This is a genomic window from Methylobacterium sp. EM32, from assembly GCF_040593685.1.
Classification (GTDB): Bacteria; Pseudomonadota; Alphaproteobacteria; order Rhizobiales; family Beijerinckiaceae; genus Methylobacterium.
The window spans coordinates 1-55,939 of the sequence record NZ_JBEXZS010000149.1 but is presented as its reverse complement, the minus strand read 5'-3'; the positions used below and the strand labels follow the sequence as shown (position 1 = coordinate 55,939).

Here is a 55,939-nt window from a genome sequence, read left to right as displayed (position 1 = left end):
GCGACGCCAACCAGCTCGAGAGCGCGATCCTCAACCTCGCGATCAACGCCCGCGACGCGATGCCGGAGGGCGGGCGCCTCGTCATCGACACCCGCAACGTCGAGCTCGACGCGGTCTTCGCCGCCGCCCACGGCGACGTGGCGCCAGGGGCCTATATCCGTCTCGCCGTGACCGATACCGGCACCGGCATGCCGCCGGAGGTGGTGCGCCGCGCCTTCGACCCGTTCTTCACCACGAAGCCGCTCGGCCAGGGCACGGGCCTCGGCCTGTCGATGATCTACGGCTTCGCCCGCCAGTCCGAGGGCCACGCGGTCATCACCTCGGAGATCGGCCGCGGCACCACCGTGGCGCTCTACCTGCCGCGCCACGTCCTGTCCCTCCATGAAGGACCGCCCGCTGCGGAGGCTCCCGCGCCGGCCCCCGCCGCGACGCCGCCCGCCGGCAGCGGCGAGACGGTGCTGGTGGTCGAGGACGAGCCGGCGGTGCGCAGCCTCATCGTCGATGTGCTGCGCGACCTCGGCTACCGGGCGCTGGAGGCGAAGGACGGCCCGGCCGGCCTCGCGGCCCTGCGCGGGGCCGCCCGCATCGACCTCCTCGTCACCGATGTCGGCCTGCCGGGCCTCAACGGCCGCCAGCTCGCCGACGCCGCCCGCGAGCACCGCCCCGACCTCAAGGTACTGTTCATCACCGGCTACGCCGAGAACGCCGCCATGGCGGGGTTTTTGGCGCCCGGCATGCAGATGATCACGAAGCCTTTCCCGATCGAGCTGCTGGCGCGGCGGATTCGGGCGATGATCGAGGGGTGAGGCGAAGCTCTCTGCTTCAATCAGCAGCTTTCACCCGAAACAGGAAATCCTTCGAAGTATAGCTCGTCCCCCTCTCCCGTGTGGGAGAGGGGTTAGGGGTGAGGGTGACACGATTCAGTGTAGAACTGAGCGCGTCGTGCTGGTAGCGGGACGGTTCGAGGCTTCTGCGGAACCGTAGCACCCTCGCGCGATCTTCGATCGCCCCTACCCCTCTCCCACACCTTGTAGCGGTCCCAGGCAGGCCTGGGATTGCCTGGAGAGGAGATCCCGCGCGCTTTCTTCAACGGTGGTTATTGGCGGAACCGATGTGTTCCAGGCACGAACCCCGAATGCATCCGCCCATGCACCGCACGCCCCCTCAGCCATGCGCCCGCCCGCGGAGCCCGCCCCCGGGGTGGACCTCGCGCCCGAACCCCTGTAACAGCACCCTCCTCACGAAAAGACCGTAGGGATTCCCCGCGCGCCGCAGAGCGCCCGCCGCCGATGCGGCCGGCCCTCTCCACGAGGCCATGTGCTACCAAGCCTTGGGCCTCCGGAGCCGATCCGATCCCCGCGCGTCGCATCACCCGGGATCGAATCACGTGCGTTTTCCTGCTCTGCCCGCCCCGCTTGCCAAGGCCCTCGCCGACCGCGGCTACGAAGATCCGACGCCGGTCCAGGCCGCCGTCCTCGAGCCCGAGACCGAGGGGCGCGACCTCGTCGTCTCGGCCCAGACCGGCTCGGGCAAGACCGTCGCTTACGGCCTCGCGCTCGCCCGCACGCTGCTCGGCGACGCCGAGATGCTGCCCGCGCCGGGCGCCCCGCTGGCGCTGGTGATCGCGCCGACCCGTGAGTTGGCGCTCCAGGTCCACCGCGAATTGTCCTGGCTCTACGGCCCCGCCGGCGCCCGCGTCGTCTCCTGCGTCGGCGGCATGGATCCGCGGCGCGAGAGCCGCTGGCTGGCCGACGGCGCCCACATCGTGGTCGGCACCCCGGGCCGCCTGCGCGACCACCTGGAGCGGCGCAACCTCGACCCGACGGCGTTGCGCGCCGCGGTGCTCGACGAGGCCGACGAGATGCTCGACCTCGGCTTCCGCGAGGACCTGGAATTCATCCTCGGCACCACGCCGGCCGAGCGGCGCACGCTGCTGTTCTCCGCCACCCTGCCGAAGCCCATCGTGGCCCTCGCCGAGGCCTACCAGCGCGACGCGATGCGCATCGCGGTGGTCGGCGAGACCAAGGCCCACGCCGACATCGAGTACCGCGCCTTCCGCATCCTGCCGCGGGAGACCGAGCTCGTGGTGGTCAACACCCTGCGCCAGATCGAGGCGCGCACCGCCATCGTGTTCTGCAACACCCGCAACTCCGTGCGCCACCTCCAGGCGGTGCTGACCGAGCGCGGCTTCCAGGCGGTGGCGCTGTCGGGCGAGCTCGGCCAGGGCGAGCGCAACGCCGCGCTCCAGGCCCTGCGCGACGGCCGTGCCCGGGTCTGCGTCGCCACCGACGTCGCCGCCCGCGGCATCGACCTGCCGGGCCTCGGCCTCGTCATCCACGCCGAATTGCCCAACGATGCCGAGGTGATGCAGCACCGTTCCGGCCGCACCGGCCGCGCCGGGCGCAAGGGCATCAGCGTGCTGCTGGTGCCGCCGTCGCGCCGCCGCCGGGCCGAGGAGCTGATGGTGCGGGCGAACGTGGTGCCGGTCTGGTCCGGCCCGCCGCCGGCCGACGAGATCCGCGCCCTCGACCAGGAGCGCCTGCTCCAGGATCCCCTCGTCACCGACGAGGTGAGCGACGAGGATCGCGCCATGGCCCAGTCGCTGCTCGCCCAGCGCTCGGCCGAGGACCTCGCCGCCGCCCTGGTGCGGGCCTACCGCTCGCGCCTGCCCTCGCCGGAGGAGGTCACCGATCCGGGCTTCGCCACCGGCCGCGGCGTGACGCCCCGGCGCGAGACCACAGCCCGGGACACCCCGCGCGCGCCGTTCGGATCGAGCGTGTGGTTCCGCCTCAATGTCGGCCGGCGCGACAACGCCGACCCGCGCCGCCTGCTGCCGATGCTGTGCCGCCGGGGCGACGTGACCCGCGAGGAGATCGGGGCGATCCGCATCTTCGACCGCGAGACCAAGTTCGAGGTCCGCGGCGGCGCCGCCGAGCGCTTCGCCCACACCTTCCCGCGCACCGGCCCGGCCGACCTCCAGGTCGAGGCCCTGGCCGGCGGCGAGGCCGAGGTGCCGCCGCGCCAGCAGCGCCAGCCCCGTCGCAACTACGCCCGGCGGGGGTGAGGGCCATTTCCGGATCGGCCCTCAGCCGGTAACAGGGGCCTCGTACCAGACGAGGCCCCGATGAGCGACACCGTCGAGATCCGCCACCGCGACACCACCGCCCGCCTCGCCCTCACCGGGGCCGAGCCGGTCTCCTGGCGGGTCGGCGGCACCGAGTACCTGTGGTCGGGCGACCCGGTGCACTGGAACCGGCACGCGCCCTGGCTCTTCCCGGTCGTCGGCGCCTCCGCCGGGGGCGCCGTGACGGTCGACGGCCGCGCCTATCCGATGGCGCAGCACGGCTTCGCCCGCGACAGCCGCTTCGCCGTGGTGGCGCAGGCCGAGGACAGCGTGACGCTCCGCCTGACCGACAGCGCGGACACCCGAACCCACTATCCCTTCGCCTTCCGCCTCGACATCACCGCCACGGTACGGGACGGGGCGCTGACTTTCGCCTGCGAGGTCCACAACCCCGGCTCCGAGCCGCTGCCCTACGGACTCGGCTTCCACCCGGCCTTCCCCTGGCCCTTCGCCGGGGCTGAGCGGGCGGCCGGGGGCGGCTACGCGGTGCGCTTCGAGCAGCCGGAGCGGCCGGCGGTGCCGGAGGTCGGTGCCGGCGGCCTGCTGGTGCGCTCCGAACGGCCTTTGCCCCTCGACGGCGACACCCTGCCCCTCGATCCCGCGCTGTTCACCGAGGCGCTGGTGTTCCTGAACGCCCGCAGCCGGGCGATGCACTTCACCGCGCCGTCGGGCGCGGCCATCGCGCTCGAGACGGAGGATTTTCCCCATCTCGCGGTCTGGACCCGGCCGACGGCGCCGTTCCTATCCCTCGAATGCTGGACCGGCCACGCCGACTGGGCGGGCTTCTCGGGCGAACTGGCCGAGCGGGATTCGCAAATCCTGCTGGCGCCGGGGGCGAGCGCCCGCCACGGCGTGACCCTGCGCTTCACCCCCGCCTGAGCGTCAAGCAGAGTTGCTCCGGGCAACTCTGCTTAACTTTTTGTTTTTTCATCATTTTTGTCGCCGAACCGGTGACCGCTTCGGCGAATGATGCTGGGGCGTCAACCGGCCGTCAACCGAGTCGGGGGCCTACTCGTCGCCCCTCGATCCGGAGCCCGGCCCCCGATGAGCGACTCGACCTCCGATGCCGAATCCGCCGACCTTCTGCTGCCCGGCGCGCCCGATGTCCGGGCGGCGGCGATCACCTGGCTCGAAGGGCTGGCCTCGGAGCGGCGGTTGTCGCCCAACACCGTCGAGGCCTATCGGCGCGACCTGCGCCAGTTCCTCGCCCACCTGGTGCGCCAGGGCACGAATCCCGACATCCCGGCCCTGATCCGGCTGAAGCCCCGCGACCTGCGCGGCTTCATGGCGGCGCGGCGGCAGGAGGGCGTCGGCGGGCGCAGCCTGATGCGGGGGTTGGCCGGCCTGCGCTCCTTCGCCCGCCACCTCGACCGGGAGGGGCACGGCAGCGTCGCGGCGCTCAGTGCGATCCGCTCGCCCAAGGTCGAGCGGCGCCTGCCCCGTCCGCTCCCCGTCGCCGCCGCCATCGCGATGGCGAGCCCCGACATCCGCGCCGGCGAGGAGCGCCCGGCCTGGGTACTGGCCCGCGACGCCGCGGTGCTGGCCCTCCTCTACGGCTCGGGCCTGCGCATCTCTGAGGCGCTCGGCCTCACGCGGCGCGACGCGCCTGTCGACGGGATCGATGCGGTGACGGTGGTCGGCAAGGGCCAGAAGACCCGCAGCGTGCCGGTGATCCCCCAGGTCCAGGCCGCGGTGGCGGAGTACCTGAAGCTCTGCCCCTATCGCCTGCCGGCGGAGGGCCCGCTCTTCGTCGGCGCCAAGGGCGGACCGCTCTCGCCGCGCATCGTGCAGCTCGCCGTCGCGTCGATGCGCGGGGCGCTCGGTCTGCCCGACACCGCGACGCCGCACGCGCTCCGCCACTCCTTCGCCAGCCACCTGCTCGGCCGTCAGGGCGACCTGCGGGCGATCCAGGAGTTGCTCGGCCACGCCTCCCTGGCGACGACGCAGGTCTACACCAAGGTCGACGCCGCCCGCCTGCTCGACGCGTTCGATTCGGCGCATCCGCGGGCCCGCGCCTCCTGAGAGCCTGTATGATTGCTCGGTAGAATTCCACCCCACCCACGACCTCATCCTGAGGTGTCAGTCGATTGACAATCGACTGACCTCGAAGGAGGCTTCCAGAAGTCTCCGAGGAAACTGGAAGTCTCCTTCGAGGCCGCTACGCGGCACCTCAGGATGAGGTCGTGGGTGAGATAGAAGATTGCCTCGCGGCAGCGTCTTCACCACTCAAACAGGCCCTGAGGGACGATCACTCCGCCGGCACCTCGCGGGCGCGCCCGAGGGTGATGTGCGGCACGAGGAGCGCGGTGGCGAAGGCCGCCGCGGAGAACAGCAGCACCGCCCAGAAGGTCTGGTGCAGGGCGTGCTGCAGGACCTGGCGCACGGTCTCGGCCTCGCCCGGCAGGCCGCCCGCCGCGAGCGCCTGCTGCAGGCTGTCCGCCGTGACGGTGCTGCCCGAGGCCGCGAGCCCGTGGTTGAGCACCGCGCCGAACACCGTGGCGCCGAGCGTGCTGCCGAGGTTGCGCGAGAAGATGTTCGAGGCCGTGGCGCTGCCGCGCTGGGTCCAGGGCACGATCTCCTGGATCAGCATCAGGGACGCGTTGCTGACCAGCCCCATGCCGAAGCCCATGACCAGCGAGCCGATCCCGGCCTGGACCGGGTGGCTGCCGGGCTGCAGCGTCACGATGGCGATGGCCCCGAGCGGCAGCATCAGGCTGCCGGTGATCAGGATGCGGCGCAGGCTGAAGCGGTTCAAGGAGCGCGCCGCGAGCGTCGCCCCCATCGGCCAGCCGAGCACCATGACGGTGAGCGCCATGCCGGCGACGATCGGCGTCTGCCCGAGCACGCCTTGCACATACATCGGCAGGAAGGTGGTGAGCCCGATGAGCGCCATGCCGGCCAGCAGCGACGTGCCGTTGGCGGCGGCGATCGGCCGGCGCCGCCACAGCGAGGCGTCGATCACCGGCTCCCGCGCCCGGCGCTCCTGGACGGCCAGCAGCACGGCCGCGACGAGGCCGAGCCCGGCGGCGAGGCCGGCGACCGGCCAGCGCGCCTCGCCGGCCTCGGTCAGCGCCACCATCAGCGCCGCCACCGTGAGGGTGAACAGGGCGGCGCCCGCCGCGTCGACCGGCCGGCGCTCGCGCCGCTCGCCCTCGTGCAGGAAGGCGATGAACAGGCCCGAGGCGACGACGCCGACCGGCAGGTTGATCCAGAAGATCCACGACCACGAGGCATGCGCGATGATGAAGCCGCCCGCCACCGGCCCGACCACCGCCGAGATCGCCCAGACGCTGGCGAGGAAGCCCTGGATCCGCCCGCGCTCCTGCGCGGTGTAGAGGTCGCCCACGATGGTGAGCGCGACGGGCTGGATGGCGCCCGCGCCGATGCCCTGGATCAGCCGGAAGGCGATCATCGCCGGCATCGACCAGGCGAAGCCGCACAGCACCGAGGCCGCGAGGAACACCGCGATGCCGGTGAGCAACACGGGCTTGCGGCCGTGGATGTCGGCGAGCTTGCCGAACACGATCGTGGCGGCGGTCTGGGTGAGGAGGAAGCCGGAGAAGACCCAGGCGTAGAGCGACAGCCCGCCGAGCTCGCCGACGATGCCCGGCATCGCCGTCGAGATGATCGTCGCCTCGATCGCCACCATCGCCATCGCGGCCATCACGGCGGCGATCACAAGGGGACGGCGCGTCGTCCGGGAGGTCGTCATGGTGGCTCTTCTCGGGGGAACTTGGCGTGGAGGCCTTTTTTGCGCAGCTAAACCGATGGGCTCAGAAAGCAACCGGCGCCGAGCGCAGGCCAGACCCGCGCCGTCGCGTCGAGCGTTTCTCTCGAAGCTGCTCAGCCACAATGAGCATCTCCTCCTAACCCACGACCTCATCCTGAGGTGTCAGTCGATCGAAGATCGACTGACCTCGAAGGAGCCCTCCAGAAGTCTCTGCGGCCCATGGAGGTCTCCTTCGAGGCTGCCGCAAGCGGCAGCACCTCAGGATGAGGTCGAGGTCTGGATGGATAATGGAAATATAGATAATTCGAACCAGTTTTTCCGGAATATTACTCAGCGTAAGTCACCGGCAATGCCGTCGTGTACTTGATCCGCTCCATCGCGAAGGCCGAACTGACGTCGTAGAGGTCGACCGACTGGATCAGCCGCTTGTAGACCCGGTCGTAGGCGGCGATGTCGGGCACCACAATGCGCAGCAGGTAATCGGTTTCGCCGCTCATGCGGTAGAACTCGACCACCTCCGGGATCGTGACCACGGCGGCGCAGAAGCGCTCGGCCCAGTCGGCGGTGTGGCGGTTGGTGCGTACCGAGACGAACACCGTGACGCCGACCCGCATCCGCTCGGGATCGAGGAGCGCCACCCGACGCTGGATCACCCCTTGCGCCTCCAGCTTCTGGATCCGCCGCCAGCACGGCGAGGCCGACAGGCCGACCCGGGCGGCGATCGCCTCAAGCGAATCGGCCGCGTTCTCCTGCAGGCACAACAGGATTTTTCGGTCGAACTCGTCCACGCGAAAATTTTTCGACCTCTCGCGAATTCACGCAATCTGTTTGCGCGAACATGCGGGGTGCAGGCAAATTTCGCAATCCGTCTGCGCGGGCTTCGTGCGATTTTCAAGGTGCCTTTCGAGACCCCGATTCGCCCGAGGTTCCCATGTCGAAGCTGTCCTTCTCCGAGCACCCGGCCGCCGTCGGCGAGACCTATGTCGAGCATATGGGCGTCGCCACCAGCTTCGGCCTCAGCATGATCGCCGGCGGCCTCGCCTGTCTGGTGCACGGCCTCCTGCCCTTCGCCTTCACCAGCACCGGCTCGCGCACGATCATCCGCCTGCACGACCGCATGGTGGCGAACCGCAGCCGCGCCGCGCAGGCCCGGACCGAATCCGGCTCCGCCGTCTCGGCCTGACGATACCCCCCTTCCTTCGTCGCGGCTTGACGTATCCGGGTCATTTCCGGACCCTGGCCCCCTGACACGGTCCCGGCGGGTGCTCGTTCCCGAGCGTCCGGACATGGGCCGGGAAACAGGGAGCATCCGCCCATGCCGTTCCTCAGGCGCGCCGTCGGCGCGCTGGCCGTCGTCCTCGGCCTCGCCGCCTCGCCCGTGAATGCCGAGACCGGAGAGGTCCGCTTCACCCGCCAGCCCGGCCTGATCTACATGCCGATGGTGCTGGCCGAGCAGCAGCGCCTGGTCGAGAAGCACGTCGCGGCTGCCGGCCTCGGCGACGTGAAGGTGAGCTGGGTCACGCTGACGAGCGGCGGCGCCTCGGTCGACGCGCTGATCTCGGGCAACGTCGATTTCGTCACCAGCGGCGCCACCAACCTGCTGCTCGCCTGGGACCGCACCCGCGGCGAGGTGAAGGGGCTCGCCGCCTCGGCCGGCGCGCCGATGATGCTCGTCACCCGCAACCCGGCGGTGAAGACGCTGGCCGACTTCTCGGCCAAGGACCGGATCGCGGTGCCGACCGTCAAGGTCTCCGCCCAGGCCGTGATGCTGCAGATTGCCGCCGAGCGGCAGTTCGGCGAGGCCGGCCGCAACAAGCTCGACGCGATCACCATCCAGCTCGGCCATCCCGACGCGGTCGGCGCGCTGCTCGGGGGCACCAGCGAGGTCAACAGCCACTTCTCGCTGCCGCCCTACCAGCAGATCGAGCTGAAGGACCCGAAGATCCACGTCGTGCTCAACTCCTACGACGTGGTCGGGGGGCCGTTGAGCAACGCCATCGTGTTCGGCCGCGGCAAGTTCATGGAGCAGAACCCGAAGACCACCGCCGCGGTGCTCGCCGCCATCGACGAGGCCAACGCGCTGATCCGCGACGACCCGAAGCGGGCGGCCGAGCTCTATCTCGGGGCGACCAAGGAGAAGTTCGAGCCCGACGAGCTCGTCGCGATGATGAAGCAGCCCGGCGTCGTGTTCTCGACCACGCCCTACGGCACGATGCTGCAGGCTGAGCACCTGGTGAAGGCCGGGGTGCTGAAGAACCGGCCGAAGGAGTGGAAGGACTTCTTCTACAAGGCGGTGCACGGCCAGCCGGGCACCTGAGCCGGGCTCAGCGCGGCAGGATGTCGAGCCCGGCGCGGCCGAAGGTCAGCTCGCCGATGTCGCACTCCGCCGCGCTGTCGGCCGGGAACGCGACCGCACCGGAGGCCGAGGCGCCGCCGGTGCCGTAGCCGTAGGCGGTGCCGCCCCAGCCGCTCGCGGCCCGCACCGGACGGGCGCCCGGGCGCGGCGCGGAGCCGACGACGTCGTGATCGAACGGGGACCACATCCGGCAATCGGAGCCGGGCAGGCCGGGGACGACCGGGCCGACGGGCTCGCGGCTCCGCGGGGCGGCGAGCGCCAAGCCCGGCATCAGGACCGCGGCGATGATGACGCTTCGGATCATCCTGCTCACTCCCGCCTGCTGTCCCGGTCGTCGGTTCGTGCGATCCGAGATAGCGCGGCCCGGGCGGCGCGCCAGCGTGTCATTGTGCCTGCGGATGAAGCACATGTGCCGGGTGGAGCGGCCTGCGATATCGTGCGAGGCCGAGCCTCACTGATTCTTGCATTGATCCCATCCACCACCTCATCCTGAGGTGCCCACGTCAGTGGGCCTCGAAGGAGGCCTCCAGCGACCATGGAGGCTTCTGGAGGCCTCCTTCGAGGCCTCCGCTGCGCTCCGGCACCTCAGGATGAGGTCGCGGGCGGGACGGGATTGGTCTTGTTTCTGCAACGATGGATGTTTGGGGATCCCCCACGTCAATCCCGGCAGGTGATCCGGATCGGGCGGTCCGAGGTCTTCACGGCCGGGGCCGCCTCGATCGCGCCGGTATACTCATCCTGAGCGGCGATGCCGAACGAGGCCGACTTGGCGTAGCCTTGCGACTCGCACCAGGCATCCGCCACCACCTGGCCGCACTCGCCGCCGGTGGTCAGGCACTCGGCGACGCCGTAGCCGTCGCTGGAGGGGATCAGGAAGGTCTTCTCCACGCCGGGCGTCTGCGATGCGGCCAGCGCCGGCACGGCGGCGGAGACCAGGACACCGAGGGCGCTGAGGACGGCGAGGGTGCGACGCATGGGGCAAACCTTCTGATCGGAGCCGTCGGCATCCGGCTCCGGCCCGACACTGGGCGTGGGTGGTAAACAATCTCTCTACGCATCATGCGAGTGGGCCGATTACGCAGGGTCCGCCAGGGCTTTGCGCCCCGCCTCGTCTGCCGTCTCGAATTGCTCGCGGAATTGGGCTAACCCGGATCCGCCCTCCGCGGCGTCTCACCCGTGCAACAGGCGGCCGCCCGGTCGTCCGCGCCGGCGGCGTCCGGAGACCGGCAAAGCCGGGTCCGATCCTCGACCCGGCAACGACTTAGAACCTCGGCCGGAGCCCCGCGCGGCGGCCCGGCCCGACCCCGTTCCGCAGGTGTTTCATGGCCTCGCTGTTGCGCCTCTACAACACGCTCTCCCGGGCCAAGGAGCCGCTCCGGCCGATCGATTCGGGCCGGGTGCGGATGTATGCCTGCGGCCCGACCGTCTACGACGCGGCCCATATCGGCAACGCCCGGCCGCTGATCGTCTTCGACCTGCTGTTCCGCCTGCTGCGCCACGTCTACGGGGTGGAGGCGGTTGCTTACGCCCGCAACGTCACGGACGTGGACGACAAGATCAACGCCCGGGCGGCCGAGCGCGGCATCACCATCCGCGAGCTCACCGACGGCACGCTGGCGCAGTTCCACGACGACATCCGCCGCCTCGGCATCCTGCTGCCGGAGGACGTCAACGTGGCGGGACAACCCCCGGCGATGATCGAGCCGCGGGCGACCGACCACATCGTCGAGATGACGGCGCTGATCGACCGGCTGGTGCGGGCCGGCCACGCCTACGTCGCCGAGAACCACGTGCTGTTCGACGTGCCCTCGATGCCCGATTACGGCGCGCTGTCGCGCCGCCCCCTCGACGAGATGGAGGCCGGCGCCCGGGTCGACGTCGCGCCCTACAAGCGCTCGCCCCTCGACTTCGTGCTGTGGAAGCCCTCTAAGCCCGGGGAGCCGTCCTGGGCCTCGCCGGCCGGGATCGCGGTCCCGGGGCGGCCGGGCTGGCACATCGAGTGCTCGGCCATGGCCTGGAAGCATCTCGGCCAGACCTTCGACATCCATGCCGGCGGCATCGACCTGGTGTTTCCCCACCACGAGAACGAGGTGGCCCAATCCCGCTGCTGCTTCGGTACGCCGGTGATGGCCAACATCTGGCTCCACAACGGCTTCCTGCAGGTCGAGGGGGAGAAGATGTCGAAGTCGCTCGGCAACTTCGTCACCTTGCGCGAGGTGCTGGCGGACTGGCCCGGCGAGGTCGTGCGCCTCGCCATGCTGCGCACCCATTACCGCCAGCCGATCGACTGGACGCTCCGCGGCCTGGAGGAGGCGAGCCGCACCCTCGACCGCTGGTACGACGCCGCCGGCGACGCGAGCCCCGGCCCGGCGCCCGACAGCGTGCTCGAGCCGCTGCTCGACGACCTCAACACCCCGGCGGCGCTCGGCGAGGTGCACCGCCTCGACGATCCGGCTTCGCTCAGGGCCGGCGCCGGCCTGCTCGGGCTGCTCGGCCAGACCAAGACCGCGCGCGAGCAGGCGGCGGTGGCGGCCTCCGGCGTCGATGCCGCGGCGGTGGAACGGCTCATCGCTGAGCGCAAGGAGGCCCGGGCCCGCAAGGACTGGGCGGAATCCGACCGGATCCGCGGCGCGCTCACGGCCCTCGGGGTGACGGTGAAGGACAACAAGGACGGGACGACGAGCTGGACGGTGGGGCAGTAGGAGCACCACATCCGGTCCAACGATGAGGCCTGAAGGGCGGCGCCTCCCTTCAGGCCGCCCTCTCACTCCTTGACGGCCGCCGGCCAGACGATCGCCTGCGCCACGATCACATCCGTGCCGTTGAAGGTGCAGGCGGGCGAGCCGTAGAGCTTGTAACCGAGGGCCAGCGCCTCCGAGATCCGGCGGCAGAACTGGGCGTCGTCCTTGCCGGTGATCAGGCGGTAGGGCAGCCCGTCGTTCGGGGGCTTCGCGTCCGGGGTCGTGGTCAAGATGGTCTCCTCGTGACGTGACACGTTTGATCCCACCCGAGAGCTCATTCTGAGGTGTGAGCGAAGAGAGCCTCGAAGGAGGGCTCCAGGACCCGCAGCGATCTCTGGAGGCCTCCTTCGAGGCCGCTACGCGGCACCTCAGGACGAGGTCTCGGGTGGGAGGGATCGTGAAAACCGCCGCCATCGATCCCGGAACGACGACGGCAGAGTCCTCGACGAGCCGTCGCCGGCTTCAGAACTTCTCCTCGATCAGCGCCTCAGCCTCCGGCCGCGGGCCTGCCCGACGCACCGCCTCGCGCAGCATCGGCACCACCTGATCCGGTTCCTCGGCCACGAGGTAGCTGAGGTCCAGGCCCTCGCGGATGAAGCCGGTGCGGCGCATGTGGTCGAGGAGGGCGAGGAACGGGGCCCAGAAATCGGCCACCGAGAGCAGCAGGATCGGCTTGGCGTGCTGGCCGAGCTGCGACCAGGTCATCTGCTCGACCAGCTCCTCCAGGGTGCCGATACCGCCCGGCAGGGCCACGAAGGCGTCGGAGCGGTCGAACATCAGCTTCTTGCGGGTGTGCATGTCGGAGACCACGATGGTCTCTTGCACGTCGTCGAGCATCCGCTCGCGCGACTTCAGGAAGTCCGGGATGATGCCGGTCACGTGGCCGCCATGGTCGAGCACCGCTCGCGCCACCGTGCCCATCAGCCCGACATTGCCGCCGCCATAGACGAGCGCGATGCCGGCCTCGGCCAGGTGGCGCCCCAGCGCCCGCGCCGTCGCCTCGAAGACCGGATCGGTGCCGAACCCCGAGCCGCAATACACGCAAACCGTCCGCATCGAGTCTCCGCACCGTTCGCAGCCGAAACCGGCTGGTGTCACGCAAGTTTCCGGCCGAGCCGCGCGCTGCGCGCCGCGTGGTCTCGCCCCGCCAGTCCTGTTACTATGATGGCGATGGCGTGGGCGTGTCGACCGGAGGCGAAAGGTCGCGCGGCGCGAGGCCATCGGCCTGGAGGACCCCTGAGCGGGAGTGGTGCGCCATGACGACGGAGTTGCGGACGAGCGAGTTGCGCAGGGGAATCGTCCTCGCGGCCGTCGGCCTCGTCGCCGGGTTCGTGCTCATCGGCGTCGCGGCGAGCGGCACGCGGCTGTTCTCGCTCGACACGCCGGAGACGGGGCCGGATCCGGTGCCGACCGCGCCGACCGCGCCGGCGCCGGCCGTGACGCCCCTCGCCGCCCTGCCGGCGAAGCCCGAGGTGCCCGTCGCGGGGAGCGATGCTCCGTCCTTCGACGTCATCCGGGTCGAGCCCGACGGGGCGAGCGTGCTCGCCGGGCGCAGCCGGCCCGGGGCCGAGGTCGAGGTTTTGCGCGACGGCCAGCCCTTCGCCCGCACACGGGCCGACGGGGCCGGCAACTTCGCCCTGGTGCCGCCGTCCCTGCCGCCGGGCAGCCATGAGATCACCCTGCGCAGCACCGCGGCGGACGGCGCCACGGCCTCGAGCCGCGCCAGCGCCGTGGTGGTGGTGGCGCAGGACCGCCGCACCAAGCCCCTCGTCGCCGTGACGGTGCCGGGCCAGCCGACCGCGGTGCTCTCGTTGCCGGAGCCCGCCAAGGTCGACGCCAAGACCGAGGCCCAGGCCAAGGTCGAGGCCAGGCCCCCGGCCGGTCCCCAGCCGGTCAAGGTCGTCGGCGTCGATGCCGAGCCCGGCGGGCGGCTCTACGTCACCGCGCAGGGAGCGCCCAAGGCGGACCTGCGGCTCTACCTCAACGACACGCTGGTGGCGCCCGGCCAGGCGGGGCCGGACGGTCGCGTCGCCTTCACGATCGGGCGCGGGGTCAAGCCCGGCGACTACCGGGTGAGGATCGATCAGGTCGATCCCGCCACCGGCTCGGTCAAGACCCGCGCCGAGACCGCCTTCGCGGTGCCGCCGACGCTCGGACCGGCCGTCACCGGCGCGGCCGAGATGCCGGCGCGCCAGCCCCTGATGCGCGGCGCGCCGTCGGGCGGCCCCGTGGTCGCGGCGGCGCCCTCCGCCGCCGTTCCGCCCGCGGGCGCGACGGCCACGGCCTTGGCCCCCGCCGGGGCGCCGGGCGCGGAGGCGGCGCAGACTGCCGCCGAGTCCGGCACGGTGTTCGTGCCCGGCATCAGCACCGCGAAGGTCACCCGTGGCGACAACCTGTGGAGCATCAGCCGCCGGGCCTACGGCAAGGGCCTGCGCTACACGGTGATCTTCGACGCCAACCAGCGCCAGATCCGCGACCCGAACCGGATCTATCCTGGCCAGGTCTTCGTGCTGCCGGGCGAGGGGCCCCAGTCGCGGGAGCCGGAGAGTCGCGGGTGAGAGCCTGTTCGACTGAACGAACAGTATCGTCTCCTCCTCGTCATCCCGGGGCGAGGCTTGCCGAGAACCCGGGATCCATAACCGCCGACGGTGCCTAAAAAAGGCGGGCAGCGCTCCGCGTCGTCCTGAAGCCTCGGCGGTTATGGATCCCGGGTTCCGCTGCGCGGCCCCGAGATGACATCGAGGGTTTGAGAGCTGTATCGAACAGGCGCCTGGCCGTCCGGCTGCCTCAGCCCGCCCGCTGGATCAGCGTCGCGTCGAGGAGGTTGTCGAAGCCGCGCTCCTTGAGGCCGATCACCAGGGCGTCGTTCCGCTCCTCGACCACCCGCATCAGCCAGGACGGCGCCGCGAAGCTGCCGCCGTAGCTCTGGCCGTAGAGCTTCGTCCAGCTCCGCACCTCGGTGTAGCCGAAGCCGTGCCGGGCGTAGTCGCTCTCCAGCACGCGCAGGCGGTGCGAGGCCTTCTTCCCGCCGACGAGCGCCAGCGCCGCCCGCCACCAGCGCAGCGGCACCAGCCCCGCGTCGCGGTCCTGCACGCCCGCGAGCGCGGCCCAGTTGCGCCCGGCCGAGGTCAGGACCAGCACGCCGCCGGGGGCGAGCGCGTCGATCATCACGTTCACCGCCCGGGCGAAGAGCGGCGCGTCGAAATGCGTGACCAGCGAGCCGACGAAGATCAGGTCGTAGGCGCCGGGCAGGGGGGCGGAAAAATCCTTGCTGCTCGCGATCTCGGTCACGCCGAACTGCGCCACCACGTCCGCCACCTTGCGGGCGTCGAGGTCGGCGACCGAAATCTCCGCCTCGGGGAAGAATGTCACCAGGTGGCGCGTCACCCGCCCGCCGCCGCAGGGCAGGTCGAGGATGCGCCGCGGATCGGTGCGCCCGGTCAGGAGCATCGCCTCGGTGATCAGGCGCAGGGCCGAGAGCCCGACATGGCGGTAATGCGCCCGGCCCTCCGGCGTGTCGACCAGCATGTCGTCGTGGGGCGAGACCGCCGGATCGACGGTCTCGGCCTCGTAGCGGCGCCAGCGCGCGAGGCAGCGTTCGAGCACGGCCACCGTCGCATCCCCGCCCCAGGACGGGGGCGCGTGCACGGGCAGCAGGGCCGGACCGGTGCGCGGGCGCCGAACATCGCGGGAGGACGGGAGCAGCATGGACGATCCGGGCATGACGACAGGGGAGGGGACGCGCGAGGCCTGCGCGGCCGGAATGCCGCCGTTCTAGGCGGGTTTCGCCGACATGTCGCGCGGGTTTCCAGGGCCTTGTTTCCGGGCCTTGCCGCCGTACCGACAAGTCCGCCGCAGGTCCGGGCCGCGTCGGGCGCGCTGTCCCGTCGTTCGGTCATGACCTATATGCGGCGCGAAAATCCGTCCGGAACCGGCCCTTGTCCACTGATCCGAATTCTTCGGCCGAGCCCGAGCGGCCTGGCCTCGTCGCCACCTACCGCCGCCTGTGGCCCTATCTCTGGCCCCATGGCCGGCCCGACCTGCAGCGCCGCGTCTTCATCGCCTTCGGCCTCTTGCTCGTCGCCAAGGTGGTTACCCTGGCGATGCCGTTCACCTTCAAGTGGGCGACCGACGCGCTCGTGGCGGTGGTCGGCGGCAAGGAGGAGGCGGTCCCGACCGGGATCTGGGCCGCGCCGGCCCTGATGATCGCGCTCTACGGCGCGACCCGGATCGCCATGGCGCTGCTGACCCAGGTCCGCGACGGGCTGTTCGCCAAGGTGGCGATGCACGCGGTGCGGCGCCTGGCGCTCCAGACCTTCCGGCACATGCACCAATTGTCCCTGCGCTTCCACCTCGAGCGCAAGACCGGCGGCCTAACCCGGGTGCTGGAGCGCGGGCGCAACGGCATCGAGGAACTCTCGCGCCTGATGGTGCTGACGCTGGTGCCGACCATCGTCGAGTTCCTGCTGGTGCTCGGCACGCTCGCCTACGAGTTCAGCCTCTCCTATTCGCTCGTCGTGCTGGTGATGGTGGCGGCCTATCTCGGCTACACCTACAAGGCCACCGAGTGGCGCATCGCCATCCGCCGGCGGATGAACGATTCCGACACCGACGCCAACACCAAGGCGGTCGATTCGCTGCTCAACTACGAGACGGTGAAGTACTTCGGCGCGGAAAGGCGCGAGACCGAGCGCTACGATCAGTCGATGGCGCGCTACGAGAAAGCCTCGACCCAGACCTACGTCTCGCTCGCGGTGCTCAACGCCGGGCAGGCGGTGATCTTCACGATCGGCATGAGCGTGGTCATGTGGCTCGCCGCCCGCGACATCATGGCCGGGCGGGCGACGATCGGCGGCTTCGTGCTGGTCAACACCATGCTGGTGCAGCTCTCGATGCCGCTCAACTTCATGGGCATGATCTACCGCGAGATCAAGCAGGCCCTGATCGACATCGACGACATGTTCAAGATCCTGCACCGCAACCCGGAGATCGCCGACCGACCGGGCGCCGCGCCGCTCGCGGTCACCGACGCGGTGGTGCGGTTCGAGGACGTGCACTTCGCCTACGTGCCGGAGCGGCCGATCCTGCGCGGCATCAGCTTCACGGTGCCGGCGGGGCGCACGGTCGCGATCGTCGGGCCGTCCGGCGCCGGAAAATCCACCCTGTCGCGCCTGCTGTTCCGGTTCTACGAGCCGCAATCGGGCCGCATCACGATCGATGGGCAGGACATCGCGGCGGTGAAGCAGGACAGCTTGCGCGCCGCCATCGGCATGGTGCCGCAGGACACGGTGCTGTTCAACGACACGATCGGCTACAACGTCCGCTACGGCCGCTGGGAGGCCTCCGAGGACGAGGTGCGCGAGGCCGCAACCCTCGCCCAGATCGACCGGTTCATCGCCGCCCTGCCGGAGGGCTACGACACGCCAGTGGGCGAGCGCGGCCTGAAGCTCTCAGGCGGCGAGAAGCAGCGCGTCGCCATCGCCCGCACCATCCTGAAGGGGCCGCCGATCCTCGTCCTCGACGAGGCGACCTCGGCGCTCGATTCCTTCACCGAGCGCGAGATCCAGGACGCCCTCGACCGGGTGAGCCGGGGCCGCACCACCCTCGTCATCGCCCACCGCCTCTCGACCGTGGTCGGCGCCGACGAGATCATCGTCCTCGACCAGGGCCGCATCGCCGAGCGCGGCACCCACCTGGCGCTGCTCGCCCAGGGCGGCGTCTACGAGGCGATGTGGAACCGCCAGCGCGAGGCGGACGCGGCCCGCGAGGCGCTGAAGCGCGCGGAGGCGCAAGAAGGGCCGAGCCTGCGCACGCATCTGGAGCCGGGGGAGATCCCGGGCCCGGTGGCGAAGGCGCCCGAGCCCGCCGCTCTGTCGTGAGGCGTCCCGCGCCGATCTGACAATTGACGTGAAGCCATGCGCCTGCCATCCGCGGGCGCAGAAACCGGCCGCTCGCGGCCGACAAGGCCCGAGGACGCACCCGAGGACTCATGACCGACCTGTTCGAGACGATCCGCCGCGTGCTGGTGCCGATCCACAAGGAGGGCTATCCCTTCATCGCGATCGGCATCGTGCTGACGGTGCTCGCCGGCACCTTCGTGCAGTTCCTCGGCTGGATCTTCCTGCTGCTGACGCTGTGGGTCTGCTACTTCTTCCGCGATCCCGAGCGGATCGTGCCGGTCGGCGACGGCCTGGTGATCTCGCCGGCGGACGGACGGGTGAACCTGATCAGCACCGTGCTGCCGCCCTCCGAGCTCGACCTGCCCTCCGTGCCGATGCTGCGGATCTCGGTGTTCATGAATGTGTTCGATTGCCACGTGAACCGGGTCCCGGTCACCGGCCGCATCGACCAGGTCCACTACACCCCGGGCCTCTTCCTCAACGCCGAGCTCGACAAGGCGAGCGAGGACAACGAGCGCAACGGGCTCGTGATCGAGACCCGCCAGAACGGCGAGCCGGTGCGGATCGGCGTGGTGCAGATCGCCGGCCTGGTCGCGCGCCGCATCGTCGACTGGGTCAAGCCCGGCGACGACCTCACCGTCGGCGACCGGTTCGGCCTGATCCGCTTCGGCTCGCGGGTCGACGTCTACCTGCCGGCGGGCACGCGGGTGCTGGTCGGCCTCGGCCAGAAGGCGGTGGCGGGCGAGACCGTGCTTGCTGACCTGCGCGGGACCGGCCCGGTGCGGCAGTTCCGCCGCACCTGACAGGGGAGGGACCCGCCATGGACGACCTCTTCCCGCCCTTCGCGCCGGAGCCGAACGAGCCCAAACCGCGCCGGTTCAAGCCGGTGCCGGTGCGGATGATCATCCCCAACATGATTACCCTGATGGCGGTCTGCCTCGGGCTCACCGCCGTGCGCTTCGGCTTCGAGGGCAAGTTCGAGCCGGCGGTGATCGCGATCATCGCCGCCGCGGTGCTCGACGGCGTCGACGGACGGGTGGCGCGCCTGCTCAAGGGCACCTCGCGCTTCGGCGCCGAACTCGACTCGCTCGCCGACTTCGTCAATTTCGGCTGCGCCCCGGCGCTGATCCTCTACAGCTTCGTGCTGCACAACCTGAAGCAGCTCGGCTGGATCGTCGCCCTGATCTTCGCCATCGCGATGGCCCTGCGGCTCGCCCGCTTCAACGTGATGCTGGACGATCCCAACCGGCCGGAATGGAAGAAGGATTTCTTCGTCGGCATGCCGGCCCCGGCCGGCGCGCTGACGGTGATGCTGCCGCTCTACCTGCACTTCCTCGGCTTCGAGATGGCGCCGGGCCTCGCGCCGGTGGCGCTGATCTACACGCTGGTGATCGCGCTCCTCGTCATCTCCACGGTGCCGACCTTCTCGGGCAAGACCGTCGGCAAGCGGGTGCCGCGGGAATACGTGCTGCCGATCTTCGTCGTGACGGTGGCGGCGTTCGGGCTCCTGATCAGCTTCCCGTTCGAGATCCTGGCGCTGCTCAGCCTCGGTTATCTCGTGGCGATCCCGATCGGCGCCAACCAGTACCGGCGCAAGCTGAAGGCCGAGGCGGCGCAGGCGCCTCTGCCGCCGAGCGACGAGGCGACGGCGGGCTGAGGGCCTGTCTGGCCGGCAAAGTGCTCGTTACGGATGATTGCCTCGCCTCTCCTACCCACAACCTCATCCTGAGGTGCCCACGAAGTGGGCCTCGAAGGAGAGCTCCAGGAATCGTGGGGACTTCTGGAGGCCTCCTCCGAGGCTCGTTTCACTCGCACCTCAGGATGAGGTTGCGGGTGGGAGAGCATACGCAAGATCGGTCGAGGAGATCCCGACCCAGGCGATCAGCGCGCCCGGTCAGGCCCGCCGCGCCACGATGAACAGCCTCGGAAACGGGAGCAGCACCCGCCCGTCACCTTGCGCCGGATAGGCCCGGCGCAACGCCGCCTCGTAGCGGGCGAGGTACTCGGCCCGCTGCTCGGTGCTCAGGGGCGCCAGGAACGGCCGCAAGCCCGTGGAGCGCACCCACTCGACGATGCCGCGGTGCCCTTGCAGCGGGTGGACGTAGGCCGTGCGCCACAGATCGACCGTGCAGCCCGCCCGCGACAGCCACGCATCGTAATCCTGGAACGAGCCGAGCGCGGTGCGGGCGCCGGCCGCGCCGGCGAGCGCGTTGCGGAACGGCGGCTCCTGCGCCACCTCGCGCATCACCCGGTGCGACGGCTCGTCGAGGTTGTCCGGCATCTGTACGGCGAGGCAGCCGCCCGGCGCCAGGAAGCCGGCGAGGCGCGGCAACAGGCGGGCATGGTCAGGCAGCCATTGCAGCACGGCGTTGGCGAAGATCAGGTCGGGCGCCGTCTCCGGCTCCCAGGCGGCGAGGTCGGCCTCGACGAAGGTGACGCCCGGGAGCGTGCGCCGCGCCTCCTCCAGCATCGCGGGCGAGGAATCGAGGCCGGTGATCGTGGCCGTGGGGAAGCGTGCGGCGAGGAGCGCGGTGCTGTTGCCGGGCCCGCAGCCGAGGTCGACCACCCGGGCCGGGGCGGAGAGCGGCACCCGGCCCAACAGGTCGGCGGCCGGCCGCGTGCGCTCATCGGCGAATTTCAGGTACTGGCCCGCATCCCAATCCGCCATCGGACGACTCCCCCTCGGGCGATCGCGCCCCAGCTTGGCTGTGTGAGCGGGCGCGCCAATCGGCGCCCGCGAGGAGACCCGACATGCTCGAGGAATTCAAGAAGTTCGCCCTGCGCGGCAACGTCGTCGACCTCGCGATCGGCGTGGTGATCGGTGCGGCCTTCGGGGCCATCGTCACCTCGCTGGTGCAGGACGTCATCATGCCGACGGTGGGGGCGATCACCGGCGGGCTCGATTTCTCGAACTACTACCTGCCGCTCTCCTCGAAGGTGCAGACCGGGCTGGCCTATGCCGAGGCCAAGAAGCAGGGCGCGGTGCTCGGCTACGGCCAGTTCATCACCGTAGCGCTCAACTTCCTGATCGTCGCCTTCGTGCTGTTCCTGGTGATCCGCGGCATGAACCAGCTGGTCCGGCGCGAGGAGGTGAAGAAGGATGATCCGGCCGACGTGAAGATCCTGACGGAAATCCGGGATCTGCTGGCGGCGCGGCGGTAAGGCAGAGAAGAACAGCCTCGAATTCCCACGCTCCACGCCATCCCGGGGCTCGCCGCAAGGCGAGAACCCGGGATCCATAACCGCCGAGGATGCCAGGTCAGGCGGATCGCGTTCCGCTTCGTCCTGTATCGTCGGCGGTTATGGATCCCGGGTTCCGCTGTCGCGGCCCCGGGATGACGCGGAGGGTGTCGAATCGGTCGACCCAACTCACGGGCGCGCTCACCGCTTCCCCGGCGGGTCGCTCAGGATATCCTTGAGCGCGTCCGCCACCGCCTCGCGGCCGGTGTCGTGGGCCTTGAAGCGGGTTTCGAGACGGCGCAGCTGCGGCGTGAATTCCGGCGGCAGGCTCGGATCGCCGAGGTAGTCCGGCTTCGCGGCCTCGGCGTTGTAGGCCGAGCGGAGCTGCTGGCCGAGGTGGTCGCGCACCGGCGGGGGCAGCGCGGCGTCGTGATTCTCGTACGGGTCGGAGGGCATCGGAATCCGTATCGCTGAGGTTTCGCGGCGCAGGGAGCAATTCACCTTCGCCATCAGACAAGTAGAACGATGATGGACCCGGTTTTGTTGCAGGAATCGAAGCAGGGTCTGGCGGAGAGCGGCCCGCTCCGGCAACGAAAAAGCCCCGGCGCGAGGCCGGGGCTTGTCCGAGGATGAGGGCTGCGCCGCCCGAGGGCGGCGCGCTCGCAAACCTTGGTCGGTGAAAGTGTTAGTCGATGACCTGCACGATACGGCGGGTGCCCGGATCGACCAGCACGACGCGATCGTTGACCACTGTGTAGCGGCGGCCGCGGATGCCGTAATCGGACGGGACCTCGTAGTAGCTCACGCCCGAGGAGGGCAGCACGGTGCCGACGCGGACGTCGCCGTCCCAATCGTAGGAACGGTGCTGGCGCACGGCGTAGGAGCGGAAGCGCGGACGGTCGTCGACGCCGAGCAGGCCGCCGACGGCACCCGTCGCAGCACCCACGGCACCGCCGACGATCGCGCCGACCGGACCGGCCGCATCCGCGCCGTCCTCGGCGCCGCGCTGGGCGCCACCGATCAGGCCCTGCGCATGAGCAGCCATCGGCAGGGAGAGGGCGAGAGCAGCAGCGGCCAGGAAGGTCTTGGTCTTCATCGGGTCGATCTCCGTTTCGTCCAGTCCACCCCGTCGAGCGGGGCAGCTCTTCGGGGGTGGTAACGTCGTCATGGGCGAAACGGTTCAATCGATCCGGCCGAAAAATTTGCCTTGAACCCCGCAGGAGTACCGGGCGCGACTCACGCGTCCTTCGGCATCGCCGACTGGATCAGCCGGTCGGTGCCGAGATCTTCCTCGTCGTAGCCCAGAAGCTCCGCCAGGCGGCCGCGGGCGCGGCTGACGCGGCTCTTCACCGTGCCGACCTTGCAGCCCATGATCGCCGCCGCCTCCTCGTAGGAGACGCCCTCGGCGCCGACGAGCACCAGGGCCTCGCGCTGGTCCGGCGGCAGCTTGGCGAGGGCGCTCTGCAAATCCTCGACGTCGAGCCGGTCGCCCTGGTGCGGCGCAGTGGCGAGCCGCGCGGCGTAGGAGCCGTCCTGGTCCTCGACCTCGCGCACCCGCTTGCGGTGATCCGAGTAGAAGATGTTGCGCAGGATGGTGAACAGCCAGGCGTTCAGGTTGGTGCCGGCCTGGAACCGGGCCCTGTGCTGCCAGCCCTTGAGCAACGTGTCCTGCACCAGGTCGTCGGCCCGGGCCGGGTTGCTGGTGAGCGACAGCGCGAAGGCGCGCAAGGAGGGCACCGCCTGCAGCAGCCCGTCGCGGAATTCCGGCAGGACGACCTCGCCCTGGGCCTTCAGCGCCGCCTCCAGGCGGGCGACCAGCTCGGCGAACCGGTTGTCCGGGTCCTCGTCGCCCAGGGCCTCGTAGGTCGCCCGGAGCTGGGTGCCGAGATGAGACCGGATGCTGGCCGACAGGCCGGGCCGGTCTTCCGCAGAGGGGTTCTGCGCCGACGAGGTCTGGGCCGACGGATTCGGAACGATGTCTCGCGTCATGGCTCTCGCGTCTGCCTGCCTACAGGAAGATGGGCCCGGGGGCCGCGACCGGAAAGGGCGAGCTTAGCGAAACGGACCGGAACCGATAGGGCCGCGGCGTCACGGGCTGCGTCAACCGCCCGCGCCGGCCCCGGTCTCGTCCCCGTCCGGCACGCCGAGGCGGAAGGCCAGCACCTCGCCCGGCGCGAGGTCGGTCCAGCGCTCGTCGCGGGTGAGCGGGCGGGTCGCCACCACGGTCACGATGTCGTCGGGCGTGGTCTCTTGCGCGAAATCCACCCGCCAATCCTCGTCGATCAGCGTCGCGGTGCCGAAGGGCGCCCGGCGGGTCAGGGTGCAGAGCCGCTTGCCGCAATGGGCGTAGAGGGTGCGGCTGTCGGAGAGCAGCATGTTGAACACCCCGAGCCCGTGCAACTCGGCGCAGAGCTCCCGCACCGCCCCGTCGAGGCGGGTGGGTTTGGGCAGCGTACTCCAGCGCTCTTCGAGCGCCCCCAGCATCCAGCAGAAGGCGTGCTCGCTGTCGGTGGTGCCGACGGGCTTGAAGCGGCCGAGCTTCAGCCGCTTCACCCCCTTGAGCTGGCCGTTATGCGCGAAGGTGAAGGTGCGGCCCCACAACTCGCGGCTGAACGGATGGGTGTTCTCCAGGGTCACCCGGCCGCGATTGGCCCGGCGGACATGGGCGATCACGATCCGGCTCTTGATCGGGTATTGGCGCAACAGCCGGGCGATCTCGGAGCGCGCGCTCGGCTCCGGATCGTGGAAGCTGCGGCAGCCGCGGCCTTCGTAGAACGAGATGCCCCAGCCGTCCTGATGCGGCCCGGTCTCGCCTCCCCGGCGCGCGAGGCCGGCGAAGCTGAAGCGGATGTCGGTCGGGACGTTGGCGCTCATGCCGAGCAATTCGCACATGGCGACCGTTATAGGGCGGCGGCGGTGAGCGGGGAGTGAACGGCGACGCTCAGCCTGTACCGGCAAGCGGTGCCGCAGCACCGTGGGACGGGCTCAGGCAGCATTCAGGTCGAGATGGGCCGAGACCGTCGAGACGGCCAGCGAAACGGTTCTGCCCGTCCGCTCCATCAGACCGGCGGCATGCAGCGCGGTCACGTCATCGTGGACGCGGCGGTAGGAGCGACCAAGCGCCAAGGCCAAGGCGTTGATGGAGGGGGTCGGTCCGTCCGCGGCGAGCCGCCTAAGGAGCGCGATCCGGGCGGGTGAGAGCGTCGCCACGAAGGCGTCCCAGTTCTCGAAGGTGAGACCGTGGGTCGCCGGGGCGACCTCGCCTCGCTCGGCCCTGTGCCAGGCGTCGATGAAGCGACGTCCCATGTCCTCGGCCGAACCGCCGATCTCTATCTTCAGATCGTCCATCATATCGTTCCCCCGCGGAGGGCGCGGACTTCCGCAAGAAAGTCCTTCATCAGCTGCTTTGCATGTGCAGTCAGGACGCTGCCCGGCTTGCTCCGGCGGACCTGGTCCCCTCCGAGTCATTCCGGGGCCGCGCAGCGGAGCCCGGAATCCAGAACCGCGGAGGTTTGCAGAACAAGACGGCTACCGTGCCGTTTCAATCAACTCCCACCTGAGTTTCTGGATTCCGGGCTCCGCTGCGCGGCCCCGGAATGACTCGGAGGGGGTCAAGACTGTTGAGAAAGTCAGACGGACTCACAGTGCGCTATCCCGGATCACGACCACGGCAGAATGCTACGCCCGCGACAGGTAATCCACCAGCGTCATCGTGAACAGGATCCCGACCCAGAAGAAGCCGATCCCGGCGAACAGCTTCACCAGCGGCGGCTCGTGCCGGACCTCCATCGAGACCAGCAGGATCGTCGCCACCATCACGGCGGCGACGAGCAGTTCGACGATCCAGACATGCGGGAAGGGGAGGGTGGCGCCTAAGCCTACGTTGATCCCGAGCATCGCCAGCAGCGCGCATGCCGTCAGGACCGGCTCGCGCATGTGCTGCCAGAGGATGCGGCGCTCGTCGCTGGTGCCGAACAAGGGGGGCGCTCCTACCGGTTGAGCACGTAGAGGGTCGGGAAGGCGAGGATCCAGATCAGGTCGATGAAGTGCCAGTAGAGCCCGAAGATCTCGATCCGGTTCTGGTGCACGCTCAAAAATCCCGGCCGGCTCGCCTGCCAGGTCATCACCAGGAGGATGGTGATGCCGGTCATCAGGTGCAGGCCGTGAAGGCTGGTCGCGACGTAGTAGAGGTTCACGAACAGCCGCGAGGGCGGCGAATCCTTCAGCTCGTAGGGCCGGTCGGACAGGAACGGCATCATGTGTTCGTGGTAGTCGGCGTAGTACTCGTAGCCCTTGAGCACGAGAAAGAGCGTGCCGAGCGCGGCGGTGGCGAGCATGAACCGCACCATGCCGCGCTGCCAGCCGAGGCGCGAGAGCTGGATCGCCCCCGACATGGTCAGGCTGGAGCCGATCAGCACCACGGTGTTGACCGCGCCGATCCAGAATTTGAGGTGGCGCGCCGCCGCCTGGATCGCCTCCGGGTGGAGCAGGCGCAGGACCAGGGCCGTGAGGAACAGGCCGGCGAAGAGCAGGAGCTCGGTCAGCAGCCAGGCCCACATCCCGAGCACGGCGGCGCGCTTCTGCTGCTCGACCGTGGCGAAGTGCGAGACGAGCTTGACGCCGACGGAAGCCTCGGTGGCGCCCGCGCTCACGAGTGCTGCCTCCCGGTTTCGCGGGCCTGGATCGGGTAGTCGTAGGGAATTTTCGGGGCTTGCGGCTCGGTGAGGAAGTTGTGCGCCGGCGGCGGCGAGGGCACGGTCCATTCGAGGCCGCGGGCGTCCCAGGGGTTGGCCGAGGCCCGCTTCCCGAACCAGATCGAGTAGACGAGGTAGACCATCGGGAAGATGTAGCCGACCGCCAGGATGGTCGAGCCCGCCGAGGACAGGATGTTGAGGAACTGGAATTCCGGCGGATAGACGTGGTAGCGCCGCGGCATCCCGAGGTAGCCGAGGATGAATTGCGGGAAGAAGGTGACGTTGAAGCCGATGAAGATCAGGAAGGCGGAAATCCGGCCCCAGGCTTCGATATACATCCGCCCGGTGATCTTCGGCCACCAGAAATGCAGGCCGCCGAGGAAGGCCAGCACCGTGCCGCCGACCATGATGTAGTGGAAATGCGCCACGACGAAGTAGGTGGCGTGGACGTGCTGATTGATGGCGAGCGTCGCGAGATAGAGCCCGGTGAGGCCGCCGAGCACGAACAGCCCGATATAGCCCATGGCGTAGAGCATCGGCGTGTCGAGCTTGAGCGAGCCCTTATGGATCGTCGCGGTCCAGTTGTAGACCTTGACCGCCGAGGGCACGGCGACGGCGAAGCTGAGCACCGAGAACGCCACGCTGGCGAAGTCGCTCTGCCCGTTGACGAACATGTGGTGGCCCCAGACGAAGAAGGTCACCGAGGCGAGCCCAATCGCCGCGTAGGCGACGAACTTGTAGCCGAAGAGCTTCTTCTGCGCGAAGGCCGGGACGATCTCGGAGATCACCCCCATGCCCGGCAGCACCATGATGTAGACCGCCGGGTGCGAGTAGAACCAGAACAGGTGCTGGAACAGCACCGGATCGCCGCCATAGGCCGGATCGAACACCCCGATATGGAAGGCGCGCTCGGCGATGAGCAGGATCAGCGCCACGGTGATGACCGGGGTGGCCAGCAGGAAGATCAGGCTGGTGGCGTAGTGGGTCCAGACGAAGATCGGCAGGCGGAACCAGGTCATGCCCGGCGCCCGCATGGTGTGGATCGTCACCACGAAGTTGAGGCCGGTCAGGATGGACGAGAAGCCCACGATGGTGACGCCGATCAGCGCCGGCACCACCCAGGTGTTCGAGAAGGCGGTGGAGAGCGGTGTGTAGAAGGTCCAGCCGGTATCGACGCCGCCCAGCACCACGCTCGCCAGCGTGAACAGCGCGCCGGTCATGAACACGTACCATGAGGCGAGGTTCAGCTTCGGGAAGGCGAGGTCCCGCGCGCCGATCATCAGCGGGATCAGGAAGTTGCCGAAGGTGGCGGGAATCGAGGGGATCAGGAAGAACCACACCATCACGACCCCGTGGATCGTGAACAGCTTGTTGTAGGTGTCGTTGGTGAAGACCTGCCCGTCCGGCACGACGAGCGCCAGGCGCACCAGCCCGGCCGTCACCGCGCCGATGACGAAGAAGGCGGTGATGCTGGCGAGATAGAGCAGCGCGATGCGCTTGTGGTCGGTGGTGAAGAACCACGAGCGTAAGGTATGCTCGGCATGCAGGTAGTCGGCCCCGTGGCCGAGGCGGGAATCCGGGGTGTGGGGGTCGCGCAGGGCCGGCCCGTCGGTGATGGTGCCGCTCGTCATTGAACCGGACCTCCTGGGGTCGCTTCCTGCTGCGCTGTCGCCCCCGAACTCTTCAGGTAGGCGAGGAGACGGTCGAGGTCGTCGTTCGGGATCACGTTGCGGAAGGCCGGCATCACCTGCTTGTAGTCCGCCGCCAGCTTCTGCCGGTTCGGGTTCAGGATCTTGTCGCGGAGATAGGTCTCGTCGGCCGTCACGGTGCGACCGTCGGCGAGCTTGACCGTGCGGCCGTAGAGGCCGGCCAGCGAGGGCGCCCGCACCTTGGCCCCGGGATCGTGACAGTTGCCGCAACCGTAGGATTCGTAGACGACACGGCCCGCCCCGGCCTGGCCGCCCTGGTTGGCGCCGGCATTCTGGAGCCAGGCGGCGTAGTCGGCCTGGGTCATCAGGGTCAGGTTGCCGTCCATCTTCGAATGGTCGGTGCCGCAATATTCCGAGCAGTACAGCCGGTAGCTGCCGGTGCGGTCGGCCTTGAACCACATCTCGGTGTAGCGGTCCGGCAGGGTCGCCATCTGCATCCGCAGAGCCGGAAGGTAGAGGTTGTGGATCACGTCCTGGCTGATCATCCGGATCTTGATCGGCTGGCCGATCGGCAGGTGCAGGTCGTTGATCTCGGACTGACCGGTCGGATGCTGGAACTTCCACATCCATTGCCGGCCGATCGCCTCGACCACCATGGCGTCGCCCGGCACCTGCTTCGAGATGAAGAACAGGCGGGCGCCCCAGACGAAGAAGATCAGGGTGAGCAGGAACGGGATCAGCATCCAGCTGATCTCGATGAGCACGCTGCGGGTGTTGCCGTGGCTGCGGTCGGCCTCCTCGCCCTGGCGATAGCGGATCGCGAACCACGTGATGGCGACGAAGACCGGCACCGTGAGCAGCAGCGTCAGGACCGTGAAGGCGAGGATCAGCCAGTCGGTCTCGACCGCGGTCGAGGAGGCGGCCGGCGGCCAGAGCTGGAGCGCGAGGTCGGTCGGGTTCATCGAACGGGGGCTCCACCCTCGGGCGGGAGGGGCGCCAAGGAATTGAGGGCAGAGGGATCGAGGGATTGGCCGGCGATCAGCTGCATCGCGCGCGCGACCGGAATGCGGGCGCGTCCATCGGGGAGCGGGGCATAGGTGGTCGTCTGCATCGTGTCCCGCGTCTCCTGGCGGGCGAGGTCCTCATAGGGAGCCCCTTGGAGGTTGGGCGGCGGCGGCTGCACCTTCGCGGTCTGCTGCGGGGTGAGGCGCGGCGTGCCGGCGACGTGCCAGGCGCCGAACAGGTGCATCATCAGCCCCACCGCCGCGATCGCGGTGGCGACGGAGGCCGCCAGGCCCGCCACGACGAAGGCGGTGCGGCGGACGTCGACGTCCTCCTCCTCGAACCCTTCCGGGTTGTGCGGGCCGTGATCGGGCTCGGGCGGCGCGGCCGGCTTGAGGCCGGAGAGCCGCAGGAGCCCCGCCGCCGCCACGGCCGAGAGGAGGGCGAAGGGGCCGGGCCGGGTGATCGGATCGCTCACGACGCGTGTCCCCGCAGGCGGCGGTCAACCGGGCCGTAGAGGCCGCCGGCGACGCCCACCACCCCGATCAGCGCGAGCGCGTCGGCCAAGGTGAAGCGGAAGGCGCCGCGGAAGCCCGGCGTGACGAGCCAGAAGATCTCGGCCCCGTGCAGCAGCAGGATCAGGAGGGCGATGCCGGCGAGGAGCGCCGGCCGGCCGGCGGTGCGGCGCGGCACGAGCACCAGGACCGCCAGCACCATCACGCCGATCGCCGCCCAGAGCCCAAGGCGGCCGAGCGCCCCGTCCCGGGCGAGATACCAGCGCGCCTCCTCGGGGAGGTTGGCCGACCACACCGTGAGGTACTGCGCGGCGTGGACGAAGCCCCAGATCGCGAGCAGCACCAGGATCGGGTCGGCGAAGGCGGCGGCGGTGCGCTGGTCGCGCCCCGGCCGGCCGGAGGAGTCGCGCGCCGCGATGAGAGCCGCCGCCGAGAGGGCCAGGCCCGCCTGGATCGTCATCACCAGGAGCCCGAAGGCCGTCGAGGCGAGGCCGGGATCGGCCGATTGCACCCAGTCCTCCGCCGCCAGCGTCGCCGTGACGGTGGTGAGGACCAGCCCGAGGACGGCGCGGCCGCGCCGCCGCGCCGCCGCCGGGCTGCCGGGCTCGGCCGCCGGGCGCCGGAAGACGTCGGCGAGCCAGAGCCAGAGGGCGAGGTAGGCGAGGCTGCGCAGGATGAAGAAGACGGGGGTGAACCACACCGCCGCGAAGGCCGTGCGCGGCGGCGCGCCGCGGTCCCAGGGGTAGAGGCCGCCGAGGCTGAGCAGCACCGGCAGCAGCAGCAGGCCGGCGATCGGCAGGAGGCCGAGCAGGCGGCGCAGGGACGCCGCCATCGGGCCGGCGGCGAAGCCCGCGAGTTCGAGCCCCATCAGCAGCGGCAGGGCGCCGACCGGCAACGCCACCAGCACCAGCCAAGCGGCGAGGTAGGACGGCATCACCGGGGTCCCGGACGCGCCGGCGAGCGCGCAGGCCGCGAGCGCCGTCACCCCGAGGGCGAGGGAGATCGGACGGCGGCTCATCGGGTGTCTCCCGCCTTCGCGCGGCGCGCGGCGGCCGCGACCGCATCCTGATCCTCCGCCGGCAGGCTCGCCAGCGTCGCGCCCTGGCTCAGCTGGAGCGCGCGGATATAGGCGACGATGGCCCAGCGGTCGGCTGGCGGCACCTGCGCGGCGTAGGGGAGCATGTTGCCTTTGCCGTTGCTGATCACGTCGTAGAAGGCTTGCGCGGGTGCGGCGCGCAGGCGGGCATCATCGAAGGCGGGCGGGCGCGGGTAGCCGCGTTGCACGATCAAGCCGTCGCCGTGGCCGGCGCCGCCGTGGCAGGGGGTGCAGAACACGTCGTAGCGCTCCTGGCCCCGCGCCAGCAGCTCCGGGCTCGCGGAGGCCGGTTGCGGCACCGGCCGGTCGGGGCTCTTGCGCGCCACGGTGCCGGGGGGCGGCAGCCGCATCGTCTGCTTCTCGGGAAAGAACGGGTTGCTGTCCCAGGTCTTGGCCTTGGGCTGGCTCACCATGTTGGCCTGGTCGCAGGCGGCGAGGGCAAGGGGGAGCACCAGGGGCAGGAGGAGGGTGAGGCGCATCACAGCGGCACCCTCCGGACCATCAGGGGCCGTCCGTCCGGCAGCCGCGCCAGAGCCTGCTCGATCCGGGCCGGGTCGAACCGGGGGCCCGCCGCCTCGAGCGCGAGGAAGAAGCGGTCCTCGCTGGCGCGGGAAAAACCCGGAATCGCGAAGGCCGGGTGGTTGAGCCGCGGCAGGCGGTTCTGGAACAGCAGCGCCAGCAGCGCCGTCAGCCCGCCGCACAGGATGCCGAAGGACACGCTCGGCACCATGAAGGCCTGCCAGGAGAAGCGCGGCCGCCCGCCGACGTCGAACACGTAGTCGAACCCGGTGGCGTAGAGGCACATCGCCATGAACGCGATGCCGCCCAGGAGCGCCGCCCCGAGGGCGAGGGGCGGCAGGATCCCGGCCGGGCGGCCGAGCGCGTCGGCGGCCCGAGGCATCGGCACCGGGCCGTAGGTCTCGATCCGGGCGCCGAAGTCGCGCGCCCTCATGGCCTTCACGGCGGCCGCCAGCGTCCCGGCATTGTCGAATTCGGCGCTGACGCCCCAGAGCGGCGCCTCCGCGGTCTCGGCCAGCGTCGGCGCCCGCTCGCCGCTCGGCTGCCCGTCGGGGTGGCTCTCGGCGAAGCGCCGCGTCTCGGTGATCGAGACCATCGGCAGGGTGCGCAAGCCGAGGAGCAGCAGGGCGAGGAAGAGCCCGATCGAGCCGGCCAGCGTCGCGAGCCCCCAGGCGCCCATGCGGTAGGGATGGGCCGAGGAGGGCAGGAAATCGTGGCTCAGGGTCACGATCAGCAGCATGAAATGGTCGCCGAAGCTGCCGATCGCCGCCGCCACGCCGACGAGCGCCACGACGAGGCCGGAGCGGCGGAACGCCCGGAACCAGAACAGCTGCACCGGCAAAAGGGCGAAGACCACGATGATCCAGAACGCCCAGGCATGCGAGCCGGAGAGGCGGCGCACCAGGACGCCCCTGTCGTAGGCGTCGCCGTGCAGGAGGCTGGAAAAAATCTCGGTGGCGTAGCAATAGGCCGAGGCGAGCCCGAGGCCCAGCATCAGGCGGGCCATCAGGGCGAGGTGGCGCTCGGTGATCAGCGCCTCGAGGTGGAGCGCCCGGCGCACCAGCACGCAGAGCGCCGCGGTGACGCCGACGCCCGAGAGCAGCGAGGCGGTAAGGAAGGTCACCGGCAGGAGCGTGTCGTGCCAGCCCGGCAGGACCGTGCCGGCGAGCATCACCGAGGCCCCGGTCTGGAGCGAGACCACGAGGACGAGGGCGAGGCCCGAGAGCGTGCGGGTGGCCATGAGCCAGCGCTCCCAGTGGGTCGAGGCCCCGCGCCAGCCGAGCGCCAGGATGCCGTAGACCTGCGCCTTGAGGAGCGTCAGGCGCCGGCTGCGGCCGCGCGCGTCGATCTCCGCCAGGACCGCCCCGAAGGCGCGGTCGCGCAGGATCGCGAGGTCGGGCAGCAGCCCGACATACCACAGGCTCAGGCACACCCCGAGGAAGCTGATGATGTCGATGGCGTCCCAGACCAGCGGCGAGCGGAATTGCGGCCAGAGCGCCAGGGTGTTGGGGTAGGGCAGGGTCCAGTAGAATACCCAGGGGCGCCCGAGATGGATGATCGGGTAGAGGGCGGCGGCGGCGGCGGCCAGGATCGCGGTGGTCTCGGCGATGCGGTCGACCCCTGAGCGCCAGGCGGCGCCGGTGAGGCGCAAGGTGGCGGAGGTGAGCAGCGCCCCGCAGGCGATGCCAATCCACCAATCGTAGGCGACGATGTCGAGCGCCCAGACGACCGGGTTGTTGTTGTGCCAGATGCCGACGCCGTTCAGCAGCAGCCAGAAGAGCGCCGCCGCGAAGACCCCGAGGAGCCCGCAGGCCCCGGCAAAAGCGATCCACCACGCCCGCGAGCGGGTGCGGGCCGAGGCCTCGGTCACCGCGCGGCCGATCGAGGCGAAGTCTTCGTCCCGGCCGAGCAGGCCGGCGCGGGGGATCGTCGTGCCGCTCATAGGGCACTCCCGGGTTTCACGGCGGAGTCCTTGACGGCGGCCTGCTCGACCAGGCGGGCGAGGTAGGTGGTGCGCGGCCGGGTGTTGAGCTCGGAAAGCAGCCCGTAATTGCGCGGATCGGCCGCCGCCGCCGCGACCCGGCTGCCGGAATCGCGCAAGTCGCCGAAGGTGATGGCCCGTGTCGGGCAGGCGCCCTGGCAGGCGGTCTCGACCGCCCCGTCGGGGATCGGCGCGTGGTCGCCCTTGGTCGAATCGATCCGCGCTGCGGCGATGCGCTGGACGCAGTAGGTGCACTTCTCCATCACGCCGCGGGCCCGGACCGTGACCTCCGGGTTGCGCTGCTGCTGCTGCACCGGCGCCATGTCGCCGGAATAGTCGAGGTAGTTGAAGCGCCGGACCTTGTAGGGGCAGTAGCTCGAACAGGCCCGCGTGCCGACGCAGCGGTTGTAGACCATGAGGTTCAGGCCCTCGCGGTCGTGCACGGTCGCCTCCACCGGGCAGCCGACCTCGCAGGGCGCCTGCTCGCAATGCATGCAGGGCACCGGCATGAAGTGGGTCTTCGGGTCGTCGAGCCCGCCCTCGTAGTAGCGGTCGATCCGGAGCCAGTGCAGCCAGCGCCCGAGCGCCACCTCCTCCTTGCCGACGACCGGGATGTTGTTCTCGGACTGGCAGGCGGTGACGCAGGCGTTGCAGCCGATGCAGGCATCGAGGTCGATCACCATGCCCCAGGCGCGCTCTGTGCCGTAGCGCCCGCCGGGCGAGGTCGGGGCCGGCGGGTAGAGCGAGGGCGGCGTCTCGCGGGAGGCGACCGGCGCGGCGCTGCCGACCGCCTGCACGCGCACGAAGTCGTGCCCCTCCATCGTGCCGTGATCTTGCGTCGTCACCGGCGGCGCCTTGCGGCCGGTGGCGGCGAGCGTCGCCTCCGCGACGCGCCAGGGCGTGGCGCTGCAGCGCAAGGGGTAGGCGTCGTAGCCGAGCCCGTCGGCGAGCTGCTCCGGGATCCTCCGGCCGTAGCCGAGGAAGACCGTGACGGCCTCGTCGGCCTGGCCCGGCTGGATCCAGACCGGCCCCTCGATCCGCCGCCCTTCGGCCTCCAGGGTGACGACGTCGCCCTGTTTCAGCTCCTCGCGCTCGGCGAGGACCGGGCTCACCGCGATCACGTTGCCCCACACCACCTTGGTCAGGGGCTTGGGGAGTTCCTGGAGCCAGGCGAGGTTGGCGAGGCTCCCGTCCCACACGGTCGCGTCGGGCCGGAACAGGACCTCGACCCGCCGGGCCGGGCCGGCCGGCGACGGGGCGGGGCGGGCGGGAGCGATCGCGGCCGGGAGCGGCGCAGCGACGGTCTCGGGCGGGAACGCGGTGTCGGCGAGGAAGCCCGCCTGCAGGAAGGCCTCGCGCCGGGTCGTCCAGGCGGCATCAGACTCGTCCGGCCGGCGCCAATGGGCGTCGAGGAGGGCGGCGCCGTCCTTGGCCTCGGCGTCGGTCAGGATCGACAGCACCTCCGGCACGGAGCGGCCGTCGTAGAGCGGGCGCACCGTCGGCTGGATCAGCGTCACCGTGCCGTCGAGGGAGCGCGCATCGCCCCAGGCTTCGAGCGGGTGGGCGAGCGGCAGGTTCCAGTCGCAGTGGAAGGCGGTCTCGTCCTGATAGAGCCCGGCATGGATCTTGAGCGGCACACGGTCCATGGCCTCAAGGAAGCCGAGGTCGCCCGGTGCCTCGTAGACCGGGTTGACGTCGAGCATCACCAGCACCTGCACCTCGCCCCGGCGCATCGCCTCGGTGAGCGCGCCCAAGGGCTCGGGATCGAGGACCGGGACCGGGGCGGTGTGGAACAGTGTGCGGCCGGTATTGCCGAGCGCCGCGTTGAGCCGGTGGACCTGCGCCAGCAGCTCCGGCCCTCCTTGCGCCCCGGCCACCACGAGGCCGCTGCCGCGGGCCGCGTTCAAAGCTGCGAAAGCTTGTTTGCGCCACGCGGCGGCCGGGCCGCTGCTCTCCTCCGCCGTGCCGCCGCCGGCCTCGGCGAGGAGGTCGCGCACCAGCCGGGCGAGGTCGTCCGAACCGACGGCGAGGGGGGCATCGGCCTTGGCCGAGGTCAGGTTCGGGCTCGGGCCGGCATGGTGGAGGGCGAGCAGGCGCCCCTCGGCCGCCGCCTTGCGGCGGGCCTCGATCCAGTCCCGCGCCAGACCGACCTGGCCCGGCCCGGGATCGAGCAGGTCGCCGTCGAGGGAGACGACGACCCGCGCTTGGTCGAAGCGCCAGCGGGTCTCGAGCGGGCGGCCATGGGCGAGCTGGGCGCCCTCGTAGAGCGCGTCGCGCCCGGTCGGGGCCGAGATATGCCAGCGCATCCCAGGGAAATCCCGGCGCATCGCGGCGATCTGCGCAGCGAGAGACGGCGAGGTCACCGGGCCGGTGACGAGGTGGAGGCCGCGCCCGCCGTCCGCCGCCTTCAAGGCCGCGAAGCGCCCGGTCATCGCGGCGCGAAACGCCTGCCAGGAACTCGGCCGGGCGAGATGTTGTGGGGTCTGGAGCCGGAACGGATCGTAGAGCCCGAGGACCGAGGCCTGGCCGAACACGTCGGTGCCGCCGCGGCTCCAGGGATGCTCGGCATTGCCCTCGATCTTGAGCGGGCGGCCGTTGCGGGTGGTGACCGTGATGCCGTTGGCGAACCCGTCGGTCAGCGCCGCCGAGGCGTAGGCCAGCGGCGCCCCCGGCACGATCCGCTCGGGCTGGCGGACGTAGGGGATCTCCTGCGTGCGCCCGTCCGGCTGGCCGCAGGCGGCGAGCCCGCTCATCGCGAAGGAGGCGGCCATCAGCTTGAGGAAGCCGCGCCGGTCGGGCGCGGCAGCGAGCCGCGCGGCGGCCGGGTACTCGGTGTCGAGGAAGGCCCGGAACTCGGGCGAATCCGCCACCGCGTCGAGGCTGCGCCAGAAGGCCGGGCCGTCGCCGGCGGCGAGGCGGGCGCGGAGCGCGCCGATATCATCGCTCATCGGTGGCAGATCCCGCATTCGGTCAGCCGCTCGCCGCCGCGGATATGGTACTGGCGCACCAGCTCCGGCCCGAGCGTCGCCTGGTTCGCCGGCGGGCTCCAGGTCATGTTCAGGATCTGGTCCTTCGGCCGCACGTATTTCTCGGGGTTGCGGTGGCAATCGAGGCAGAAGCTCATCTCGAAGGCGTTGGCCCGGTAGGTGAGCTGCATGTCGGTGACGCTGCCGTGGCAGGTCGAGCAGCCGATGCCGTTGGTTACGTGGACCGAGTGGTTGTAGTAGACGTAGCCCGGCAGCTTGTTCAGGCGGGTCCAGACCAGGGGCTGGTCCTTGGCGTAGCTCGCCCGCACCGGCTCCAGCATCTCCGAGCCGGACCAGATCTGCCCGTGGCAGGTCATGCAGGTCTGGGTCGGCGGGATGCCGGCGGTGGCCTGGGTCTCGACCGTGGTGTGGCAGTAGCGGCAGTCGATCTTCAGCTCGCCCGCATGGTGCTTGTGGCTGAACGGCACCGGCTGGGCCGGCGCCACCCCGACGCCGGTGACGTAGGAGGAGCGCACCAGCCCTGCCCCCACCACCGGCAGGGCCGCGAGGCAGGCCGCCCCGGTGAGGAGCGCGAGGCGCAGGAGGGCGTCGGCGCCCGGCGCGAAGAGCTGGCGCACGGCGTCAGGCCCCGGCCACGAGACGGGCCGGATCGCCGTGTTTCAAGGCGGGGATCACGCTCTGCACGCCGTCCTCGTCATACCGCAGCTCAGTTCGGAACGATGCCAGGCTAGGTGGCGCAGCGCCCGGCCCCGGCCAGGGGCCGCGGTTGCGAGAACGGCCGAATGTCACAGCGGGCCTGAGCCGCGTCCGACGATGGGGAGACCGGTTGTCGGGGAAAGTGCGGAAAACTCAACAACCTGGAGCAAAGACCGGAGGCGGCGCGGTCGGGCGTCGTGCCTCAAGCCGGGGTGATCGCGTCCCGCACCATCAGGGTCGCGCCGGCGCCGTAGCCGGGGGGCGGCGCCTCGGGGATCGGCTGGAATCCGTGGCGGCGCCAGAACCCGGCGGCGTCGTCGACCGCGACCAGCACCAGGGCGGGCAGGCCGCGCTGCCGGGCCTCCTCCCGCATCAGCCCGACGAGGTCCGCCGCCGCACCGCGCCCCCGCGCCTCGGGCAGGAGGGCGACGTCGTGGATGCACCAGGCGCCCGCCGGCTCCGGCAGGGATCCCAGGAGCGTATCGAGGTCTGGCACCGACCTTGCGTGCCACGGATGGCCGACGGCGTAACCCAGCAGGTCTCCGTCGGCCGTCAGCGCGAAGCAGCCCTCCGGGCAGAGGCGCAGGCGCTCGGTCATCACCGCGTCGTCCTCCGGATAATCCGGGTGGATGCGGGCGGCGATGGCCGAGGCGCCGTCCAGGTCCGACGCCCGCAGCGGGCGCCAGCGGAGATCCGGCGCGGTCAGCGGGCGGCCTCGTAGGTGAAGGTCGGGGCGGCCTGGAGCTGCGCCTTGGTCAGCCGCACCTCGGCCTCCCGCACCGTGCCGTCGGGCCCGGTCGCCAGCACCGTGGCGCGGCCGCGGGGCTCGGGCGCCGCGACCGAGCCGGTGGCCTCGTCGACGGTGCCGCTGCGCTTCATCGGCACGGCGGCGAGCGCCTGGTCGGTGACCTTGGCGCCCGGCATGGTCTCGGGGCCGGCGCTGTTCGCCGCGGCCGCGCCCGGTGCGCGCTCGGGCGTGGTGTGGGAGGGCGGGGCCTCGGCCGCGGCGGCGCCGGTGTTCCAGGCCAGCTTGTCGAACGGCACCGCCACCGATTTCTGGCCGATGCCGAGGAAGCCGCCGACGCCGATCACCACCGCCCGCACCCGCCCGTCCTCGGTCAGCAGCACGTCCTCGATCTCGCCAACCTTGACGTGGTCCATCCCGATCACCTTCACGCCGACGAGCTTCGAGGCCCGGACGCTGCCGGGCTCCGGCCGGGTCAGGAACCCCGCCGCCGGATCGGGGGCGGCCGGCTGCTGGGCGAAGGCGGGGGCGGCCGTCAGCGTGAGGACGAGGGGCAGGGCGCCGAGGAGGGCACGCGGGAAGGATGTCATGTCGGATCTCCGGGCGGGGCGGGCGTGTCACGGCCTCAACGAGGCCGGAGCGCGACGGTTCACCAGCGCAGGCGGTCCATCAGCCCGCCGACGACGGCCCGTGCCGAGCCCGCCGCACCGATCGCCCAGTCCCGCGCCCGGGCGGCGACGCCGCGTGTGGCGCGGGCGCGGGCCTCGGCCTCCTGCGCCGCCAGCATCGCGTGGACGTAGGCGTCCTCCTGCGGCTTGCAGGCGGCGAGCGCCGCGCGCTGCGCCGCCCGCCGCTCCATCCCGAGGGGCTGGCCGGTGAAGGCCTGCCGCACACATGTATGCCAGCGGGTCTCGAGGACCGCGAGGTCGGCCTCCTCGGCGAGGGCCGACCCGCAGGCGAGCGCCAGGACGAGCAGCGCCGGCGAGGGGGCGCCGGCGGGCCGCCGGCGCCGAGACCTGCTCACCCCCGCCGCAGGAGGAACACCCCCTGCGTGCCGACGAGGTTCCACACCCACCACGGCAGGGCGAAGCGCATCGGATGGCCCGAGGCGTCGAGCGCCGAGGCGCGCTCGATCCGGGCGCCGACGAGACGGCACAGGCCGACGAAGTCGCGGATGGTGCAATGGTGGATGTTCGGGGTCGCGTACCACGGATCGGGCAGGGTGTCGGTCACCGGCATCCGGCCGCGCAGCATCAATTCGCTGCGCACCCGCCAATGGCCGAAATTCGGGAACGACACGATCGCGTGCCGGCCGATCCGCAAGAGGTGCTCCAGCACCTCCTTGGGCTGGCGCGTCGCCTGGATCGTCTGCGACAGGATCACGTAGTCGAAGGCGTCGTCCGGATAGGCCGCGAGATCGGTGTCGGCGTCGCCCTGGATCACCGGCAATCCGTGGGCGAGGCAGGCATTGACGCCCTCGCGAGAGAGCTCGATGCCGCGGCCGTCGACGCCGCGCCGGTCGCGCAGGAGGGCGAGCAGCGAGCCGTCGCCGCAGCCGACATCGAGCACCCGCGAGCCGGGCTCGACGAGGTTGAGCATCACCAGGTGGTCGATGCGGGCGGAGCCGGTGGCGTCCTGCGGCAGGCCCGCCGGGGCGAGGGAGGCTGTCGCGCTCACAGGCCGCGCTCCCGGGCTGCCGCCGCGATGAAGCCTTTGGCCGCCGAGATCATCGCCGGCTCGTCGAGCAGGAAGGCGTCGTGGCCCTTGTCGCTCTCGACCTCCACGAAGGCGACCGGCGCCGCCGCAGCGTTGAGTGCGTGGACGATCGCCCGCGAATCGGCGGTCGGAAACAGCCAGTCTGAGGTGAAGGACATGATGCAGAACCGCGTCCGGGTGCCCCGGAAGGCGTTGGCGAGCACGCCGCCATGGTCGGCCGCGAGGTCGAAATAATCCATCGCCCGGGTCAGGTAGAGGTAGGCGTTGGCGTCGAAGCGCTCGACGAAGGTGATGCCCTGGTGGCGCAGGTAGCTCTCGATCTGGAAGTCGGCGTCGAACGAGAAGGTCGGGGCGTCCCGGTCCTGGAGGCGGCGGCCGAACTTGCGGTGGAGGGCCGGCTCCGACAGGTAGGTGATGTGCGCACCCATCCGGGCGACGCCGAGCCCCTTGGCCGGCCGCGTGCCGACGTCGAGGTAGCGCCCGCCATGCCAGTTCGGATCGGCCAGGATCGCCTGCCTTCCGACCTCGTGGAAGGCGATGTTCTGGGCCGAGTGGCGCGCGCCGGTCGCGATCGGCATCGCGGCGAAGACCCGCTCGGGGTAGCTCGCCGCCCATTGCAGCACCTGCATCCCGCCCATCGAGCCGCCGATGCACAGGAACAGGTCCTTGATGCCGAGCCGGTCGAGCAGCATCGCCTGGCCGCGCACCATGTCGCGGATCGTCACCAGCGGGAAGTCGAGGCCGTAGGCCCGGCCGGTCGCCGGGTTCAGGGAGGCCGGCCCCGTCGTGCCCATGCAGGAGCCGACGACGTTGGCGCAGATCACGAAGTAGCGGTCGGTGTCGACCGGCTTGCCGGGCCCGACCAGCCGCTCCCACCAGCCGGGCTTGCCGGTGACCGGATGGGTGTTGACGACGTGCTGGTCGCCGGTCAGCGCGTGGCAGACCAGCACCGCGTTGCTGCGCGCCTCGTTCAGCGTGCCCGCGGTCTGGTAGGCGATCTGCCAGGGCGCGAGGTCCATGCCCGCATCCATCGCCAGGGCTTCGTCCGCTCCGAACAGGGCGACGGGGCTCGTCGGCTCGACCGCCTGGGAGGCGGGATCGAGGCCGGGCTTCAGGAGTGGTGTGGCCATGCTTCTCACGGGGCTGTCGCCGGGCGGCGGGCTTGACGAGGCTTTGGCGAAGAATTCCGGAAGCGGTTCGTTCTCCAAACCGGACCGGTCGTTAAAGCGTCCAAAAATTCCGCTTCAACGGACGAAAGAGGTAGGGCTTCGCTGTCGCGCCGTCAATCGACGGAAGGGACTTCTCTCGCGCGCCTGAGCGCCGGCGGCCCTGGCCCGCGGGCCTGGGGGGTCGTAAGACGGATCTTTCCCCTTCTGCCTCAACGGGACGCCATGACGACCCCGCCCGCCGACCTCGCCGCCCTCCGGGCCGACATCGACCGCATCGATTCGGCCATGCACGACCTCCTGATGGAGCGCGGCCGGATCATCGACCGGCTGATCGCCGTCAAGAAGACATCGGCCTCCGGCTCCGCCTTCCGGCCCGGCCGCGAAGCCTCGATGATGCGCATGATCGCCGAGCGCCACCAAGGCCTGCTCCCCCTCGACACGGTGGAGGGGATCTGGCGGGTCATCATCGCCACCTTCACCTACGTGCAGGCGCCGTTCGCGGTCCATGCCGACGTCTCGGGCGGCGACGCGCCGATGCGCGATTCGGCCCGGTTCCATTTCGGCTTCACGGTGCCGTACCGGCCGCATCCGAGCGCCGCGGCGGTCATCGCCGCGGTGGCGGCCTCGCGCGGCGACCTCGGGGTCTTCCGCCTCGACCAGGGGGTGACGGCGGGCGCCTGGTGGCGCCTGCTCGCGGGGGAGGGCCGCCCGAAGGTCATCGCCCGGCTGCCCTTCATCGAGCGGCCCGGCCACCCGGCCGGCACCCCGGTCTTCTGCATCGCCAAGCCCCTCGACGATCCGGGCGCAGCGCAACGCGACTGGGTGCTCTACGCCGCCCGGTTCGAGCGATGGCGCGACGAGGCGGCTGCCGCGGTGGTGGAACTGGGTGGAGAGGTGGTGGCGAGTGCCGGGATCGGCGGGGGGTTGAGCCAGCTCCTGGCCCTGCCCGGCAGTGTCAGCCCGGAGGAGGCGAGGGCGGCGCTCACCGAGGCGGGCGCGGCGCCGGGCGCCTTCGAGGAGATCGGCAGCCACGCGGCGCGGTTCCGGGTGGGGCAAAGCGAATGATGAAAATGATCAGGTAAAAAGTAAGACGCGGGATCCCCTCTCCCGTGTGGGAGAGGGGTAGGGGTGAGGGTGCTACGGTTCTGAGTCAGGCTTCGACCGTTCAGCTCTCAGCACGACGCTCAGCGTTACACACTGAAGCGTGTCACCCTCACCCCTACCCCTCTCCCACACGGGAGAGGGGATCCCACGTTTTATTCTCAAGCTGCTCGATTCTAGGCCGTCGTGCCGAGCCGCCGGTTGAGCCCGAGTGCGCCGAGCGTGCAGACGGCACCCGACAAGAGGTACACGCCGACCCACGGCAGGCCGAGATGGCTCGACGCGTAGAGGGCGACCAGCGGGGCGAAGCCGGCCCCGACGAGCCAGGCGAGGTCGGAGGTCAGCGCCGAGCCGGTGTAACGGTACTTGGTGCCGAAATTCTCCGCGATGGCGCCCGAGCTCTGGCCGTAGGCGAGGCCGAGCAGCGCGAAGCCGACCACCACGAAGATCGTCTGCCCGGCCATGCTGTCGCCGAAGAGCAGCGGGGCGACGATGCTGCCGAGCGCGAACAGGCCGATCAGCGCCGCGGCGAGCGCGATGGTGGAGCGCCGCCCGATCTGGTCGGCGATCAGGCCCGACATGACGATCGTCATCGTGGCGACGGTGGCACCGGCGAACTGCACCATCAGGAACTCGCCGACCGAGCGGCCGGTGAACAGGTTGATCCAGCTGACCGGAAACACCGTGACGAGGTGGAACAGGGCGTAGCAGGCGAGCGGCACGAAGGCGCCGACCAGGATGTTGCGCCCGCTCGCCCGCACCGTCTGGAGAACCGGCTCCGGCTCGAGCTCGTCGGCCTCGAGCAGGCGGCGGAACTCCTCGGTCGCGACGAGGCGAAGCCGCGCGAACAGGGCCACGACGTTGATCGTGAAGGCGACGAAGAACGGGTAGCGCCAGCCGAAGCCCATGAAGTCGGCATCCGACAGCTGGAGCTGGAAGAACGCGAACAGCCCGCTTGCCAGCATGAAGCCGACCGGCGCGCCGAGCTGCGGCAGCATCGCGTACCAGCCGCGGCGGTTTTCCGGGGCGTTGAGGGCCAGCAGCGAGGCGAGCCCGTCCCAGGCGCCGCCGAGGGCCAGGCCCTGGCCGATGCGGCATAGGCCTAGCAGCACCGCCGACCAGGTGCCGATGGTCTCGTAGCCCGGCAGGAACGCGATCAGGCAGGTCGAGAGGCCGAGCAGGAACAGCGCGATGGTGAGCTTGGTCGCCCGGCCGTAGCGCCGGTCGATCGCCATGAACAGCACCGAGCCGACGGGGCGGGCCACGAAGGCGAGGGCGAAGAGCCCGAAGGCGTACAGCGTGCCGGTCACCGGCTCGGCCCAGGGGAAGACCAGGCGCGGGAACACCAGCACGCAGGCGAGGCCGAACACGAAGAAGTCGAAGAACTCGGAGGTGCGGCCGATGATGACCCCGAGGGCGATCTCGCCGGGGGCGACGTGACCCGGCTCCGACGAGGCCAGGCGGGCATCCCGTTCCGGCTTGGAGGAGTTTGCGGCGGCGGGATCCGCCGTGATCGTGGCCATATCGGAATCCTGCTTCGTCACGCTACGAAGACCCCTTCCTTAGAGGAGAACCGGCCGTTTGGGGGCCTGGACAAAACGTCCAATCCCCCCGGAGCCCCGGCGGGCGTACAGGACAGGAGCCGAAAGCTGATCGTCCGGGCTGCCCGTGAAACACTTGCGCCTCCTCCTCGTACTTCCGTTCATCCTCCTCACCGGAGGATGCAATATGGTGCTGCTCTCGCCCTCCGGCGACGTGGCGCTGCAGCAGCGTAACCTGCTGATCGCCTCCACGGTCCTGATGCTCCTGATCATCATTCCTGTGATGGCGCTCACGATCGCCTTCGCCTGGCACTATCGCGAGGGCAACAAGAAGGCGGTCTACGACCCCGATTTCCATCACTCGATTGGTCTCGAGGTGGTGATCTGGTCGGCGCCGCTGCTGATCATCGTGGCGCTCGGCGCGCTCACCTGGCTCGGCACCCACCTGCTCGATCCCTACCGGTCGGTCAGCCGCATCAGCGCCTCGAAGCCGATCGTCTCGAGTGTCGGCGACCCGATGGTCTCGGGCAAGCCCCTGGTGGTCCAGGTCGTCGCCCTCGACTGGAAGTGGCTCTTCCTCTACCCCGAGCAGGGCATCGCCTCGCTCAACGAGGTCGCCGCCCCCGTCGACCGGCCGATCGAGTTCCGCATCACCTCTTCTTCCGTGATGAACTCGCTGTTCATCCCGGCGCTCGCCGGCCAGATCTACGCCATGCCGGGCATGCAGACGCGGCTCAACGCCGTGATCAACAAGGCCGGCGACTACGAGGGCTTCTCGGCCAATTACAGCGGCGCCGGGTTCTCGCACATGCGCTTCACCTTCAAGGGCGTCGACGAGAGCGGGTTCAACGCCTGGATCGCCAAGGTCAAGCAGGAGGGCGGCGGCCTCGACCGGGCCGGCTACCTGAAGCTGGAGCGCCCGAGCGAGAAGGAGCCGGTGCGCTACTACAAGACCGTCGATGCCGACCTCTACGACGCGATCCTCAACATGTGCGTCGACCGCGCCAAGATGTGCATGCACGACATGGCGGCGATCGACGCCCGCGGCGGCGGCGGCCGCGAGGGCCTGCACAGCGTCATGAGCCTCACCTACGACAAGGCCGTCCGCCGCGGCACCGGCGCGACCCAGCAGGCGACCTTCGTCACGGCCCTCTGCACCCCCGCCGACGCCTACGGCCTCGGCAACGCCGCGAAGACGTCCGCCGCGTCCACTACGACGCCGCGCCTGAACTGAAACCCGTCGCACCGGCCGCGAACGGCCGGTGCCGAAGCGGTCGCCGGTTCGGCGGCGACCGCGATGCGCGAACAAGGAGCCGAGCCGAGCTGCCCCGTGCCGCTCTGCCTGGATCCGACCCCGAACAGACCGACCTGCACTCCAGGCTGAGCCATGAATTCCGAGCACAATCCGATCGAAGCCTACCCGCATTGGTGGCGGCTGCTGTTCGGCCGCTTCACCATCGAATCCCTGCCGCTCCACGAGCCGATCGTGGTGGTGACCTTCCTGGTCGTGGCGCTCGGCGGCCTCGCCGTCCTCGGCGTCTTGACCAAGTACAAGCTCTGGGGCCCGCTCTGGCGCGACTGGCTGACCAGCGTCGACCATAAGAAAATCGGGATCATGTACATGATCCTCGGGCTCGTCATGCTGCTGCGGGGCTTTGCCGACGCGGTGCTGATGCGCTCGCAGCAGGCGATCGCCCATGGCGGCGCCGAGGGCTTCCTGCCGCCGCACCACTACGACCAGATCTTCACCGCCCACGGCGTGATCATGATCTTCTTCGTGGCGATGCCGCTGGTCACCGGGCTGATGAACTTCGTGGTGCCGCTGCAGATCGGCGCCCGCGACGTCGCCTTCCCGTTCCTCAACAACTTCAGCTTCTGGATGACCGCCGGCGGCGTCGTCCTGACGATGATGTCGCTGTTCGTCGGCGAGTTCGCGGCCACCGGCTGGCTCGCCTATCCGCCGCTCTCGAACATCGCCTACTCGCCGAGCACCGGCGTCGACTACTACATCTGGGCATTGCAGATCGCGGGCGTCGGCACGACGCTCTCGGGCGTCAACCTGATCGCCACCATCGTCAAGATGCGGGCGCCCGGCATGTCGATGATGAAGATGCCGGTCTTCACCTGGACCTCGCTCTGCACCAACATCCTGATCGTCGCCTCCTTCCCGGTGCTCGGGGCGGTGCTGGCGCTCCTCACCCTCGACCGCTACGTCGGCACCAACTTCTTCACGAACGATCTCGGCGGCAACCCGATGATGTACGTGAACCTGATCTGGATCTGGGGCCACCCCGAGGTCTACATCCTGGTGCTGCCGGCTTTCGGCATCTTCTCCGAGGTGACCTCGACCTTCTCCGGCAAGCGTCTGTTCGGCTACGCCTCGATGGTCTACGCCACGGTCGTCATCACCATCCTGTCTTACCTGGTCTGGCTGCACCACTTCTTCACCATGGGGTCGGGGGCGAGCGTCAACTCGTTCTTCGGCATCACCACGATGATCATCTCGATCCCGACGGGCGCGAAGATCTTCAACTGGCTGTTCACCATGTATCGCGGCCGGATCCGCTTCGACCTGCCGATGATGTGGACCGTCGCCTTCATGCTGACCTTCGTGATCGGCGGCATGACCGGCGTGCTGCTCGCCGTGCCCCCGGCCGACTTCGTGCTGCACAACTCGCTGTTCCTGGTCGCGCACTTCCACAACGTGATCATCGGCGGCGTGCTGTTCGGCCTGTTCGCCGGCATCTACTACTGGTGGCCGAAGGCCTTCGGCTTCCGCCTCGACCCGTTCTGGGGCAAGGTCTCGTTCTGGTGCTGGGTCGTCGGCTTCTGGGTCGCGTTCACGCCGCTCTACATCCTCGGCCTGATGGGCGTGACCCGGCGCATGAGCTCGTTCTCGGGCACCGAGTACCAGCCGCTCTTCGTCATCGCGGGCCTCGGTGCCCTCCTCGTCGCCTGCGGCATCGGCGCGATGCTCGTCCAGTTCGCCGTCAGCATCCTGCGGCGCGAGCAGCTTCGCGACCTCACGGGCGACCCCTGGGGTGGCCGCACCCTCGAATGGGCGACCTCCTCGCCGCCGCCGGCCTACAACTTCGCCTTCACCCCGATGGTGCATGACGGCGACGCCTGGTGGGACATGAAGAGCCGCGGCTACGAGCGTCCGCTCCAGGGCTTCAAGGCCATCCACATGCCCAAGAACACCGGCGCGGGCGTCATCATCGCGGCCATCGCCACCGTCTTCGGCGTCGCCATGGTCTGGTACGTCTGGTGGCTGGCAGCAATTTCCTTCGTCGGCGTGATCGCGGCGACCATCATCCACACCTTCAACTACGACCGCGACTACTACATCCCCGCCGACGAGGTCGCGCGGACCGAGGACGAGCGCACCCGAGCGCTCGCCACGGCCCCGGCCCCCACCCCCGTCGGCGCCTGAGGACCCCGCCATGGCACACGCACACACGGCCGCAGCGGACGACGGCGAGCTGCACTTCTACGTCGCCGACGACGAGCACGGTCACGCCGAGGGCGGGACCATGCTCGGGTTCTGGCTCTACCTGATGAGCGACTGCCTGATCTTCGCGATCCTGTTCGCGACGTACGGCGTGCTCGGACGGAACTACGCGGCGGGCCCGTCCGGCGCGGACCTGTTCGACCTCAAGCTCGTGGCGGTGAACACCGCCATGCTGCTCTTCTCCTCCATCACCTACGGCTTCGCCATGCTGGAGATGGAGAAGGGCGACCAGCGCATGACCCAGCGCTGGCTGGCGATCACCGGGGCCTTCGGCCTCTGCTTCATCGGCCTCGAGCTCTACGAGTTCGCCCACCTGATCCACGAGGGCGCCACGCCCCAGCGCAGCGCCTTCCTGTCCTCGTTCTTCACCCTGGTCGGGACGCACGGCCTGCACGTCAGCTTCGGGTTGATCTGGCTCGTGACCCTGATGGTCCAGGTGCACCAGCGCGGCCTGATCCAGGCCAACCGCCGCCGGCTGATGTGCCTGAGCATGTTCTGGCACTTCCTCGACGTGATCTGGATCGGCGTCTTCACCTTCGTCTACCTGATGGGGTCCCTGACATGAGCGCCCGCGCTCCCGCTTCCGACGATGTCCACATCGAGGTCGTCCACGACCACCACGAGGCCGGGCACGGCTCGCGCCGGGGCTACATCACCGGCTTCGTCCTGGCGGCGATCCTGACGGCGATCCCGTTCTGGCTGGTGATGGCGGAGGTCTTTTCGGACGCCCGCGTCACCTCGCTCGTCATCATGGCCTTCGCGGTCGTGCAGATCGTGGTCCACATGGTCTACTTCCTGCACATGAACGCGCGCTCGGAGGGCGGCTGGACCATGATGGCGCTGATCTTCACCATCGTGCTGGTGGTGATCGCGCTCTCGGGCTCGCTCTGGGTGATGTACCACCTCAACACCAACATGATGCCGGTGTCGCCGAGCGACATGCGCACCATGCCGTGACGGCGAGCGACGAACCGCAACGGACGGCCGGGACGGCTCTGCCGCCGCCCCGGCACAAGCGCCTCTTCCTGGTGGCGCTCTCGCTGCTCGCGACCGCCCTGTTCCTCGGCCTCGGGATCTGGCAGGTCGAGCGCCGGGCCTGGAAGCTCGATCTCATCGCCCGGGTCGAGGCGCGACTCGCCGCTCCCCCCGTCCCGGCGCCCGGCCGGGCCGCGTGGCCGACCATCTCCCGCGACGCCGACGAGTACCGCCGCGTCATGGCGCGGGGCCGCTTCCTCCCCGACCGCGCCGTCCGCACTCTGGCGGTGACCGAGAAGGGTGCCGGCTCCTGGCTGCTCGAACCCCTCGTGACCGAGGCCGGCGACACGATCCTGATCAATCGCGGCTTCGTGCCGGCCGAGTGGCAGCCTTCGCCGGGAGACGGGGAGGGGAGTGCGACGGTGACGGGCCTGCTGCGCCTGCCGGAACCCGGAGGCGGCTTCCTGCGCAGCAACGATCCGGCTCACGACCGCTGGTACTCCCGCGATGTCGCGGCGATCGCGGACGCCAAGGGTCTCGGTCCGGTGGCGCCCTACTTCATCGATGCGGATGCCTCCGGCAACCGGCCGGGCGCGCCGGTCGGCGGGCTCACCGTCTTGGCGTTCCGCAACCACCACCTGATCTACGCGCTGACGTGGTTTGGGTTGGCGGCCTTGTCGGGCTATGCGGCCTACCGGGCGCTGCGGGAGCGGTGACGGGTTCTTTGAGGTGATGAGTTCGAGACGGGGCGCGCGCGCGAGAACCCTCCTTCGCAGAAGGCAGGACTGTTCGGGGAAAAGAAGGGGCGCGTCTCCCCTCTCCCGTGTGGGAGAGGGGCTGGGGGTGAGGGTGGCTCGGCTTCAGAACAAACCGCTGAGCGTCGAGCTGCGTAGCTCAGCGGTTCAGGATTATTGCGGCACCCGAGCCACCCTCACCCCTACCCCTCTCCCACACGGGAGAGGGGATCCCGCGCTTGATTCTGAAAGGGATTTTGCCCGGACAGCCCTGCGCAGAGGGAGGAGGGTTCTCGCGCCCGCCCCAATGGGTCGTGCATGACCGACTGGCCCGACCTGCGCCGCACCACCCGCGCCACCCTCGTCGCCGCCGCGCGCCACCTCGGCATCGGCTCGCTCGCCGGCCTCGGCGAGTCCGGCGCGCCTGAGGACCACGATGGCGGCCGCCAGAACCTCCTCCTCCTGGTGCAGCTGCGCTGGATCGCGGTGGCGGGCCAGGTCGTCACCATTGCGGTGGCGCAAGGAGGCCTCGGCATCGCCCTGCCGCTCGTGCCCATGGCGGTGGTGCTCGCCGGCCTCGTCCTCCTCAACCTCGTCAGCCTGGGCTGGATCGCCCGCGGCGGCGGCGTCACCGAGGGGGTGCTGTTCGTGGCCCTCCTCCTCGACGTGGTGGCGCTCACGCTGCAGCTCTCGTTGAGCGGCGGCGCCACCAACCCGTTCACGTCGCTGTTCCTGCTCCAGCTCACCCTCGCGGCGGTGCTGCTCAGCAGCCGGGCGACGATCGGCCTCGTCGCCATCACCACCGCGGCGCTCGGCGTGCTGATGCTGGCCTACCGGCCGCTGGTGCTGCCGCCGGGCGACAGCGGCGAGCTGTTTCGGCTCTACCTCGTCGGCATGCTGGTGAGCTTCGTGATCGACGCCGCGCTGATCGCGGTGTTCGTCACCCGGATCTCGCGCAACCTGCGCCGGCAGGACGCGCGGCTCGCCTCCTTACGCCAGCGCGCGGCGGAGGAGGACCACATCGTCCGGATGGGCCTCCTCGCCTCGGGGGCGGCGCACGAGCTCGGCACGCCGCTCTCCTCGCTCTCGGTGATTCTCGGCGACTGGCGCCGGATGCCGGAACTGACATCGTCGCCCGACATCGCCCGCGAGATCGAGGAGATGCAGGAGGCGGTGGGGCGCTGCAAGGCGATCGTCACCGGCATCCTGCTCGCCGCCGGCGCCGCCCGCGGGGAGGCGCCCCACCTCACCACCGTGCGCGGCTTCGTCACCGAGCTCGTCGGCGACTGGCGGCGGATGCGCTCCTGCTTCTGCCTCCAGGTCCGGGACGAGTTCGGCGAGGACCAGGAGATCGTCTCCGACACCGCCCTCAAGCAGGTTTTGTTCAACGTCCTCGACAACGCGCTCGACCTGTCGCCGAACTTCGTCGAGCTGGTGCTCTCGCGCGACGGCGACACCCTGCGGCTCTCGGTCACCGATCGTGGCCCGGGTTTCGCGCCCGAGATGCTGGCGCGGCTCGGCCAGCCCTATACATCGAGCAAGGGGCGCCTCGGCGGCGGGCTCGGGCTGTTCCTGGTCGTCAACGTCGTGCGCAAGCTCGGCGGCACAGTGGAGGCCCGCAACCGCAGCTACGGAGGCGCCGTCGTGACCATCAGCCTGCCGCTCTCCAGCCTGACGGTGTAGGATGACCGACGACGACCGCCTGCTCGTCATCGTCGAGGACGACGACCGCTTCGCCGCCACCCTGACCCGCTCGCTCGAGCGCCGCGGCTATACCGTGGTGAGCCTCGCCGGCCTCGCCCCCCTCGAAGCTTTGCTCGCCGAGCGCACGCCGACCTACGCCGTGGTCGACCTGAAGCTCAACGGCGAATCGGGCCTCGCCTGCGTCAAGGCGCTCCACGACCACGATCCCGGCATCCTCACGGTGGTGCTCACCGGCTATGCCAGCATCGCCACGGCCGTCGAGGCGATCAAGCTCGGTGCGTGCCACTACCTCGCCAAGCCCGCCAACACCGACGACATCGAGGCGGCGTTCTCCAAGGCGGAAGGCGACGTCGACGTCTCCCTCGACGGCCGGCCGACCTCGATCAAGACGCTCGAATGGGAGCGCATCCACCAGACCCTGGTCGAGACCGACTTCAACATCTCGGAGACCGCGCGCCGGCTCGGGATGCATCGGCGCACGCTCGCCCGCAAGCTCGACAAGCAGCAGGTGAAGTAGGAATCCTGGCGCATGGCTGGCGCGTGCGGAATGCGGTTTCGCATCCTGGCGAAGCCGGCGCACCCGGGGTAACGTCCCGCCCGAAATGCAAGGAGGAGACGAGATGAACGCCCCGTCCGCCGCGGTCGCGACCCAGACCAACCTCAGCCCGGTGAAGCCCAACGAGGGCACCCGCGGCGCGTTCCGGTGGGACGACCCGTTCCTGCTCGACGACCAGCTCACCGACGACGAGCGCCTGATCCGCGACTCGGCCCGCAGCTTCGCCCAGGAGCGCCTGCTGCCCGGCATCGTCGAGGCCTATGCCGAGGAGAAGACCGACCGCTCGCTGTTCAACGCCATGGGTGAGCTGGGTCTCCTCGGCGTCACCCTGCCGGAGGAGTACGGCTGCGCCGGCGCATCCTACGTCGCCTACGGCCTCGTCGCCCGCGAGGTCGAGCGGGTCGATTCCGGCTACCGCTCGATGATGAGCGTGCAGTCCTCGCTGGTGATGTACCCGATCTACGCCTACGGCGACGAGACCCAGCGCAAGAAGTTCTTGCCGAAGCTCGCCTCCGGCGAGTTCGTCGGCTGCTTCGGCCTGACCGAGCCGGATGCCGGCTCGGATCCCGCCGGCATGAAGACCCGCGCCGACAAGATCGACGGCGGCTACCGGCTGTCGGGCGCCAAGACCTGGATCTCGAACGCCCCGATCGCCGACGTGTTCGTGGTCTGGGCGAAGTCGCCCTCCCATGACAACCAGATTCGCGGCTTCATCCTGGAGAAGGGGATGAAGGGGCTCTCGGCGCCGAAGATCAAGGGCAAGCTCTCGTTGCGCGCCTCGGTCACCGGCGAGATCGTGATGGACGGCGTCGAGGTGCCGGAGAGCGCGCTGCTGCCGAACGTCTCGGGGTTGAAGGGTCCGTTCGGCTGTCTCAACCGGGCGCGCTACGGCATCTCCTGGGGGGCGCTCGGCGCGGCCGAGGATTGCTGGCACCGGGCGCGGCAATACACCCTCGACCGCAAGCAGTTCGACCGGCCGCTCGCCCAGACCCAGCTGGTGCAGAAGAAGCTCGCCGACATGCAGACCGAGATCGCGCTGGGCCTCCAGGGCTCGCTCCGGGTCGGCCGGCTGTTCGACGAGGGCCGGATGGCGCCGGAGATGATCTCGTTGGTCAAGCGCAACAATTGCGGCAAGGCGCTCGCCATCGCCCGAGAGGCGCGCGACATGCACGGCGGCAACGGCATCATGGGCGAGTACCACGTGATGCGCCACGCCCAGAACCTCGAGACGGTGAACACCTACGAGGGCACCCACGACGTCCACGCCCTGATCCTGGGCCGGGCGCAGACCGGGCTGCAGGCGTTCTTCTAATCCTCGACCGCCCTCCGCCAATATTCGAGGCTCTCCGGGTTCACCGGGGAGCCTGCCGCCAGGCTGAGGATGCGATCGTGGAAGGTCCGGGCTGCGTCGATCCCGACGAGGGCGCGCAGGCACGTGAGGATGCGGGTGATACGCAGGTGGTTGTGGTCGTATGGCCTTAGCCACCCCTTGGAATGGATGTAGAAGCCGTTCATCCGGAGTGCTGCCGTCCAAAGATTGTCCCGCGCCCACGAATCGCGCCGGATCGCATCCGCTTCCTCCTCCCCGAGCACCGGTGACCCAGGAACTGCCCGACTCGGCTCTCGCAGCGGGAACAGCCACTGGATGTAGTCGTGCACGCTTTCGAGCTGAGCGTCGCTGAAACTCAGCACCTCGGCGAAATTGCGCCCGTTCCCGTCCGGACCCCGGAAGGTGAGAAAGGCGTGGATCGGTCCCGCGATCGGCTCATCCATGCCCGCCTCCTCTCGTCATCCCTCCCGATCTATGGCGAGGCGCAGCGGCGGACAGGCGGGGCGGTCGCGCGATCCAACACGCATGATACGACTTCCGTCTGATCTATTCCAAAAACAAGGCGCGTCTCCCCTCTCCAGGCGATGCCGGGCTTGCCCGGCATCGCCTGGAGAGGGGAGACGCGCTCAATCGTTATCTGGTTGAATCAAGCGGAAAGCGTATCAGGCCTTCGGCCGCTCGCGGTTGCCGTACTGCGCCAGCTCCAGCCGGGCGATCGAGCGGTTGTGGACCTCGTCCGGCCCGTCGGCGAGGCGCAGGGTGCGGATGCGGGCGTAGGAATAGGCGAGGCCGGCATCGCTGCTGACGCCGGCGCCGCCATGGGCCTGGATCGCGTCGTCGATGATCTTCAGCGCCATGCGCGGGGCCGCCACCTTGATCATCGCGATCTCGAGCTTGGCGCCCTTGTTGCCGACCTTGTCCATCATGTCCGCCGCCTTGAGGCAGAGGAGCCGCGTCATCTCGATGTCGGTGCGGGCCTCGCCGATGCGCTGCTCCCAGACCGAGTGGTCGGCGATGCGCTTGCCGAAGGCGACGCGGGTCAGCAGGCGCTTGGCCATCTTCTCCAGCGCCTCCTCCGCCACCCCGATGGTGCGCATGCAATGGTGGATGCGCCCGGGCCCGAGCCTTCCTTGAGCGATCTCGAAGCCGCGGCCCTCGCCGAGCAGGAGATTGTCCGCCGGCACCCGCACGTCGTTGAGGATCACCTCGGCGTGGCCGTGGGGCGCGTCGTCGTAGCCGAAGACCGGCAGCATCCGCACCACCTCGATCCCTGGCGTGTCGAGGGGGACGAGGATCTGCGATTGCTGCTGGTGCAGGGGGGCGCTGGTGTCGGTCTTGCCCATCACGATGGCGACGGCGCAGCGCGGGTCGCCGACGCCCGAGGACCACCACTTGCGGCCGCTGATGACGTAGTGGTCGCCGTCGCGGCGGATGCGGGTCTCGATGTTGGTGGCGTCCGAGGAGGCGACGTCCGGCTCGGTCATCAGGAAGGCCGAGCGGATCTCGCCCGCCATCAGGGGGGTGAGCCAGCGCTCCTTCTGCGCCTTGGTGCCGTAGCGGTGCAGCACCTCCATGTTGCCGGTATCGGGCGCCGAGCAGTTGAACACCTCGGAGGCCCACTGGATCCGGCCCATCTCCTCGGCGCAGAGCGCGTAGTCGAGGTTGGTCAGGCCCGCACCGCGGAACTCGCCGTCGTCGTGCTGGGAGGAGGGGGGCAGGAACAGGTTCCACAGGCCCGCCTCGCGGGCCTTGGGCTTCAGCCGCTCGATCACCGGCACCGGCTGCCAGCGATCGGTACCGAAGGCCTCCATCTCGGCCTTGTAGGTCGGCACCGCCGGGCGGACATGCTCGTCCATGAAGGCCCGGACCCGGTCGCGCCAGTGGCGCTGCCGCTCGGAGAGGGTGAAGTCCATCCGCGATTCCTCCCGTCGCCGGGGTCTCGCGCCCCGGCCTGTTCGGGCAGGAGCCTAGCGCCAACCGTGCGCCAGCAAAACCGCCTTTTCGAAAGGGAGGGGAGGCATCGGCTGCGCCGGCGCCGTACCGGATTTTCGAATGAGGAGCCCGGTGAGAGGAAGGGGCCCGCCGCGATCACCTGGTTTCCCGGAACGATCGCGGCGATCCCGCTTACTTCGCCGGATCGACCAGCGTCAGCTTGCCGGTGAACGGCTGGTCCTGCTTCGACGTGGCGGTGCAGCCATAGCTGTACTCGCCCGGCGCGATGGTGCGCAGGCGGATCTCGCCCTTGCCGTTGGCCTTGACCAGGTAGGCATCGTTGCTCGCCACGTGGACCACGTCGCCGTCGTGGTGCAGCACATTCTTGTTCTGGAAGATCTGCGGCGCGGTGAGCGACACCTGCAGGTTCGACTGGTTGGTCACGTGCAGGTCGACATTGGTCTGGGCCGGCAGGCGAAGCTCGGCGGGGGCGCAGCGCGGCGCGCCGTTCTCGGCGGTGATCGTCACCTCGACCGGGGGCATCGCGTCGGTCTTCGGCGGCGGCAGGTCGTTGGCGGCGCGGGCCCCGCCCGGCAGGGCGAGCGCGAGGACAGCGGCGGCCGCGGCGAGGCGGGCGGGGATCGGCATCGGGGACTCCTCACGGAGGGGTTGAACGAGGTCGAGGCCAGAACGCCAGGTCGCGTCCGATGTTTCCTCGCCCGATCGCTTGCCGCCCGCGACCCGATGCCCGATGCCCTCGGGCAAGCGACGACAAATCTTCTCCGGACCGGGCCTGCGGGAGACGACAGGCCTCCGGACGGAGCGGAAATTGCCGCGCTTCGTCCATTGCGCCGGCGCTGCGTTGCAGCAAGGATGGCGCCCGAACGACGACGGGGACACAGGATGATCATCGACCGCCGCGACGCCCTCAAGCGGGCCGGTCTTCTCGCGCTCGGCACCGCGGCCTGGAGCCCGGCGGCCCTGACGCGGGCGCTCGCCCAAGGAACCGGGACTCCCCGGCGCGGCGGCGTGCTGACGGTGCAGCTCAACGGCGAGCAGCGGGTGCTCAATCCGGCGATCCGCGCCTCGACCGGCGTCTACGTCATCACCTCGAAGATCGTCGAGCCGCTGGTCGACCTCGACCAGGACGGCAAGCCGGCCGGCGTGCTCGCGACCTCCTGGGAGGCGGCGCCCGACGGCAAGACCGTGACCTTCAAACTGCGCCAGGGCGTGACCTGGCACGACGGCAAGCCGTTCACGAGCGCCGACGTGCAGTACACCGCGATGGAGCTGTGGAAGAAGTACCTGAATTACGGCACCCAGCTTCAGCTCTATCTCGACGCCGTCGACACGCCCGATCCCCACACGGCCGTCTTCCGCTATTCCCGGCCGATGCCGCTGAACCTGCTGCTGCGGGCGCTCTGCGACCTCGGCTACGTCGCCCCCCGGCACGTCTTCGAGGGCACGAACGTGCTGGAGAACCCGGCCAACACCGCGCCGATCGGCACCGGGCCGTTCAAGTTCGTCAGTTACGAGCGCGGCCAGCACGTCATCGCGGAGCGCAACCCGACCTACTGGCGCGAGGGTTTTCCGTACCTCGACCGGATCGTCTGGCGCTTCATCACCGACAAGGCGGCGGCCTCGGCCGCGCTCGAGACCGGGCAGGTCCAGCTCTCGACCTACAACGCGCTGGCGCTCGCCGATCTCGACCGGCTGAAGTCGGACAAGCGCTTCACCGTGTCGAGCAAGGGGCTGGAGGCCAACGCCTTCAACAACACGCTCGAATTCAACACCCGCCGCAAGGAACTGGCGGATGTCCGGGTGCGCCGGGCGATCGCGCACGCCATCGACGTGCCGTTCTTCATCGAGAACTTCATCTACGGCCTCGGCAAGCCGGCGACCGGCCCGATCCCGTCCTCCTCGACCGCGTTCTACCCGGACAACCCGGCCCCCTACGCCTTCGACCCCAAGAAGTCCGCGGCGCTCCTCGACGAGGCCGGGTTCAAGCGCGGCGCGGGCGGCACCCGCTTCTCGCTCAAGCTCGTGCCGATCATGAACGGCGAGGACGTGCCGCTCCTCGCCACCTTCATCCAGCAATCGCTCCAGGCGGTCGGGATCAAGGTCGACATCGTCAACCTCGATACGGCGGGCGCCCTCTCGACCGTCTACCGCGACTGGAACTTCGATCTCGCCACCGGCTGGCACCAGTATCGCGGCGATCCGGCGGTCTCGACCACGGTGTGGTACCGCTCCGGTTCGCCGAAGGGCGCGCCCTGGACCAACCAGTACGGCTGGCAATCCGACCTCGTCGACCGCCTCACCGACGAGGCGGCGAGCGAGCTCGACCCGGAGAAGCGCAAGGCGCTCTACGCCCAGTGGGTGAAGGCGGTGAACGACGAGATCCCGGTCTGGATGATGACCGAGCGCACCTTCCTGTCGGCGACGAGCAAGCGCGTGCACGGGGATCACAATACGCCGCGCTGGGGCTCGGGGGATTGGCACGACGCGTGGATCGAGGGGTGATCATTTCCTTGATGACGCGCGCGACGCTGAACCCTCCCCCCTCTGCGGGGGAGGGTGGCCTGCGGAGCAGGCCGGGAGAGGGGAACCACGCTTCCGGACAAGGCGGAACCGTTCCGACGAGCGCCACCTGGAGTAGCGTCGCGCTGCCCCTCTCCCGCCCCGCTCCGCGGGGCACCCTCCCCCATCCCAAGTCGGGCTTACCCGACTTGGGCACAGGGAGGCGGAACTCGGG

At 70.1% G+C, this 55,939-nt stretch carries 54 protein-coding genes (1 of these 54 cut by a window edge); 22 read left to right on the top strand and 32 right to left on the bottom strand.

Annotation, left to right across the window (positions count from 1 at the left end; translation table 11 throughout):
* The 4 genes from ABZT49_RS20330 to ABZT49_RS20315 form a co-directional block, all read left to right on the top strand.
* Positions 1 to 806 carry the end of an ATP-binding protein gene (locus tag ABZT49_RS20330; RefSeq protein ID WP_355288445.1) on the top strand. 2,989 nt of this gene lie to the left of the window's left edge, so the window shows 806 of its 3,795 coding nt (coding positions 2,990–3,795); its start codon lies off the left edge, out of view; the stop codon is at positions 804 to 806.
* A 581-nt stretch (positions 807 to 1,387) separates the two neighbouring features.
* Positions 1,388 to 3,064, top strand: coding sequence for a DEAD/DEAH box helicase (locus tag ABZT49_RS20325; protein ID WP_355288443.1), 1,677 nt, complete (start codon positions 1,388 to 1,390; stop codon positions 3,062 to 3,064).
* A 60-nt stretch (positions 3,065 to 3,124) separates the two neighbouring features.
* Positions 3,125 to 4,003: an aldose 1-epimerase family protein gene (locus ABZT49_RS20320; RefSeq protein ID WP_355288441.1), complete on the top strand. Its 879-nt coding sequence runs from the start codon at positions 3,125 to 3,127 to the stop codon at positions 4,001 to 4,003.
* A 165-nt stretch (positions 4,004 to 4,168) separates the two neighbouring features.
* Complete coding sequence (locus ABZT49_RS20315; protein ID WP_355288439.1) at positions 4,169 to 5,146, top strand: tyrosine recombinase XerC; 978 nt, start codon at positions 4,169 to 4,171, stop codon at positions 5,144 to 5,146.
* A gap of 226 nt (positions 5,147 to 5,372) precedes the next feature.
* Here ABZT49_RS20315 and ABZT49_RS20310 read toward each other — a convergent pair whose 3' ends face one another.
* Positions 5,373 to 6,836: an MDR family MFS transporter gene (locus tag ABZT49_RS20310; protein WP_355288437.1), complete on the bottom strand. Its 1,464-nt coding sequence runs from the start codon at positions 6,834 to 6,836 to the stop codon at positions 5,373 to 5,375.
* Between the two features lie 344 nt (positions 6,837 to 7,180).
* A complete protein-coding gene (locus ABZT49_RS20305) occupies positions 7,181 to 7,642 on the bottom strand; it encodes an Lrp/AsnC family transcriptional regulator (protein WP_355288435.1) in 462 nt (153 codons plus the stop codon).
* A gap of 143 nt (positions 7,643 to 7,785) precedes the next feature.
* Here ABZT49_RS20305 and ABZT49_RS20300 point away from each other — a divergent pair, with 143 nt between their 5' ends.
* Positions 7,786 to 8,037, top strand: coding sequence for a DUF6356 family protein (locus ABZT49_RS20300; RefSeq protein ID WP_355288433.1), 252 nt, complete (start codon positions 7,786 to 7,788; stop codon positions 8,035 to 8,037).
* 132 nt (positions 8,038 to 8,169) lie between these two features.
* Positions 8,170 to 9,171, top strand: a complete 1,002-nt coding sequence (locus tag ABZT49_RS20295) for an ABC transporter substrate-binding protein (RefSeq protein ID WP_355288431.1) — start codon at positions 8,170 to 8,172, stop codon at positions 9,169 to 9,171.
* Positions 9,172 to 9,178: 7 nt separating this feature from the next.
* Here the strand turns inward: ABZT49_RS20295 and ABZT49_RS20290 are convergent, their stop codons facing one another.
* Together ABZT49_RS20290 and ABZT49_RS20285 are read right to left on the bottom strand one after the other, a co-directional pair.
* A complete protein-coding gene (locus ABZT49_RS20290; protein WP_355288429.1) occupies positions 9,179 to 9,514 on the bottom strand; it encodes a hypothetical protein in 336 nt (111 codons plus the stop codon).
* 353 nt (positions 9,515 to 9,867) lie between these two features.
* Positions 9,868 to 10,185, bottom strand: a complete 318-nt coding sequence (locus ABZT49_RS20285; RefSeq protein WP_355288427.1) for a hypothetical protein — start codon at positions 10,183 to 10,185, stop codon at positions 9,868 to 9,870.
* A 347-nt stretch (positions 10,186 to 10,532) separates the two neighbouring features.
* On the opposite strand from ABZT49_RS20285, the gene cysS reads away from it, so the two are divergent.
* A complete protein-coding gene (cysS, locus tag ABZT49_RS20280) occupies positions 10,533 to 11,912 on the top strand; it encodes a cysteine--tRNA ligase (protein WP_355288425.1) in 1,380 nt (459 codons plus the stop codon).
* Between the two features lie 62 nt (positions 11,913 to 11,974).
* Here the strand turns inward: cysS and ABZT49_RS20275 are convergent, their stop codons facing one another.
* Positions 11,975 to 12,181: a DUF1737 domain-containing protein gene (locus ABZT49_RS20275; protein WP_355288423.1), complete on the bottom strand. Its 207-nt coding sequence runs from the start codon at positions 12,179 to 12,181 to the stop codon at positions 11,975 to 11,977.
* 232 nt (positions 12,182 to 12,413) lie between these two features.
* Positions 12,414 to 13,007 carry a TIGR00730 family Rossman fold protein gene (locus ABZT49_RS20270; protein ID WP_355288421.1) on the bottom strand — a complete coding sequence of 198 codons (594 nt, stop codon included), beginning with the start codon at positions 13,005 to 13,007 and terminating at the stop codon, positions 12,414 to 12,416.
* Between the two features lie 200 nt (positions 13,008 to 13,207).
* Between ABZT49_RS20270 and ABZT49_RS20265 the strand changes: the two genes are divergently transcribed.
* Positions 13,208 to 14,509 carry a LysM peptidoglycan-binding domain-containing protein gene (locus ABZT49_RS20265; protein ID WP_355288419.1) on the top strand — a complete coding sequence of 434 codons (1,302 nt, stop codon included), beginning with the start codon at positions 13,208 to 13,210 and terminating at the stop codon, positions 14,507 to 14,509.
* 229 nt (positions 14,510 to 14,738) lie between these two features.
* Here the strand turns inward: ABZT49_RS20265 and ABZT49_RS20260 are convergent, their stop codons facing one another.
* Entirely contained in the window at positions 14,739 to 15,659 is a 921-nt protein-coding gene (locus ABZT49_RS20260; protein WP_355288417.1) for a class I SAM-dependent methyltransferase, read from the bottom strand.
* Positions 15,660 to 15,889: 230 nt separating this feature from the next.
* Between ABZT49_RS20260 and ABZT49_RS20255 the strand changes: the two genes are divergently transcribed.
* From ABZT49_RS20255 to pssA, 3 genes are all read left to right on the top strand, one after another.
* The gene (locus ABZT49_RS20255; RefSeq protein WP_355288415.1) at positions 15,890 to 17,830 is read left to right on the top strand and encodes an ABC transporter ATP-binding protein/permease; all 1,941 of its coding nucleotides are present in this window, start codon (positions 15,890 to 15,892) and stop codon (positions 17,828 to 17,830) included.
* 110 nt (positions 17,831 to 17,940) lie between these two features.
* Positions 17,941 to 18,654, top strand: a complete 714-nt coding sequence (locus ABZT49_RS20250; RefSeq protein ID WP_355288413.1) for a phosphatidylserine decarboxylase — start codon at positions 17,941 to 17,943, stop codon at positions 18,652 to 18,654.
* Positions 18,655 to 18,671: 17 nt separating this feature from the next.
* Positions 18,672 to 19,508 (top strand): CDP-diacylglycerol--serine O-phosphatidyltransferase, encoded by an 837-nt coding sequence (gene pssA, locus ABZT49_RS20245; protein ID WP_355288411.1) that lies wholly within the window; start codon positions 18,672 to 18,674, stop codon positions 19,506 to 19,508.
* Positions 19,509 to 19,745: 237 nt separating this feature from the next.
* On the opposite strand, the gene tam is transcribed toward pssA, so the two are convergent.
* Positions 19,746 to 20,519, bottom strand: a complete 774-nt coding sequence (gene tam, locus ABZT49_RS20240; protein ID WP_355288409.1) for a trans-aconitate 2-methyltransferase — start codon at positions 20,517 to 20,519, stop codon at positions 19,746 to 19,748.
* A gap of 83 nt (positions 20,520 to 20,602) precedes the next feature.
* On the opposite strand from tam, the gene mscL reads away from it, so the two are divergent.
* Complete coding sequence (mscL, locus tag ABZT49_RS20235) at positions 20,603 to 21,013, top strand: large conductance mechanosensitive channel protein MscL (RefSeq protein WP_355288407.1); 411 nt, start codon at positions 20,603 to 20,605, stop codon at positions 21,011 to 21,013.
* A 219-nt stretch (positions 21,014 to 21,232) separates the two neighbouring features.
* On the opposite strand, the gene ABZT49_RS20230 is transcribed toward mscL, so the two are convergent.
* The 20 genes from ABZT49_RS20230 to ABZT49_RS20135 form a co-directional block, all read right to left on the bottom strand.
* Positions 21,233 to 21,487: a hypothetical protein gene (locus tag ABZT49_RS20230; protein ID WP_355288405.1), complete on the bottom strand. Its 255-nt coding sequence runs from the start codon at positions 21,485 to 21,487 to the stop codon at positions 21,233 to 21,235.
* A gap of 229 nt (positions 21,488 to 21,716) precedes the next feature.
* Positions 21,717 to 22,127 carry a DUF1236 domain-containing protein gene (locus ABZT49_RS20225; RefSeq protein WP_093568537.1) on the bottom strand — a complete coding sequence of 137 codons (411 nt, stop codon included), beginning with the start codon at positions 22,125 to 22,127 and terminating at the stop codon, positions 21,717 to 21,719.
* A gap of 140 nt (positions 22,128 to 22,267) precedes the next feature.
* On the bottom strand, positions 22,268 to 23,020 hold the full coding sequence (locus tag ABZT49_RS20220) for a sigma-70 family RNA polymerase sigma factor (protein ID WP_093568536.1): 753 nt from the start codon (positions 23,018 to 23,020) through the stop codon (positions 22,268 to 22,270).
* Between the two features lie 111 nt (positions 23,021 to 23,131).
* Complete coding sequence (locus ABZT49_RS20215; RefSeq protein WP_355288403.1) at positions 23,132 to 23,923, bottom strand: class II glutamine amidotransferase; 792 nt, start codon at positions 23,921 to 23,923, stop codon at positions 23,132 to 23,134.
* Positions 23,924 to 24,016: 93 nt separating this feature from the next.
* Entirely contained in the window at positions 24,017 to 24,379 is a 363-nt protein-coding gene (locus ABZT49_RS20210; RefSeq protein ID WP_355288401.1) for a hypothetical protein, read from the bottom strand.
* Between the two features lie 330 nt (positions 24,380 to 24,709).
* Complete coding sequence (locus tag ABZT49_RS20205; RefSeq protein WP_355288399.1) at positions 24,710 to 25,009, bottom strand: oxidase; 300 nt, start codon at positions 25,007 to 25,009, stop codon at positions 24,710 to 24,712.
* Positions 25,010 to 25,020: 11 nt separating this feature from the next.
* Entirely contained in the window at positions 25,021 to 25,683 is a 663-nt protein-coding gene (locus tag ABZT49_RS20200; RefSeq protein WP_355288398.1) for a cytochrome c oxidase subunit 3, read from the bottom strand.
* Positions 25,680 to 27,356 carry a cbb3-type cytochrome c oxidase subunit I gene (locus ABZT49_RS20195; protein ID WP_355288396.1) on the bottom strand — a complete coding sequence of 559 codons (1,677 nt, stop codon included), beginning with the start codon at positions 27,354 to 27,356 and terminating at the stop codon, positions 25,680 to 25,682. The genes ABZT49_RS20200 and ABZT49_RS20195 overlap by 4 nt, the downstream gene beginning before the upstream one ends.
* On the bottom strand, positions 27,353 to 28,336 hold the full coding sequence (gene coxB / locus ABZT49_RS20190) for a cytochrome c oxidase subunit II (RefSeq protein WP_355288395.1): 984 nt from the start codon (positions 28,334 to 28,336) through the stop codon (positions 27,353 to 27,355). The genes ABZT49_RS20195 and coxB overlap by 4 nt, the downstream gene beginning before the upstream one ends.
* A complete protein-coding gene (locus tag ABZT49_RS20185) occupies positions 28,333 to 28,854 on the bottom strand; it encodes a hypothetical protein (RefSeq protein WP_355288394.1) in 522 nt (173 codons plus the stop codon). Before ABZT49_RS20185 ends, coxB begins: the two co-directional genes overlap by 4 nt.
* A complete protein-coding gene (locus ABZT49_RS20180; RefSeq protein WP_355288392.1) occupies positions 28,851 to 29,909 on the bottom strand; it encodes a hypothetical protein in 1,059 nt (352 codons plus the stop codon). Before ABZT49_RS20180 ends, ABZT49_RS20185 begins: the two co-directional genes overlap by 4 nt.
* Entirely contained in the window at positions 29,906 to 30,466 is a 561-nt protein-coding gene (locus ABZT49_RS20175; RefSeq protein ID WP_355288390.1) for a cytochrome c, read from the bottom strand. Before ABZT49_RS20175 ends, ABZT49_RS20180 begins: the two co-directional genes overlap by 4 nt.
* A complete protein-coding gene (locus ABZT49_RS20170; RefSeq protein WP_355288388.1) occupies positions 30,466 to 32,448 on the bottom strand; it encodes a quinol:electron acceptor oxidoreductase subunit ActD in 1,983 nt (660 codons plus the stop codon). The genes ABZT49_RS20175 and ABZT49_RS20170 overlap by 1 nt, the downstream gene beginning before the upstream one ends.
* Entirely contained in the window at positions 32,445 to 35,435 is a 2,991-nt protein-coding gene (locus tag ABZT49_RS20165; protein ID WP_355288386.1) for a TAT-variant-translocated molybdopterin oxidoreductase, read from the bottom strand. The genes ABZT49_RS20170 and ABZT49_RS20165 overlap by 4 nt, the downstream gene beginning before the upstream one ends.
* Positions 35,432 to 36,091: a cytochrome c3 family protein gene (locus tag ABZT49_RS20160; RefSeq protein WP_355288384.1), complete on the bottom strand. Its 660-nt coding sequence runs from the start codon at positions 36,089 to 36,091 to the stop codon at positions 35,432 to 35,434. The genes ABZT49_RS20165 and ABZT49_RS20160 overlap by 4 nt, the downstream gene beginning before the upstream one ends.
* A gap of 281 nt (positions 36,092 to 36,372) precedes the next feature.
* Complete coding sequence (locus tag ABZT49_RS20155; protein ID WP_355288473.1) at positions 36,373 to 36,801, bottom strand: GNAT family N-acetyltransferase; 429 nt, start codon at positions 36,799 to 36,801, stop codon at positions 36,373 to 36,375.
* A 71-nt stretch (positions 36,802 to 36,872) separates the two neighbouring features.
* Entirely contained in the window at positions 36,873 to 37,505 is a 633-nt protein-coding gene (locus tag ABZT49_RS20150; RefSeq protein ID WP_355288383.1) for a PRC-barrel domain-containing protein, read from the bottom strand.
* A gap of 59 nt (positions 37,506 to 37,564) precedes the next feature.
* Positions 37,565 to 37,939 (bottom strand): hypothetical protein, encoded by a 375-nt coding sequence (locus ABZT49_RS20145; RefSeq protein ID WP_355288381.1) that lies wholly within the window; start codon positions 37,937 to 37,939, stop codon positions 37,565 to 37,567.
* Positions 37,936 to 38,592, bottom strand: a complete 657-nt coding sequence (gene metW / locus ABZT49_RS20140; RefSeq protein ID WP_355288380.1) for a methionine biosynthesis protein MetW — start codon at positions 38,590 to 38,592, stop codon at positions 37,936 to 37,938. The genes ABZT49_RS20145 and metW overlap by 4 nt, the downstream gene beginning before the upstream one ends.
* Positions 38,589 to 39,761 (bottom strand): homoserine O-acetyltransferase, encoded by a 1,173-nt coding sequence (locus ABZT49_RS20135; protein WP_355288378.1) that lies wholly within the window; start codon positions 39,759 to 39,761, stop codon positions 38,589 to 38,591. The genes metW and ABZT49_RS20135 overlap by 4 nt, the downstream gene beginning before the upstream one ends.
* 261 nt (positions 39,762 to 40,022) lie before the next feature.
* On the opposite strand from ABZT49_RS20135, the gene ABZT49_RS20130 reads away from it, so the two are divergent.
* Positions 40,023 to 40,865 (top strand): chorismate mutase, encoded by an 843-nt coding sequence (locus ABZT49_RS20130; RefSeq protein WP_355288376.1) that lies wholly within the window; start codon positions 40,023 to 40,025, stop codon positions 40,863 to 40,865.
* A gap of 212 nt (positions 40,866 to 41,077) precedes the next feature.
* Here ABZT49_RS20130 and ABZT49_RS20125 read toward each other — a convergent pair whose 3' ends face one another.
* Positions 41,078 to 42,424: an MFS transporter gene (locus ABZT49_RS20125; protein WP_355288374.1), complete on the bottom strand. Its 1,347-nt coding sequence runs from the start codon at positions 42,422 to 42,424 to the stop codon at positions 41,078 to 41,080.
* 145 nt (positions 42,425 to 42,569) lie between these two features.
* Between ABZT49_RS20125 and cyoA the strand changes: the two genes are divergently transcribed.
* The 8 genes from cyoA (at position 42,570) to ABZT49_RS20085 (ending at position 51,234) form a co-directional block, all read left to right on the top strand.
* Positions 42,570 to 43,676, top strand: coding sequence for a ubiquinol oxidase subunit II (gene cyoA / locus ABZT49_RS20120; RefSeq protein WP_355288372.1), 1,107 nt, complete (start codon positions 42,570 to 42,572; stop codon positions 43,674 to 43,676).
* A 153-nt stretch (positions 43,677 to 43,829) separates the two neighbouring features.
* Positions 43,830 to 45,875: a cytochrome o ubiquinol oxidase subunit I gene (gene cyoB, locus ABZT49_RS20115; protein ID WP_355288370.1), complete on the top strand. Its 2,046-nt coding sequence runs from the start codon at positions 43,830 to 43,832 to the stop codon at positions 45,873 to 45,875.
* Positions 45,876 to 45,885: 10 nt separating this feature from the next.
* Complete coding sequence (gene cyoC / locus ABZT49_RS20110; protein ID WP_355288368.1) at positions 45,886 to 46,518, top strand: cytochrome o ubiquinol oxidase subunit III; 633 nt, start codon at positions 45,886 to 45,888, stop codon at positions 46,516 to 46,518.
* A complete protein-coding gene (cyoD, locus tag ABZT49_RS20105) occupies positions 46,515 to 46,910 on the top strand; it encodes a cytochrome o ubiquinol oxidase subunit IV (protein ID WP_355288366.1) in 396 nt (131 codons plus the stop codon). The genes cyoC and cyoD overlap by 4 nt, the downstream gene beginning before the upstream one ends.
* Complete coding sequence (locus ABZT49_RS20100) at positions 46,907 to 47,644, top strand: SURF1 family protein (RefSeq protein ID WP_407943536.1); 738 nt, start codon at positions 46,907 to 46,909, stop codon at positions 47,642 to 47,644. The genes cyoD and ABZT49_RS20100 overlap by 4 nt, the downstream gene beginning before the upstream one ends.
* A gap of 336 nt (positions 47,645 to 47,980) precedes the next feature.
* Positions 47,981 to 49,345, top strand: a complete 1,365-nt coding sequence (locus tag ABZT49_RS20095; protein ID WP_355288364.1) for an ATP-binding protein — start codon at positions 47,981 to 47,983, stop codon at positions 49,343 to 49,345.
* 1 nt (position 49,346) lies between these two features.
* Entirely contained in the window at positions 49,347 to 49,883 is a 537-nt protein-coding gene (locus tag ABZT49_RS20090; RefSeq protein ID WP_355288362.1) for a response regulator transcription factor, read from the top strand.
* A gap of 103 nt (positions 49,884 to 49,986) precedes the next feature.
* On the top strand, positions 49,987 to 51,234 hold the full coding sequence (locus ABZT49_RS20085) for an acyl-CoA dehydrogenase (protein ID WP_355288360.1): 1,248 nt from the start codon (positions 49,987 to 49,989) through the stop codon (positions 51,232 to 51,234).
* Here the strand turns inward: ABZT49_RS20085 and ABZT49_RS20080 are convergent.
* The 3 genes from ABZT49_RS20080 to ABZT49_RS20070 form a co-directional block, all read right to left on the bottom strand.
* A complete protein-coding gene (locus ABZT49_RS20080; RefSeq protein WP_355288358.1) occupies positions 51,231 to 51,695 on the bottom strand; it encodes an opioid growth factor receptor-related protein in 465 nt (154 codons plus the stop codon). The two genes, ABZT49_RS20085 and ABZT49_RS20080, sit on opposite strands and share 4 nt — an antisense overlap.
* 219 nt (positions 51,696 to 51,914) lie before the next feature.
* Entirely contained in the window at positions 51,915 to 53,165 is a 1,251-nt protein-coding gene (locus tag ABZT49_RS20075) for an acyl-CoA dehydrogenase family protein (protein ID WP_355288356.1), read from the bottom strand.
* A gap of 211 nt (positions 53,166 to 53,376) precedes the next feature.
* Positions 53,377 to 53,832 carry a hypothetical protein gene (locus ABZT49_RS20070; RefSeq protein ID WP_355288354.1) on the bottom strand — a complete coding sequence of 152 codons (456 nt, stop codon included), beginning with the start codon at positions 53,830 to 53,832 and terminating at the stop codon, positions 53,377 to 53,379.
* Between the two features lie 255 nt (positions 53,833 to 54,087).
* Between ABZT49_RS20070 and ABZT49_RS20065 the strand changes: the two genes are divergently transcribed.
* A complete protein-coding gene (locus tag ABZT49_RS20065) occupies positions 54,088 to 55,707 on the top strand; it encodes an ABC transporter substrate-binding protein (RefSeq protein WP_355288352.1) in 1,620 nt (539 codons plus the stop codon).
* The last annotated feature ends 232 nt before the right edge of the window (positions 55,708 to 55,939 follow it).

Bases quoted from the DNA above. Each gene is read 5' to 3' on its own strand.
- ABZT49_RS20320 (WP_355288441.1), top strand. From the start codon at position 3,125: ATGAGCGACACCGTCGAGATCCGCCACCGCGACACCACCGCCCGCCTC.
- ABZT49_RS20315 (WP_355288439.1), top strand. From the start codon at position 4,169: ATGAGCGACTCGACCTCCGATGCCGAATCCGCCGACCTTCTGCTGCCC.
- ABZT49_RS20310 (WP_355288437.1), bottom strand. From the start codon at position 6,836: ATGACGACCTCCCGGACGACGCGCCGTCCCCTTGTGATCGCCGCCGTG.
- ABZT49_RS20300 (WP_355288433.1), top strand. From the start codon at position 7,786: ATGTCGAAGCTGTCCTTCTCCGAGCACCCGGCCGCCGTCGGCGAGACC.
- ABZT49_RS20295 (WP_355288431.1), top strand. From the start codon at position 8,170: ATGCCGTTCCTCAGGCGCGCCGTCGGCGCGCTGGCCGTCGTCCTCGGC.
- ABZT49_RS20290 (WP_355288429.1), bottom strand. From the start codon at position 9,514: ATGATCCGAAGCGTCATCATCGCCGCGGTCCTGATGCCGGGCTTGGCG.
- ABZT49_RS20285 (WP_355288427.1), bottom strand. From the start codon at position 10,185: ATGCGTCGCACCCTCGCCGTCCTCAGCGCCCTCGGTGTCCTGGTCTCC.
- cysS (WP_355288425.1), top strand. From the start codon at position 10,533: ATGGCCTCGCTGTTGCGCCTCTACAACACGCTCTCCCGGGCCAAGGAG.
- ABZT49_RS20270 (WP_355288421.1), bottom strand. From the start codon at position 13,007: ATGCGGACGGTTTGCGTGTATTGCGGCTCGGGGTTCGGCACCGATCCG.
- ABZT49_RS20265 (WP_355288419.1), top strand. From the start codon at position 13,208: ATGACGACGGAGTTGCGGACGAGCGAGTTGCGCAGGGGAATCGTCCTC.
- ABZT49_RS20260 (WP_355288417.1), bottom strand. From the start codon at position 15,659: ATGCTGCTCCCGTCCTCCCGCGATGTTCGGCGCCCGCGCACCGGTCCG.
- ABZT49_RS20250 (WP_355288413.1), top strand. From the start codon at position 17,941: ATGACCGACCTGTTCGAGACGATCCGCCGCGTGCTGGTGCCGATCCAC.
- pssA (WP_355288411.1), top strand. From the start codon at position 18,672: ATGGACGACCTCTTCCCGCCCTTCGCGCCGGAGCCGAACGAGCCCAAA.
- tam (WP_355288409.1), bottom strand. From the start codon at position 20,519: ATGGCGGATTGGGATGCGGGCCAGTACCTGAAATTCGCCGATGAGCGC.
- mscL (WP_355288407.1), top strand. From the start codon at position 20,603: ATGCTCGAGGAATTCAAGAAGTTCGCCCTGCGCGGCAACGTCGTCGAC.
- ABZT49_RS20230 (WP_355288405.1), bottom strand. From the start codon at position 21,487: ATGCCCTCCGACCCGTACGAGAATCACGACGCCGCGCTGCCCCCGCCG.
- ABZT49_RS20225 (WP_093568537.1), bottom strand. From the start codon at position 22,127: ATGAAGACCAAGACCTTCCTGGCCGCTGCTGCTCTCGCCCTCTCCCTG.
- ABZT49_RS20220 (WP_093568536.1), bottom strand. From the start codon at position 23,020: ATGACGCGAGACATCGTTCCGAATCCGTCGGCCCAGACCTCGTCGGCG.
- ABZT49_RS20215 (WP_355288403.1), bottom strand. From the start codon at position 23,923: ATGTGCGAATTGCTCGGCATGAGCGCCAACGTCCCGACCGACATCCGC.
- ABZT49_RS20210 (WP_355288401.1), bottom strand. From the start codon at position 24,379: ATGGACGATCTGAAGATAGAGATCGGCGGTTCGGCCGAGGACATGGGA.
- ABZT49_RS20195 (WP_355288396.1), bottom strand. From the start codon at position 27,356: ATGACGAGCGGCACCATCACCGACGGGCCGGCCCTGCGCGACCCCCAC.
- coxB (WP_355288395.1), bottom strand. From the start codon at position 28,336: ATGAACCCGACCGACCTCGCGCTCCAGCTCTGGCCGCCGGCCGCCTCC.
- ABZT49_RS20180 (WP_355288392.1), bottom strand. From the start codon at position 29,909: ATGAGCCGCCGTCCGATCTCCCTCGCCCTCGGGGTGACGGCGCTCGCG.
- ABZT49_RS20175 (WP_355288390.1), bottom strand. From the start codon at position 30,466: ATGCGCCTCACCCTCCTCCTGCCCCTGGTGCTCCCCCTTGCCCTCGCC.
- ABZT49_RS20170 (WP_355288388.1), bottom strand. From the start codon at position 32,448: ATGAGCGGCACGACGATCCCCCGCGCCGGCCTGCTCGGCCGGGACGAA.
- ABZT49_RS20165 (WP_355288386.1), bottom strand. From the start codon at position 35,435: ATGAGCGATGATATCGGCGCGCTCCGCGCCCGCCTCGCCGCCGGCGAC.
- ABZT49_RS20150 (WP_355288383.1), bottom strand. From the start codon at position 37,505: ATGACATCCTTCCCGCGTGCCCTCCTCGGCGCCCTGCCCCTCGTCCTC.
- ABZT49_RS20135 (WP_355288378.1), bottom strand. From the start codon at position 39,761: ATGGCCACACCACTCCTGAAGCCCGGCCTCGATCCCGCCTCCCAGGCG.
- ABZT49_RS20130 (WP_355288376.1), top strand. From the start codon at position 40,023: ATGACGACCCCGCCCGCCGACCTCGCCGCCCTCCGGGCCGACATCGAC.
- ABZT49_RS20125 (WP_355288374.1), bottom strand. From the start codon at position 42,424: ATGGCCACGATCACGGCGGATCCCGCCGCCGCAAACTCCTCCAAGCCG.
- cyoB (WP_355288370.1), top strand. From the start codon at position 43,830: ATGAATTCCGAGCACAATCCGATCGAAGCCTACCCGCATTGGTGGCGG.
- cyoC (WP_355288368.1), top strand. From the start codon at position 45,886: ATGGCACACGCACACACGGCCGCAGCGGACGACGGCGAGCTGCACTTC.
- cyoD (WP_355288366.1), top strand. From the start codon at position 46,515: ATGAGCGCCCGCGCTCCCGCTTCCGACGATGTCCACATCGAGGTCGTC.
- ABZT49_RS20095 (WP_355288364.1), top strand. From the start codon at position 47,981: ATGACCGACTGGCCCGACCTGCGCCGCACCACCCGCGCCACCCTCGTC.
- ABZT49_RS20090 (WP_355288362.1), top strand. From the start codon at position 49,347: ATGACCGACGACGACCGCCTGCTCGTCATCGTCGAGGACGACGACCGC.
- ABZT49_RS20085 (WP_355288360.1), top strand. From the start codon at position 49,987: ATGAACGCCCCGTCCGCCGCGGTCGCGACCCAGACCAACCTCAGCCCG.
- ABZT49_RS20080 (WP_355288358.1), bottom strand. From the start codon at position 51,695: ATGGATGAGCCGATCGCGGGACCGATCCACGCCTTTCTCACCTTCCGG.
- ABZT49_RS20075 (WP_355288356.1), bottom strand. From the start codon at position 53,165: ATGGACTTCACCCTCTCCGAGCGGCAGCGCCACTGGCGCGACCGGGTC.
- ABZT49_RS20070 (WP_355288354.1), bottom strand. From the start codon at position 53,832: ATGCCGATCCCCGCCCGCCTCGCCGCGGCCGCCGCTGTCCTCGCGCTC.
- ABZT49_RS20065 (WP_355288352.1), top strand. From the start codon at position 54,088: ATGATCATCGACCGCCGCGACGCCCTCAAGCGGGCCGGTCTTCTCGCG.